The sequence below is a fragment of the Streptomyces sp. NPDC107546 genome, assembly GCF_055639175.1.
This window is the reverse complement of sequence record NZ_JBVKBA010000003.1, coordinates 81377-135938: the sequence shown is the minus strand read 5'-3', so window position 1 is coordinate 135938 and position 54562 is coordinate 81377. Positions and strand designations below refer to the sequence as shown.

At 71.4% G+C, this 54562-nt stretch carries 55 protein-coding genes and 1 pseudogene (1 of these 56 only partly in view); 33 read left to right on the top strand and 23 right to left on the bottom strand.

What is annotated here, in order from left to right:
• The 4 genes in view from ACZ7L1_RS05475 to ACZ7L1_RS05460 are tightly spaced (each overlapping or abutting the next) and all read right to left on the bottom strand, a layout consistent with a single transcriptional unit that may run on beyond the window.
• Positions 1 to 541, bottom strand: partial view of an ABC transporter ATP-binding protein gene (locus ACZ7L1_RS05475; protein WP_471434410.1) — the 5' portion only. The gene continues 461 nt to the left of window position 1, outside the view; only the first 541 of its 1002 coding nucleotides appear in the window; its start codon is at positions 539 to 541; its stop codon lies off the left edge, out of view.
• Positions 538 to 1494 (bottom strand): ABC transporter permease, encoded by a 957-nt coding sequence (locus ACZ7L1_RS05470; protein WP_471434408.1) that lies wholly within the window; start codon positions 1492 to 1494, stop codon positions 538 to 540. Before ACZ7L1_RS05470 ends, ACZ7L1_RS05475 begins: the two co-directional genes overlap by 4 nt.
• On the bottom strand, positions 1491 to 2501 hold the full coding sequence (locus tag ACZ7L1_RS05465; protein WP_471434407.1) for an ABC transporter permease: 1011 nt from the start codon (positions 2499 to 2501) through the stop codon (positions 1491 to 1493). The genes ACZ7L1_RS05470 and ACZ7L1_RS05465 overlap by 4 nt, the downstream gene beginning before the upstream one ends.
• A complete protein-coding gene (locus ACZ7L1_RS05460; protein ID WP_471434405.1) occupies positions 2501 to 4348 on the bottom strand; it encodes an ABC transporter substrate-binding protein in 1848 nt (615 codons plus the stop codon). The genes ACZ7L1_RS05465 and ACZ7L1_RS05460 overlap by 1 nt, the downstream gene beginning before the upstream one ends.
• A 401-nt stretch (positions 4349 to 4749) precedes the next feature.
• Between ACZ7L1_RS05460 and ACZ7L1_RS05455 the strand changes: the two genes are divergently transcribed.
• The 5 genes from ACZ7L1_RS05455 to ACZ7L1_RS05435 are packed head-to-tail and all read left to right on the top strand — an operon-like array spanning position 4750 to position 10339.
• Complete coding sequence (locus ACZ7L1_RS05455; RefSeq protein ID WP_471434403.1) at positions 4750 to 6366, top strand: peptide ABC transporter substrate-binding protein; 1617 nt, start codon at positions 4750 to 4752, stop codon at positions 6364 to 6366.
• Between the two features lie 33 nt (positions 6367 to 6399).
• Positions 6400 to 7323, top strand: a complete 924-nt coding sequence (locus ACZ7L1_RS05450; protein ID WP_471434401.1) for an ABC transporter permease — start codon at positions 6400 to 6402, stop codon at positions 7321 to 7323.
• Positions 7316 to 8284, top strand: a complete 969-nt coding sequence (locus ACZ7L1_RS05445; RefSeq protein ID WP_471434399.1) for an ABC transporter permease — start codon at positions 7316 to 7318, stop codon at positions 8282 to 8284. The genes ACZ7L1_RS05450 and ACZ7L1_RS05445 overlap by 8 nt, the downstream gene beginning before the upstream one ends.
• 5 nt (positions 8285 to 8289) lie before the next feature.
• A complete protein-coding gene (locus ACZ7L1_RS05440; protein WP_471434397.1) occupies positions 8290 to 9270 on the top strand; it encodes an ABC transporter ATP-binding protein in 981 nt (326 codons plus the stop codon).
• Complete coding sequence (locus ACZ7L1_RS05435; protein ID WP_471434395.1) at positions 9257 to 10339, top strand: ABC transporter ATP-binding protein; 1083 nt, start codon at positions 9257 to 9259, stop codon at positions 10337 to 10339. The genes ACZ7L1_RS05440 and ACZ7L1_RS05435 overlap by 14 nt, the downstream gene beginning before the upstream one ends.
• Positions 10340 to 10551: 212 nt before the next feature.
• Here the strand turns inward: ACZ7L1_RS05435 and ACZ7L1_RS05430 are convergent, their stop codons facing one another.
• Positions 10552 to 12672: a S9 family peptidase gene (locus tag ACZ7L1_RS05430; protein ID WP_471434393.1), complete on the bottom strand. Its 2121-nt coding sequence runs from the start codon at positions 12670 to 12672 to the stop codon at positions 10552 to 10554.
• A 190-nt stretch (positions 12673 to 12862) separates the two neighbouring features.
• Here ACZ7L1_RS05430 and ACZ7L1_RS05425 point away from each other — a divergent pair, with 190 nt between their 5' ends.
• The gene (locus ACZ7L1_RS05425; protein ID WP_388991099.1) at positions 12863 to 13057 is read left to right on the top strand and encodes a hypothetical protein; all 195 of its coding nucleotides are present in this window, start codon (positions 12863 to 12865) and stop codon (positions 13055 to 13057) included.
• A 34-nt stretch (positions 13058 to 13091) separates the two neighbouring features.
• Here the strand turns inward: ACZ7L1_RS05425 and ACZ7L1_RS05420 are convergent, their stop codons facing one another.
• Both ACZ7L1_RS05420 and ACZ7L1_RS05415 read right to left on the bottom strand, forming a co-directional pair.
• Complete coding sequence (locus ACZ7L1_RS05420) at positions 13092 to 13301, bottom strand: DUF397 domain-containing protein (protein WP_471434391.1); 210 nt, start codon at positions 13299 to 13301, stop codon at positions 13092 to 13094.
• The gene (locus ACZ7L1_RS05415; RefSeq protein ID WP_471434865.1) at positions 13298 to 14173 is read right to left on the bottom strand and encodes a helix-turn-helix domain-containing protein; all 876 of its coding nucleotides are present in this window, start codon (positions 14171 to 14173) and stop codon (positions 13298 to 13300) included. Before ACZ7L1_RS05415 ends, ACZ7L1_RS05420 begins: the two co-directional genes overlap by 4 nt.
• Before the next feature lie 358 nt (positions 14174 to 14531).
• Here ACZ7L1_RS05415 and ACZ7L1_RS05410 point away from each other — a divergent pair, with 358 nt between their 5' ends.
• From ACZ7L1_RS05410 to ACZ7L1_RS05370, 9 genes are all read left to right on the top strand, one after another.
• Positions 14532 to 15407, top strand: coding sequence for a helix-turn-helix domain-containing protein (locus tag ACZ7L1_RS05410; RefSeq protein WP_471434389.1), 876 nt, complete (start codon positions 14532 to 14534; stop codon positions 15405 to 15407).
• 52 nt (positions 15408 to 15459) lie between these two features.
• A complete protein-coding gene (locus ACZ7L1_RS05405; RefSeq protein ID WP_471434387.1) occupies positions 15460 to 15612 on the top strand; it encodes a hypothetical protein in 153 nt (50 codons plus the stop codon).
• Between the two features lie 37 nt (positions 15613 to 15649).
• On the top strand, positions 15650 to 16534 hold the full coding sequence (gene mshB / locus ACZ7L1_RS05400; protein ID WP_471434385.1) for an N-acetyl-1-D-myo-inositol-2-amino-2-deoxy-alpha-D-glucopyranoside deacetylase: 885 nt from the start codon (positions 15650 to 15652) through the stop codon (positions 16532 to 16534).
• A complete protein-coding gene (locus ACZ7L1_RS05395) occupies positions 16531 to 16950 on the top strand; it encodes a DUF6113 family protein (RefSeq protein WP_471434383.1) in 420 nt (139 codons plus the stop codon). Before mshB ends, ACZ7L1_RS05395 begins: the two co-directional genes overlap by 4 nt.
• A gap of 227 nt (positions 16951 to 17177) precedes the next feature.
• Positions 17178 to 19493 (top strand): hypothetical protein, encoded by a 2316-nt coding sequence (locus ACZ7L1_RS05390; RefSeq protein WP_471434381.1) that lies wholly within the window; start codon positions 17178 to 17180, stop codon positions 19491 to 19493.
• A 131-nt stretch (positions 19494 to 19624) separates the two neighbouring features.
• Positions 19625 to 20548 carry an ABC transporter ATP-binding protein gene (locus ACZ7L1_RS05385; protein WP_471434379.1) on the top strand — a complete coding sequence of 308 codons (924 nt, stop codon included), beginning with the start codon at positions 19625 to 19627 and terminating at the stop codon, positions 20546 to 20548.
• Positions 20545 to 21285, top strand: coding sequence for an ABC transporter permease (locus tag ACZ7L1_RS05380; RefSeq protein ID WP_471434377.1), 741 nt, complete (start codon positions 20545 to 20547; stop codon positions 21283 to 21285). Before ACZ7L1_RS05385 ends, ACZ7L1_RS05380 begins: the two co-directional genes overlap by 4 nt.
• A 5-nt stretch (positions 21286 to 21290) precedes the next feature.
• The gene (locus ACZ7L1_RS05375) at positions 21291 to 22499 is read left to right on the top strand and encodes a sensor histidine kinase (RefSeq protein WP_471434376.1); all 1209 of its coding nucleotides are present in this window, start codon (positions 21291 to 21293) and stop codon (positions 22497 to 22499) included.
• Entirely contained in the window at positions 22496 to 23110 is a 615-nt protein-coding gene (locus ACZ7L1_RS05370) for a response regulator (protein WP_471434374.1), read from the top strand. Before ACZ7L1_RS05375 ends, ACZ7L1_RS05370 begins: the two co-directional genes overlap by 4 nt.
• Before the next feature lie 35 nt (positions 23111 to 23145).
• On the opposite strand, the gene ACZ7L1_RS05365 is transcribed toward ACZ7L1_RS05370, so the two are convergent.
• Both ACZ7L1_RS05365 and ACZ7L1_RS05360 read right to left on the bottom strand, forming a co-directional pair.
• On the bottom strand, positions 23146 to 24003 hold the full coding sequence (locus tag ACZ7L1_RS05365; RefSeq protein WP_471434372.1) for a transglutaminase-like and tetratricopeptide repeat-containing protein: 858 nt from the start codon (positions 24001 to 24003) through the stop codon (positions 23146 to 23148).
• An 11-nt stretch (positions 24004 to 24014) separates the two neighbouring features.
• Positions 24015 to 25028, bottom strand: a complete 1014-nt coding sequence (locus tag ACZ7L1_RS05360; RefSeq protein ID WP_471434371.1) for a GNAT family N-acetyltransferase — start codon at positions 25026 to 25028, stop codon at positions 24015 to 24017.
• Positions 25029 to 25168: 140 nt separating this feature from the next.
• On the opposite strand from ACZ7L1_RS05360, the gene fdxA reads away from it, so the two are divergent.
• Together fdxA and ACZ7L1_RS05350 are read left to right on the top strand one after the other, a co-directional pair.
• Entirely contained in the window at positions 25169 to 25489 is a 321-nt protein-coding gene (fdxA, locus tag ACZ7L1_RS05355; RefSeq protein ID WP_043443616.1) for a ferredoxin, read from the top strand.
• Positions 25490 to 25612: 123 nt separating this feature from the next.
• Entirely contained in the window at positions 25613 to 26707 is a 1095-nt protein-coding gene (locus tag ACZ7L1_RS05350) for a bifunctional succinyldiaminopimelate transaminase/glutamate-prephenate aminotransferase (RefSeq protein ID WP_471434368.1), read from the top strand.
• 129 nt (positions 26708 to 26836) lie between these two features.
• On the opposite strand, the gene ACZ7L1_RS05345 is transcribed toward ACZ7L1_RS05350, so the two are convergent.
• Positions 26837 to 27271, bottom strand: a complete 435-nt coding sequence (locus ACZ7L1_RS05345; protein ID WP_403614013.1) for an ATP-binding protein — start codon at positions 27269 to 27271, stop codon at positions 26837 to 26839.
• A gap of 341 nt (positions 27272 to 27612) precedes the next feature.
• Positions 27613 to 28572 carry a heavy metal transporter gene (locus tag ACZ7L1_RS05340; RefSeq protein ID WP_471434366.1) on the bottom strand — a complete coding sequence of 320 codons (960 nt, stop codon included), beginning with the start codon at positions 28570 to 28572 and terminating at the stop codon, positions 27613 to 27615.
• Between the two features lie 260 nt (positions 28573 to 28832).
• On the opposite strand from ACZ7L1_RS05340, the gene dapE reads away from it, so the two are divergent.
• Complete coding sequence (dapE, locus tag ACZ7L1_RS05335; protein ID WP_471434364.1) at positions 28833 to 29912, top strand: succinyl-diaminopimelate desuccinylase; 1080 nt, start codon at positions 28833 to 28835, stop codon at positions 29910 to 29912.
• Positions 29913 to 30026: 114 nt separating this feature from the next.
• Positions 30027 to 30785, top strand: a complete 759-nt coding sequence (locus tag ACZ7L1_RS05330; RefSeq protein WP_388991067.1) for an LOG family protein — start codon at positions 30027 to 30029, stop codon at positions 30783 to 30785.
• 231 nt (positions 30786 to 31016) lie between these two features.
• On the opposite strand, the gene folP is transcribed toward ACZ7L1_RS05330, so the two are convergent.
• Positions 31017 to 31877 carry a dihydropteroate synthase gene (folP, locus tag ACZ7L1_RS05325; RefSeq protein WP_471434362.1) on the bottom strand — a complete coding sequence of 287 codons (861 nt, stop codon included), beginning with the start codon at positions 31875 to 31877 and terminating at the stop codon, positions 31017 to 31019.
• 160 nt (positions 31878 to 32037) lie between these two features.
• On the opposite strand from folP, the gene ACZ7L1_RS05320 reads away from it, so the two are divergent.
• Together ACZ7L1_RS05320 and ACZ7L1_RS05315 are read left to right on the top strand one after the other, a co-directional pair.
• Positions 32038 to 32385 (top strand): DivIVA domain-containing protein, encoded by a 348-nt coding sequence (locus tag ACZ7L1_RS05320; protein ID WP_471434360.1) that lies wholly within the window; start codon positions 32038 to 32040, stop codon positions 32383 to 32385.
• Entirely contained in the window at positions 32382 to 32963 is a 582-nt protein-coding gene (locus ACZ7L1_RS05315) for a DNA-3-methyladenine glycosylase I (RefSeq protein WP_471434358.1), read from the top strand. The genes ACZ7L1_RS05320 and ACZ7L1_RS05315 overlap by 4 nt, the downstream gene beginning before the upstream one ends.
• A 47-nt stretch (positions 32964 to 33010) precedes the next feature.
• Here ACZ7L1_RS05315 and chcB read toward each other — a convergent pair whose 3' ends face one another.
• The gene (chcB, locus tag ACZ7L1_RS05310) at positions 33011 to 33814 is read right to left on the bottom strand and encodes a 2-cyclohexenylcarbonyl CoA isomerase (RefSeq protein WP_471434357.1); all 804 of its coding nucleotides are present in this window, start codon (positions 33812 to 33814) and stop codon (positions 33011 to 33013) included.
• Positions 33815 to 34186: 372 nt separating this feature from the next.
• Between chcB and ACZ7L1_RS05305 the strand changes: the two genes are divergently transcribed.
• Positions 34187 to 34354, top strand: coding sequence for a DUF3117 domain-containing protein (locus ACZ7L1_RS05305; RefSeq protein WP_003966491.1), 168 nt, complete (start codon positions 34187 to 34189; stop codon positions 34352 to 34354).
• 158 nt (positions 34355 to 34512) lie between these two features.
• Here ACZ7L1_RS05305 and ACZ7L1_RS05300 read toward each other — a convergent pair whose 3' ends face one another.
• The gene (locus ACZ7L1_RS05300) at positions 34513 to 35211 is read right to left on the bottom strand and encodes an O-methyltransferase (RefSeq protein ID WP_471434864.1); all 699 of its coding nucleotides are present in this window, start codon (positions 35209 to 35211) and stop codon (positions 34513 to 34515) included.
• A gap of 225 nt (positions 35212 to 35436) precedes the next feature.
• Between ACZ7L1_RS05300 and sigE the strand changes: the two genes are divergently transcribed.
• From sigE to ACZ7L1_RS05275, 5 genes are all read left to right on the top strand, one after another.
• A complete protein-coding gene (sigE, locus tag ACZ7L1_RS05295; protein ID WP_446792113.1) occupies positions 35437 to 36138 on the top strand; it encodes an RNA polymerase sigma factor SigE in 702 nt (233 codons plus the stop codon).
• A complete protein-coding gene (locus tag ACZ7L1_RS05290; RefSeq protein ID WP_471434355.1) occupies positions 36135 to 37130 on the top strand; it encodes an anti-sigma factor family protein in 996 nt (331 codons plus the stop codon). The genes sigE and ACZ7L1_RS05290 overlap by 4 nt, the downstream gene beginning before the upstream one ends.
• A 114-nt stretch (positions 37131 to 37244) precedes the next feature.
• Positions 37245 to 39062, top strand: a complete 1818-nt coding sequence (locus ACZ7L1_RS05285) for a S1C family serine protease (protein WP_471434353.1) — start codon at positions 37245 to 37247, stop codon at positions 39060 to 39062.
• A gap of 198 nt (positions 39063 to 39260) precedes the next feature.
• Positions 39261 to 39695 carry a sec-independent translocase gene (locus tag ACZ7L1_RS05280; RefSeq protein ID WP_471434352.1) on the top strand — a complete coding sequence of 145 codons (435 nt, stop codon included), beginning with the start codon at positions 39261 to 39263 and terminating at the stop codon, positions 39693 to 39695.
• A gap of 245 nt (positions 39696 to 39940) precedes the next feature.
• Positions 39941 to 40600, top strand: coding sequence for a hypothetical protein (locus tag ACZ7L1_RS05275; protein WP_471434351.1), 660 nt, complete (start codon positions 39941 to 39943; stop codon positions 40598 to 40600).
• A 90-nt stretch (positions 40601 to 40690) separates the two neighbouring features.
• On the opposite strand, the gene ACZ7L1_RS05270 is transcribed toward ACZ7L1_RS05275, so the two are convergent.
• Genes ACZ7L1_RS05270 through ACZ7L1_RS05260 form a run of 3 tightly spaced genes read right to left on the bottom strand, consistent with a single transcriptional unit; the run spans position 40691 to position 43715 of the window.
• Positions 40691 to 41824 (bottom strand): Mrp/NBP35 family ATP-binding protein, encoded by a 1134-nt coding sequence (locus tag ACZ7L1_RS05270; protein ID WP_471434350.1) that lies wholly within the window; start codon positions 41822 to 41824, stop codon positions 40691 to 40693.
• Between the two features lie 42 nt (positions 41825 to 41866).
• Positions 41867 to 42445 carry a DUF1003 domain-containing protein gene (locus ACZ7L1_RS05265; protein WP_471434348.1) on the bottom strand — a complete coding sequence of 193 codons (579 nt, stop codon included), beginning with the start codon at positions 42443 to 42445 and terminating at the stop codon, positions 41867 to 41869.
• Complete coding sequence (locus ACZ7L1_RS05260) at positions 42435 to 43715, bottom strand: magnesium transporter MgtE N-terminal domain-containing protein (RefSeq protein WP_471434346.1); 1281 nt, start codon at positions 43713 to 43715, stop codon at positions 42435 to 42437. Before ACZ7L1_RS05260 ends, ACZ7L1_RS05265 begins: the two co-directional genes overlap by 11 nt.
• 174 nt (positions 43716 to 43889) lie before the next feature.
• Here ACZ7L1_RS05260 and ACZ7L1_RS05255 point away from each other — a divergent pair, with 174 nt between their 5' ends.
• Positions 43890 to 44645, top strand: a complete 756-nt coding sequence (locus ACZ7L1_RS05255; protein ID WP_471434344.1) for a hypothetical protein — start codon at positions 43890 to 43892, stop codon at positions 44643 to 44645.
• A 66-nt stretch (positions 44646 to 44711) separates the two neighbouring features.
• Here ACZ7L1_RS05255 and ACZ7L1_RS05250 read toward each other — a convergent pair whose 3' ends face one another.
• Together ACZ7L1_RS05250 and ACZ7L1_RS05245 are read right to left on the bottom strand one after the other, a co-directional pair.
• Positions 44712 to 45221 carry a hypothetical protein gene (locus ACZ7L1_RS05250; RefSeq protein WP_471434343.1) on the bottom strand — a complete coding sequence of 170 codons (510 nt, stop codon included), beginning with the start codon at positions 45219 to 45221 and terminating at the stop codon, positions 44712 to 44714.
• A 231-nt stretch (positions 45222 to 45452) separates the two neighbouring features.
• Entirely contained in the window at positions 45453 to 46568 is a 1116-nt protein-coding gene (locus ACZ7L1_RS05245) for a magnesium and cobalt transport protein CorA (RefSeq protein ID WP_471434342.1), read from the bottom strand.
• Positions 46569 to 47109: 541 nt separating this feature from the next.
• Here ACZ7L1_RS05245 and ACZ7L1_RS05240 point away from each other — a divergent pair.
• Positions 47110 to 47694 carry a suppressor of fused domain protein gene (locus tag ACZ7L1_RS05240; protein WP_471434340.1) on the top strand — a complete coding sequence of 195 codons (585 nt, stop codon included), beginning with the start codon at positions 47110 to 47112 and terminating at the stop codon, positions 47692 to 47694.
• Between the two features lie 42 nt (positions 47695 to 47736).
• Here the strand turns inward: ACZ7L1_RS05240 and ACZ7L1_RS05235 are convergent, their stop codons facing one another.
• Positions 47737 to 49002, bottom strand: a complete 1266-nt coding sequence (locus ACZ7L1_RS05235; protein ID WP_471434339.1) for an MFS transporter — start codon at positions 49000 to 49002, stop codon at positions 47737 to 47739.
• Positions 49003 to 49175: 173 nt separating this feature from the next.
• Between ACZ7L1_RS05235 and ACZ7L1_RS05230 the strand changes: the two genes are divergently transcribed.
• The 3 genes from ACZ7L1_RS05230 to ACZ7L1_RS05220 all read left to right on the top strand — a co-directional run bounded on the left by ACZ7L1_RS05230 (position 49176) and on the right by ACZ7L1_RS05220 (position 51571).
• Positions 49176 to 49817: a DUF6758 family protein gene (locus ACZ7L1_RS05230; RefSeq protein WP_471434337.1), complete on the top strand. Its 642-nt coding sequence runs from the start codon at positions 49176 to 49178 to the stop codon at positions 49815 to 49817.
• A gap of 127 nt (positions 49818 to 49944) precedes the next feature.
• Positions 49945 to 50811, top strand: coding sequence for a PHP domain-containing protein (locus tag ACZ7L1_RS05225; protein WP_471434336.1), 867 nt, complete (start codon positions 49945 to 49947; stop codon positions 50809 to 50811).
• 154 nt (positions 50812 to 50965) lie between these two features.
• Positions 50966 to 51571 (top strand): MarC family protein, encoded by a 606-nt coding sequence (locus tag ACZ7L1_RS05220; RefSeq protein ID WP_471434335.1) that lies wholly within the window; start codon positions 50966 to 50968, stop codon positions 51569 to 51571.
• Between the two features lie 127 nt (positions 51572 to 51698).
• On the opposite strand, the gene ACZ7L1_RS05215 is transcribed toward ACZ7L1_RS05220, so the two are convergent.
• Positions 51699 to 51851, bottom strand: coding sequence for a hypothetical protein (locus tag ACZ7L1_RS05215; RefSeq protein ID WP_200419162.1), 153 nt, complete (start codon positions 51849 to 51851; stop codon positions 51699 to 51701).
• 248 nt (positions 51852 to 52099) lie between these two features.
• On the opposite strand from ACZ7L1_RS05215, the gene ACZ7L1_RS05210 reads away from it, so the two are divergent.
• Positions 52100 to 52996 (top strand): NYN domain-containing protein, encoded by an 897-nt coding sequence (locus ACZ7L1_RS05210; RefSeq protein ID WP_471434334.1) that lies wholly within the window; start codon positions 52100 to 52102, stop codon positions 52994 to 52996.
• A 10-nt stretch (positions 52997 to 53006) separates the two neighbouring features.
• Here ACZ7L1_RS05210 and ACZ7L1_RS05205 read toward each other — a convergent pair whose 3' ends face one another.
• Together ACZ7L1_RS05205 and ACZ7L1_RS05200 are read right to left on the bottom strand one after the other, a co-directional pair.
• Positions 53007 to 53882 (bottom strand): alpha/beta fold hydrolase, encoded by an 876-nt coding sequence (locus ACZ7L1_RS05205; protein ID WP_471434333.1) that lies wholly within the window; start codon positions 53880 to 53882, stop codon positions 53007 to 53009.
• Between the two features lie 106 nt (positions 53883 to 53988).
• Positions 53989 to 54562 (bottom strand): annotated as a pseudogene (locus ACZ7L1_RS05200) (DEAD/DEAH box helicase); the annotation flags it as partial.

The following is a 54562-nucleotide window of genomic DNA, read 5'->3' as shown; positions in this document are numbered from 1 at the left end:
TCACGTCCAGGGCCGTGGTCGGCTCGTCGGCGATGACGAGCCGTGGGTCGCAGGCCAGCGCCATGGCGATCATCACGCGCTGGCGCTGGCCGCCGGACAGTTCGTGGGGGAACGCCGTCGCCCGTGCGGCCGGGAGGCCCACGTGCTCCAGCAGTTCGCCGGTCCTGCGCTTCGCCTCGGCCGCGGTCGCCTTGCGGTGCAGCAGCATCGGCTCGGCGATCTGGTCGCCGACCCGGTGCACCGGGTTGAGGGAGTGCATCGCTCCCTGGAAGACGATCGAGGCCCCCGCCCAGCGGACCGCCCTGACCTGCCCCCACCGCATCGTCAGCACGTCCTCGCCGTCCAGCAGGACCTGCCCGCCGACCCGGGTACCGGGCGGCAGCAGCCGCAGCAGGGCCAGCGCCAGGGTGGACTTCCCGCAGCCCGACTCGCCCGCGATACCGAGCCTGTGCCCCGCCTCCAGCACCAGGTCGACGCCCCGCACGGCGGCGGCCCCGCCGGCGTAGGTCACCTCCAGATCCCTCACCTCCAGCAGCGTCAACGCTCCACCCCCAGCCGGGGATCGAGGACGGACTCCACCGCGCGGCCGCACAGCGTGAAGGCCAGGGCGACGACGGCGATCGCGATGCCCGGCGGCACCAGGTACCACCAGTCGCCGGAGCTGACCGCGCCCGCCTCGCGGGCGTCCTGGAGCAGACCGCCCCAGGACACCACCGTCGGGTCGCCCATGCCGAGGAAGGCCAGCGTCGCCTCGGCGAGGATGGACGAGGAGATCATCAGGGTCGTCTGCGCCAGCACCAGCGGCATGACGTTGGGCAGCACGTGCCGGAGCATGATGTGCGCGTGGCCGCCGCCGAGCGCCCGCGCCCGCTCGATGTAGGGCCTGGACTCCACCGCCAGCGTCTGCGCCCGCACCAGCCGGGCCGTGGTCGGCCAGGACGTCACACCGATCGCCAGGATCACCGTGCCGAGCGAGCGGGACATCACGGTGGCGAGCGCGATGGCGAGGACCAGCGTCGGCATCACCAGGAACCAGTCCGTGATCCGCATCGTCACCGTGGCGTAGGCGCCCCGGAAGTGACCGGCGGTGATCCCGACCAGTGCGCCGATCGCCACGGACAGCACCGCCGCGAGCAGTCCGACCAGCAGCGAGATCCGCGAGCCCCACACCACCAGGCCCAGCAGGTTCCGCCCGAAGCGGTCCGTGCCCAGCGGGAACCCACCGCTCGGATGCTGAAGCGGCCGGCCCGGCGCGCCGGTCACACTGGACACGTCGGAACCGACGGTCAGCGGCGCGGTGAGCGCGACCGCGGCGAACAGGACGAGGACGGCCAGGCCCACGAGCCCGGCGCGGTGCGTGCGGAGTTGCGTCCAGAAGCGGGCGGTGGAGCGGCGGCGGCGCTGCCACGCGAGCGCGCGCGGGCTCGCCTTCGCCACCGGCGCAGTCGTGGCGGTACGGGTCGGCCCGCCCGGGGGAGTCGTGTCGGTCGTCATCGGCCCACCCGGGGGTCGAGCAGCGGATAGATCAGGTCCGCCAGCGTGTTCATGAGGATCACCGCCGAGGCGAAGACGAAGAACAGCCCCTGGACGAGGGGCAGGTCGGGCACGCTCAGCGCCTGGTAGAAGAGCCCGCCGAGGCCCGGCCAGGAGAACACGGTCTCGACGAGGATGACACCCGCGACCGTCCGGCCGAGATTGACGAAGACCAGCGTCACGGTCGGCAGCAGCGCGTTCGGCACCGCGTGCCGGCGGCGGACCAGGTCGTCCCTCAGGCCCTTGGCGCGCGCGGTGGTCAGATAGTCGCCGCCCATCTCGTCGAGCAGCGCCGAGCGGGTGACCAGCAGCGTCTGTCCGTACTCGACCGCGACCAGCGTGATCACCGGCAGGACGAGATGGTGGGCGACGTCGACGGCGTACGCGAAGCCCTCCTTGCCGCCCGACTCCATGCCGCCGGTCGGGAACACACCCGGGACCGGGCCCATGCCCACCGCGAACACGATGATGAGCAGCAGACCCAGCCAGAAGGAGGGGATCGAGTACAGGGTCAGCGCCACACCGGTGTTGAGCCGGTCGCCGAGCCGGCCGTGGCGCCACGCCGAGCGGGTGCCGAGGACGACGCCGAGGACCGTGTAGAGGACGAACGCGGTGCCGGTGAGCAGCAGCGTGTTCGGCAGCGCCTCGGTGATCTTGTCGATGACCGGGGCCCGGAACTGGTACGACGTGCCGAGGTCGCCCGTGAGCGCCTTGCCGCAGTAGCCCGTGAACTGCTTCCACAACGGCAGGTCGAGACCGAACTCCCTGCGGTAGGCCGTCAGTTGCGCGGCCGATACCGGACGGCCGCCCGTCATGAACTTCACCGGGTCGCCCGGGATCAGCCGGAAGAGGAAGAAACTGGTCACGAGGACGGCGAGCAAGGAGACGGCGGCGCCGCCCGCCTTGCCCGCCGCGTACCGCAGGTACGGGGTTCCGGCATGTGTCCGCGGTTCGCGCGCCGGTTCCACTACTCACGGTCCTCGGCGGTGGCGCGGCGCCGCAGGCCGAGGAACACCCCGGCGCCGACGAGGACCACGACGCCCGCGACGATGCCGACGACGACCCCGGTGGAGGAGGAACCGCCCGAGGAGTCACCGGAGTTCGCCGGTACGGCCGACCACCAGCTCCAGTAACCGTCCTGGCCGTAGATGTTGCCCGCCTTCCGGGGCATGGTGGTGATCGACGCGATCTGGTCCGTCCGGTAGGCCTCGACCGCGTTCGGATAGGCCATGACGTTCATGTACCCGAGGTCGTACAGCCGCGACTCGGCCTGCTTGACGAGGTCGGCCCGCTTGGCGGGGTCGTACTCCGCGAGCTGCCGGGCGTAGAGGTCGTCGTACTGCCTGTCGCAGATGAAGTTGTCCGTGGCGGCCGTGTCCTTGGGGGTCGCCGGGAGCGCCGCGCAGGTGTGGATCGACAGCACGAAATCGGGGTCGGGGTTGACGGACCAGCCGTCGAAGGCGAGGTCGTATCTGCCGGCGAGCCAGGGGTCGGTCACGTTGTCCAGGCAGTCGAGCGTCAGGCCGATGCCGAGCTTGCCCCACCACTCCTTCAGGTACTGGCCGACCGCCTTGTCGTTCGGGTCGGTGGCGTGGCACAGCATGCGGTAGGTGAGGGGCTTGCCGTCCTTGCCCACGCGTTTGCCGTCGGCGTTCTTCCGGTAGCCCGCCTGGTCGAGGAGCCTGGCGGCCTTCGCGGGGTCGTAGGCCAGCTCCTGGGCCGCCGACGGCTTCCAGAAGTACGTGGAGAAGCGGGGCGGTATGTAACCCTGGCCCTCGACGGCGTGGCCCTGGAACACCTTGTCGACGAGTGACCTGCGGTCGACGGCCGTGAACAGGGCGTGCCGCACCCGCTCGTCCAGGAGGGAGGGGTCGCCGTCGCCGAACTTCTGCCCGTTCCTCGCCCGGGCGCCGGGGTTGGTGGCGATGGCGTAGAAGCGGCGGCCCGGGGCGTCGTTGACCTTGATGCCCTTCACGCCCTGGAGCGCGGCGGCCTGAGCAGGTGTCAGGGAGGGCGAGCCCGCGACGAAGGACACCTCTCCCTTGCGCAGCGCCGCCACCGCCGCGTCCTGGTCCTTGTAGTACCGGAACACCAGCTCGTCGAACTTCGGGGCGCCCCGCCAGAAGTTCTTGTTGGCCTTGAGCCGCACATAGCTGTCGGGCTTGTAACCGGTCAGGACGAACGGCCCGTCACCGACCACGGGGAAGCTCTTGTCGTTGTTGAACGTCCCGAAGTCCCCGACCTTCTCCCAGACGTGCTTGGGCACGATCGGCACGTCGAGCGCGGTCATCGTGGCCTGGGGCTTCTTGAGTTCTATGACGAGCGTGGTGGGGTCCGGAGCCGTGACCTTCCGGAAGTTCGCGACGAAGCTGCCGTTCGCGGTGGCCGCCTTGTCGTCGGTCATCATCTTGGTGAACGTCCACGCCGCGTCCTCGGCGGTGACCTTCTGCCCGTCCGACCATGTGGCGCCGGAGCGGATCGTGTACGTCCAGGTGAGCTTGTCGGCGGACGGCTTCCACCGGGTGGCGAGGCCCGGGACCGGGTGGGCGTCCCCCGGGTCGTAGTCGTTCAGGTACTCGTACATCAGCCGGTTGATGCTGGTACTGACCAGGCGGGTCGCGAGGAACGGGCTCAGTGAGTCCACGCTCTGGGCGACCGCCACGGTGAGGACCGCGTCGCTCTCCTTCGCCTCGGCCTGCTGGGGCAGGGCGAGGGCGGCGGAGACCGTGAGGGCGGCGGCGACGAGCCGCGCTGAACGGTGTCGTGGACGGTCCGGGCGCGAGCGCCCTCTGCCGTGCTGGTCTTGCGTGCTCATCGATGCTGACCTCACGTCATCACTGCACGGGGACGGCGGTTCGGGGAACGGCTTGAATCGGGCCGGATCGGCTGACGCCGGATGGGTGATGAGTGTGTCTATCAGCGTCGCTCCGCACCCGTCAACGGTGCGTCAAACACCGTGTGGCCTGCGGAAACGAGGTAACTGATGGCGTGTCGGCAACCATTGGTCCACACCTGTGAAGCATCGCTGGTGGCGGCCTGACGCCCTGGCTGCGGCGGCCTGCCGCCTTCGCTTGCGGCGGCCCGACGCCCCGGTCCGGACGGGGTGCGGCCAGTCGGGTGGCGTTGCGTGTGATGAGGGGTCTTCGGGCCGATAGTGGCGATAAAGGACAGTGTCCCGGCGCCGAGGGCAGGCGCACACCCTCGAGGAGGCACCCCATGCGTGGAGCCAGGCACGCCCTGTGGGCGGCGGTGGCCGCCCTCATGGTGGCCGCCTGTGGCGGGGGCGCGGACGGCGGCGGCACCGCGCCCGGGGTGTTCAGCTCCTCCTGGGGCGACCCGCAGAACCCGCTCGAGCCGGCCAACACCAACGAGGTACAGGGCGGCAAGGTGCTCGACATGGTCTTCCGGGGGCTCAAGCGGTACAACCCGAGGACCGGCGCGGCCGAGGACATGCTCGCCGAGAGCATCGGGACGTCCGACTCGCGGAACTTCACCGTCACCGTCAAGGATGGTTGGAGGTTCAGCAACGGGGAGCCGGTCACCGCCCGGTCCTTCGTCGACGCCTGGAACTACGGCGCGAGCTTGAGGAACAACCAGAGGAACGCGTACTTCTTCGGGTACATCGAGGGCTACGACAAGGTGCACCCGGCCTCCGGCACCCAGACCGCCGACACCCTCTCCGGGCTGAAGGTGACCGGCCGGCGCACCTTCACCGTCCGGCTGGGCCAGAAGTTCTCCACGTTCCCGGACACCCTCGGCTACGTGGCCTTCGCCCCGCTGCCCCGGGCGTTCTTCGACCACCACGCGGACTGGCTGAAGAAGCCCGTCGGCAACGGCCCGTACCTGGTCCACTCCTACACGCGCGGCTTCATGATGTCCCTGCGGAAGTGGGGCGCCTACCCCGGCCCGGACAAGGCCCGCAACAACGGCGTGGACCTGAAGGTCTACACCGACAGCAACACCGCCTACACCGACCTGCTGGCCGGCAACCTCGACCTCAGCGACGACGTGCCCGCCTCGCAGCTCAGGAACGTGAAGTCCGATCTCGGCGGCCGGTACATCACCGAGCCGGCCGGCATCATCCAGACCCTCGCCTTCCCCTACTACGACCCGCGGTGGAACAGACCGGGGACGGAGAAGGTCCGCACGGGCCTGTCCATGGCGATCAACCGGGACCAGATCACCGACACGATCTTCCACCACACCCGCACCCCCGCCAGTGACTGGACCTCACCCGTCCTCGGCACCGACGGCGGTTTCAAGGAAGGGCTGTGCGGCGACGCGTGCCGCTACGACCCGGGGCGGGCCAAGAAGCTGATCCAGGAGGGCGGCGGGCTGCCCGGCGGGCAGCTCAGGATCACCTACAACGCGGACTCCGGTTCGCACCGGGAGTGGGTGGACGCCGTGTGCAACTCCATCAACAACGCCCTCGGCAACGACCGTGCCTGCGTGGGCAACCCGGTCGGCACCTTCGCCGACTTCCGCAACCAGATCGCGCAGCACAAGATGTCCGGGCCGTTCCGCGCCGGATGGCAGATGGACTACCCGCTCATCCAGAACTTCCTCCAGCCGCTCTACTACACGAACGCCTCCTCCAACGACGGCAAATGGTCGAACAAGGACTTCGACAAGCTCGTCGACCGGGCGAACGCCGCGAGCGACAAGGCGGCCGCGGTCGGGCTGTTCCAGCAGGCCGAGGGGGTCGTGCGGGACAACATGGCCGCCATCCCGCTCTGGTACCAGAACGGCAGCGCCGGCTACTCCCAGCGCCTCGCGCACGTGGCGCTCAACCCGTTCAGCGTCCCCGTCTACGACCGGATCGAGGTCCGCTGAACCGCACGCCCGCCCGCCACCCCCGGAGGCCCCATGGGACGGTACGTCGTCCGGCGCCTGCTGCAGATGATCCCGGTCTTCTTCGGCGCCACCCTGCTCATCTTCCTGATGGTGAACGTGATGGGCGACCCCGTCGCCGGCCTGTGCGGCGAACGGCAGTGCGACCCTGCCACCGCCGCCCAGCTGCGCCGGGAGTTCGGCCTCGACAAGCCCCTCTGGCAGCAGTACGCGACCTACATGGGCAACGTCTTCACCGGCGACTTCGGCACCGCCTTCAACGGGCAGAAGGTCACCGAGCTGATGGCGACCGCCTTCCCGCCCACCATCCGGCTCACCGTCGTCGCGATCGTCTTCGAGGTCGTCCTCGGGATCGCGCTGGGCGTGGTCACCGGGTTGCGCCGCGGGCGGCCCGTCGACACCACGGTCCTGCTGCTCACTCTCGTCGTGATCTCCGTGCCGACCTTCGTCACCGGTCTGCTGCTCCAACTCCTGCTCGGTGTGAAGTGGGGCTGGACCAGACCGTCGGTCTCCCCGGCGGCCACCGTCGGGGAGCTGATCGTGCCCGGCCTCGTCCTCGCCTCCGTCTCCCTCGCCTATGTCACCCGGCTCACCCGGACCTCCCTCGCCGAGAACAGACGTTCCGACTACGTCCGCACCGCCGTCGCCAAGGGGCTGCCGCGCCGGCGTGTGATCACCCGGCATCTGCTGCGCAACTCGCTCATCCCCGTCGTCACCTTCATCGGCACCGACATCGGCGCCCTGATGGGAGGCGCGATCGTCACCGAGCGGATCTTCAACATCCACGGCGTCGGCTACCAGCTCTACCAGGGGATCCTGCGGCAGAACACCCAGACGGTCGTCGGGTTCGTGACCGTACTCGTGCTGGTCTTTCTGGTCGCCAACCTGCTCGTCGACCTCCTGTACGCCGTACTCGACCCGAGGATCCGCTATGCCTGAGCAGCCACGGTACGAGCGGAAGGGGGCCATCGCCGGGACGGGCATGGGCGGTGCCATGGACCTCGCCGCCAGCGAGGCGACCACCCTGGAGAGGGGACCGGAAGGCCCGGCCGGCCGGCCGCGCAGCCTCTGGTCCGACGCCTGGCGCGACCTGCGCCGCAACCCGGTCTTCCTCGTCTCCGCGCTGGTGATCCTCTTCCTCGTCCTGATCTCCCTGTGGCCGTCCCTGATCACCTCCGGCAACCCCCTCGTCTGCGAGCTGTCCAAGGCCCAGGAGGGCTCCCAGCCCGGACATCCGTTCGGGTTCGACGGCCAGGGCTGCGACGTGTACACCCGGACCGTCTACGGCGCCCGTACCTCCGTCACGGTGGGCGTCTGCGCCACGCTCGGCGTCGCCGTCCTCGGCTCGGTCCTCGGCGGGCTGGCCGGGTACTTCGGCGGCGGATGGGACGCGATCCTGTCCCGCGCCACCGACATCTTCTTCGCCATCCCGGTCGTCCTGGGCGGGCTCGTGCTGCTCTCCGTGGTGACCGGCAACACGGTGTGGCCGGTCGTCGGGTTCATCGTGCTGCTCGGCTGGCCGCAGATCTCCCGGATCGCCCGCGGCGCGGTCATCACCGCCAAACAGCACGACTACGTCCAGGCCGCCCGCGCCCTCGGGGCCTCCGACACCCGCATCCTGCTGCGCCACATCGCGCCCAACGCCATCGCGCCGGTGATCGTCGTAGCGACCATCGCGCTCGGCACCTACATCGCCCTCGAGGCCACCCTGTCCTACCTCGGCGTCGGGCTGAAGCCGCCGAGCGTGTCCTGGGGGATCGACATCTCCGCCGCCTCCCCGTACATCCGCAACGCCCCGCACGCGCTGCTGTGGCCCTCCGGGGCTCTGGCGATCACCGTGCTGGCGTTCATCATGCTGGGCGACGCGGTGCGCGACGCCCTCGACCCGAAGCTGAGGTGACGGCCGTGCTGCTCGAAGTGCGGGACCTGTTCGTGGAGTTCCGGACCCGGGAGGGGATCGCCCGGGCCGTCAACGGGGTCGGCTACAGCGTGGACGCCGGGGAGACGCTGGCCGTGCTCGGCGAGTCCGGCTCCGGCAAGTCCGTCACCGCGCAGGCCGTCATGGGCATCCTGGACACGCCGCCCGGCCGGATCACCGGTGGCCGCGTCCTCTTCCAGGGGCGGGACCTGCTCACCCTCAAGGAGGAGGAGCGGCGCAGGATCCGCGGTGCGGCCATGGCCATGATCTTCCAGGACGCCCTCTCCGCGCTGAACCCCGTCCTCACCGTGGGCGACCAGCTCGGCGAGATGTTCGTCGTGCACCGGGGGATGTCGAAGAAGGACGCGCGCGCCCGGGCGATCGAGCTGATGGACCGGGTACGTATCCCGGCCGCCCGCCAGCGCGTGCGAGACTATCCACACCAGTTCTCCGGCGGTATGCGCCAACGTGTCATGATCGCCATGGCGCTGGCGCTGGAGCCCGCGCTGATCATCGCCGACGAGCCCACCACCGCCCTCGACGTCACCGTGCAGGCCCAGGTCATGGACCTGCTGGCCGAGCTGCGCCGGGAGTACGGCATGGGGCTGGTCCTCATCACCCACGACCTCGGTGTCGTCGCGGACGTCGCCGACCGGATCGCCGTCATGTACGCGGGCCGGATCGTCGAGTCCGCCCCCGTGCACGACCTCTACAAGAACCCCGCCCACCCCTACACACGGGGCCTGCTCGACTCCATCCCCCGTCTGGACCGCAAGGGCCGGCGGCTGTACGCCATCGAGGGCCTGCCGCCGAGCCTCACGCACATCCCCCCGGGCTGCCCCTTCCACCCCCGCTGCCCGCTGGCCCGCGACGTGTGCCGCACCGACGAGCCGCCGCTCTACGAGGTGGACGAGCGGCGGGGGAGCGCCTGCCACTTCTGGAGGGAGTGCCTGCATGGCCGGCCCTGAGACGATCCTGGAGGTCAGCGGGCTGGTCAAGCACTATCCGCTCACCCGGGGGATCCTGTTCAAGAGGCAGATCGGCGCGGTGCGGGCGGTCGACGGCGTCGACTTCACGCTCGGCCGGGGCGAAACGCTCGGCATCGTCGGGGAGTCCGGGTGCGGCAAGTCGACGCTCGCCAGGCTGCTGGTCAACCTGGAGCCGCCGACGGCCGGTTCGATCCGGTACAAGGGCGAGGACATCACCCGGTTGTCCGGGCGCGCGCTGAAGGCGGTGCGGCGCAACATCCAGATGGTGTTCCAGGACCCGTACACCTCCCTCAACCCCCGTATGACGGTGGGCGACATCGTGGGGGAGCCGTACGAGATCCATCCCGAGGTCGCACCCAAGGGGGACAGACGGCGGCGGGTGCGGGAGCTGCTGGACGTCGTCGGGCTCAACCCCGAGCACATCAACCGCTATCCGCACCAGTTCTCCGGAGGTCAGCGCCAACGCATCGGCATCGCCCGGGGGCTGGCGCTGCGCCCGGAGATCATCGTGGCGGACGAGCCGGTCTCCGCGCTCGACGTGTCGGTGCAGGCCCAGGTGATCAACCTGATGGCGCGGCTCCAGGACGAGTTCGGGCTGTCGTACGTCTTCATCGCGCACGACCTGTCGATCGTGCGGCACATCTCCGACCGGGTCGGGGTGATGTATCTCGGGAAGATCGTGGAGATCGGCTCCGACGAGGAGATCTACGAGCATCCCACGCACCCGTACACCCAGGCGCTGCTCTCCGCCGTGCCCGTGCCCGACCCGGCGGCACGGGAGCGCCGGGAGCGGATCATCCTCAGCGGTGACGTGCCGTCCCCGGCGGACATCCCCTCCGGCTGCCGGTTCCGCACGCGTTGCTGGAAGGCCAGGGAGCGGTGCGCGCTCGAGGTGCCGCCGCTCGCGGTGCCGGAGGAGTTCCGGGGGACGACGGGACCGGCCGCGCACGATTCGGCGTGCCACTTCGCGGAGGAGATGCGCGTGGTGCCGCCCGAGGAGCCGCCGGAGGAGCCTCATAACTCCGCAAACACACATGAAGTGCGTTAACACTGAGGCAACTTGGCTGACGCGATTCCGATATACGGACGCAGCACAGTGAACAGCGTACGGCCGTGCGGGTGCCGTGAACGGGCCGGGATGCGCCATGTCATCCCGGCCCGTTTTTTGCGCCTGAGCCGGCGCCGCTCTCGAGGGCCTGGCCGGCGTCTCGTCGTGGTTCCTCAATCGATGGTTGCTGTGCTCTTTGGGGTTTTTGCTGCTCAGCCCAGGTTCAGAGCGCGGCGCAGGAAGTCCCGCTGGAGGAGCAACAGGTTCTCCGCGACCGTTTCCTGGGGGGTCATGTGCGTCACCCCGGACAGCGGGAGCACCTCGTGCGGGCGGCCCGCGGCCAGGAGGGCCGAGGACAGGCGCAGGGAGTGGGCTACCACCACGTTGTCGTCCGCCAGGCCGTGGATGATCATCATCGGGCGGGCGGGTTCCGCCGCGTCCACCAGGCCCGCGTCGTCGATGAGTGAGTTGCGGCGGTAGACGTCGGGCTGCTCGCCGGGGTGCCCCAGGTACCGCTCCTGGTAGTGGGTGTCGTAGAGCCGTAGGTCGGTCACCGGCGCGCCCACGACGGCCGCGTGGAAGACGTCCGGGCGGCGCAGCACCGCCAGCGCCGCCAGATAGCCGCCGAAGGACCAGCCGCGGATCGCGACCCGGGACAGATCGAGCGGGAAGTCGCCGGCCAGGGCGTGCAGCGCGTCCACCTGGTCCTCAAGCACGACCGCCGCGAGGTCGTCCTTGACCGCCTTCTCCCAGGCGGGGGAGCGGCCCGGGGTGCCGCGTCCGTCGGCGACGATCACCGCGAAGCCCTGGTCGGCGAACCACTGCGAGGTCAGGTGCGGATTGTGCGCGGCCACCACGCGCTGTCCGTGCGGGCCGCCGTAGGGGTCCATGAGGACGGGGAGGGAGGCGTCACCGGAGTAGTCCGTAGGCATAAGCACGGCGCATGGGATTCGGCGTGCGCCCCCCTGCGTCAGCCGCACGCGCGGGGACGAACCGGGGCGTTCCGCATACGAGGCCACGGTGGCCAGACGCTTGCCGTCGCGCAGTACCTGCACCTGGACGCCGGGGCGGTCGAGGACCGAGGAGACGAGCACGGTCACGGCCCCCGCGCGCACCGCCGAGTGCACACCGGGCTTCTGCGACACGCGCTCCACGCCGAGTTCGTTCACCCGGTAGACATGGACCTCACCGGTCTCCGGGTCCGTCGCGGCCTCGCCCGCCGACGCGGCCACCAGCACATCGGCGTCAGCCACGTCGAGCACCGCCCGCAGGTGCAACTGCGGTCCGGTCAACGGCCGGTCCCCCACGGCGAGCACCCGCGCGCCGCCCTCGTCGGCGACCCGCACCAACTGCCCTGAGGGGCTCCAGCACGGCACCCCGGCGAAAAGTTCCAGCCAATATGGATCTTCGTCCGCGTGCACCATCCGGGTCGTACCGGTGTCCGGGTCCACCGCCAGGTACAGCTGGCTGCGCTGGTCCCGCGCCTGTACCAGGATCAGCGGTGCCCCCGCCGCTGACCAGTGCACTCGCGCCAGATACGGGTACCGCGTCCGGTCCCAGACGACCTCGGTGCGCGCCCCGTCGAGTCCCACGACGAACAGCCGTACGTCCGCGTTCCCGGTGCCCGCCGCCGGGTACGGAACCCGCTGCGGTTCCTGGTCCGGACGCGCCGGATCGGAGATCCACCACCGCCGCACCGGCGTGTCGTCCACGCGCGACACGAGCAGCCGGTCGGACTCCGGCGACCACCAGAAACCCCGCGAACGGCCCATCTCCTCGGCCGCGATGAACTCGGCCAGGCCGTACGACACCGAATCCGACTCTGGCTCGGCGAGCGCCCGGTCGCCCTCGCCCTCCGCGCCGACCACGCGCAGCGCGCCCCCGCGCACGTAGGCGATGTGCCGTCCGTCGGGGGCCGGACGCGGGTCGATCACCGGCCCGGCCACGGGCAGTTGGCGAGCCGTGCCCACGCGCAGCTCCGCCGTGAAAAGCCGCCCTGACAAGGCGAAAGACGCCAACTCCACGGCCGCGTCGGTGGCGTAGCCGACGATGCCGGCGCCGCCCTCGCGGCTGCGCTCCCGACGGGCGCGCTCCTCGGGTGGCAACTGCTCGGCGGCGCCCCCGAGGAGCGCGCCCGGGTCGGCCGCGGGGCGCTCTTTGCCGTCCGCCAGGTCGAGGACCCACAACTGGTGCGCACGGTCCGTGCCGGAGGTGGACCGCAGGAACACGACACGGGAACCGTCGGGCGCCACGGTGAACGCACGCGGCGCGCCGAGCGTGAACCGCTGGGTCCGCGCGTGCCGTCGGGGGAAGGAAGCAGGCTCGGTGGTCATACCCCGACCATATTGGCCATGCGCCCCCTTGTGCGGCTGTGCGCCGATCGATGCGCACGTACGGATAGTTATGATCACTAGCGCATAGTGGGTATGAACGTGCTGCCCGCTGCGTGGATTTATCTGCGTGTACTTGTCTGCCCCCATAGTCCGAACCCCCGCGTCCTGGGATCTTTGGAGGTGAGCCGCCGTGGCACTCTCGATTTCGGCGGTGGTGCTGCTGGCGATCGTCGTCTTCCTTCTGATCAAGAAGTCCGGACTGAAGGCGGCCCACGCGATCGTGTGCATGCTGCTCGGCTTCTACCTCGCCTCCTCCACGGTGGCACCCACGATCCACGAGCTGACCACGAACATCGCGGGGATGATCGGCAGCATCAAATTCTGAGCCTCGCCCGCCGGGCTGACGGCCGGGGACGCCGTCAGCCTTCGCAGGCGTATGACACGAAGTGGGTCCACGCTCCCGGCGTCAGGGTGAGCCGGGGGCCGGATGCGTTCTTGGAGTCGCGGACGTGGACGGTGCGGGAGGCTATGGCGATCTCGACGCAGGAGTCGCCCTCGGGACCGTCGCTGTAGCTGCTCTTGAACCACGTCAGTTCGCAGGTGTCGCTGACAGCGGTCTTGTGGATCATGCTTCTCCCAGCAGTTGCTCGATGAAGGCCAGCGACTCCCGTGGGGAGAGAGCCTGCGCCCGGATGGTGCTGTATCGCAGCTCAAGGATGCGGAGCTGCTTGAGATCAGAAGTCGGGCGACCGTTGAACGCTCCATCGGAGCGGCCTACCGCCGTCCCGTCCTCGAACTTCAGCACCTCGATCTTGCCGCTCAATCCGGGATGGGCGCCGGAGTCCGTTGGCATCACCTGAAGAGTGACGTTGCGTAACCCCGCCACGTCCACCAGATGTTCGAGTTGCTGACGCCACACCATTGTGCCGCCAACCCTCCGGCGCAGCGTCACCTCTTCCTGCACGAAACTGAGCATCGGCGCCGGATCTCGTTCGAAGATTGATTTACGGCCCATGCGTGCGGCCACCAGGCGTTCCAACTCCGCCTCTGAGTAAGCCGACTGAGACACCTCGAACAAGGCCCGTGCATGCTCCGGCGTCTGCAACAGGCCATGGATGCTGAGTCCGACGTAGACGCCCATCTCCACGGCCTTGGCCTCCAGCTCGGCCAGCTCCCGCACCTTCTTCGGGTACCGGACCTTCTCCACGTCCTCCTTCATCGCAGAGAGTAGCCCGCCCGCCCCGAGTACCTCGTCGGCCTTGTCGAGGTACTCGGGGCGGGGGATCCGCTTGCCGCTCTCGATCTTGTAGACGAGGTCCTCCCCATACCCGACTGCCGCCCCGAACTCCGCGGCCCGCAGGCCCACTGCCTCCCGCCGCAGCTTCAACTGCCGCCCCACCGTGGCGACCACAGCCACTCCCCAGTCGTCGTCCGGATCCACCTCCCACCCCGGCTCGTCCGTCTTGTCCCTGAGTCGCCCCGCGTCCGCGTCGACCGTCATCGGCGCGCCCCCTCCCTCGGCAATCACCGTGCGCAACTGCATGGTCACTCATCACGGTAGGCGTCACCGGCCACTCCGAGTGATGTGAACCAGCACATCGCCGTCACCGGAACCCGCCCCCACGGGCTCCGGTGGCACCAGCGGCAGAAAGACAAAGGACCACGGAGGAAAGGACCCGACCAACCCCCACCCCTCCCGCCCGCGCCGCACGCTCACTCAGGAGGGTGAACATCTCTGACTCGGCTGCGTTTCGCGGCCCCACGCTCAGCGCGACACAACCGCAGACATGCGACGGCCCCCGCCGGGACGGCAATCCCAGTGCGAGGGCCTGACCACCGAGGAAGAAGAAGGCTTCCCGATGGATGGGCAGAACCCTAGCGTGCCCCCGCGCGCCCAGTCCCGTACGGCGGGCAACAAGCACCCGAACCGGGGCCACCACACCGGCGGGCTCATCCACGACAACGCCCGCCACACCAGCCGATTCACCGTGATCGGCAACCACCTCACCCAGCACCCCGACCTCTCCCTCCTGGCGATCGGTCTGGCGTGCCACACCCAGTCGCTGCCGAAGGGCGCCCGCGTCGACATCAAGAGCCTCGCCGCCCGCTTCCCCGAGGGAGCCACCCGTATCGCCGCCGCCCTGCGCGAGCTGGAGGCGCACGGCTACCTACGGCGCGAGCGGGAACGCACCCCCGGCGGCCGTATCGTCACGCGGACGATCTCCTGCAACCAGTCGGCGGCCCGGCGCCACGCCGACAAACCGAGCCGCGCCGACCGCCCGGCGGCAGCGCCCGGCAGGCACACAGCCGTCCGCACCCGCAAGCCGCTCCCCGCCGTGCCGCAGCCGGCCTGTCCCGCCCCGTCCCTGCTCCAGGCGGCCACCGACCTTCTCGCCGGCCTGCACCGCCACGACTCCCGGCTGCTCCTCTCCGCTCGCGACGCGGCCCACCTGGCCCCCGGCGTCGCCGCCTGGCTGGAGCGCGACGTGAGCCCCAGCGCCGTACAACTCGCACTGACCGCCGACCTGCCGCCCGAGGGACTGCGCCGGCCCGCCGCCCTGCTGGCCCACCGCCTCACCGAGCAGTTCCCGCCGCCACCCCCGTTCCGTGAACCGGCCGCTCCATCGCCCGTACGGCACCCGCTCCAGACCTGCGACGCCTGCGACCGCGCCTTTCGCGCCCCCGCCCCCGGCCGCTGCCGTGACTGCCGAACCGATCTCCTGGAGGCCGCCTAGCATGAGAGCGACGATCCTTGCCCCTGGGCACAGACGACGAGGAGCGAGCGCCATGACCATCGCACAGGGCAACGCGCGGCAGGGTGCTTCCCACGCCTATCGAGCCATGCGGGAGTTCGTTCAGTCGGTGGAGGACACCACCATTTCGACCGAGGGCCTGCCGCGCTACAAGGACGAAAGCCCCGGGGAGGAACATCAGGGGTGACACCGGCGGGTTGCCGAGGCACTCGTAGGGTGTCCTCATGACCGATCTGCCCGACCGGCGTCTGCTCCTGGTGCACGCGCATCCGGACGACGAGTCGATCAACAACGGCGCGACCATGGCCAAGTACGCGGCCGACGGCGCCCGGGTGACGCTGGTGACCTGCACCCTCGGTGAGGAGGGCGAGGTCATCCCGCCGGAGCTCGCGCACCTCGCGCCCGACCGGGACGACGCCCTCGGTCCGCACCGCCTCGGCGAACTGGCCGCCGCCATGGCCGAGCTCGGCGTCGGCGACCACCGCTTCCTCGGCGGCCCGGGCCGCTACCGCGACTCCGGGATGATGGGCGCCGAGCAGAACCACCGGCCGGGCTCCTTCTGGTCCGCGGACCTGGACGAGGCGGCCGGCCACCTCGTGACGATCGTCCGGGAGGTGCGCCCCCAGGTCCTCGTCACCTACGACCCCGACGGCGGCTACGGCCACCCCGACCACGTCCAGGCCCACCGCGTCGCCATGCGCGCCGCCGACCTGGCCGCCGACCCCGGCTTCCGCCCGGACATGGGGGAGCCCTGGCGGATCACCAAGATCTACTGGAACCGGGTGCCGCGCTCGGTCGCCCGGGCCGCGTTCGCCCGGCTCGGCGAGGTGCTCGACAAGACGCCCTTCGCCAAGGCCGCGAGCATCGACGACGTCCCCGGCGTGGTCGACGACCGAGTGGTCACCACCGAGATCGACGGCACGGCGTTCGCGGCCGCGAAGGCCGCGGCGATGCGCGCCCACGTCACGCAGATCGAGGTCGCCGAGCCGTACTTCGCGTTGTCCAACGCCCTCGCGCAGCCCCTTTTCACCACGGAGTACTACGAGTTGGTGGGCCATGAGCACACCGGTGCCCGTGAGACGGATCTGTTCCAAGGAGCGGCCTCATGACGACACCGGGCAAACAGCCGAGCGCACTCGCACAGCCCCTGAGCCTGCCCTCGGCCGGCCGGACGGCCGCCTACCTCGGGTTGCTGGTGCTCGGTGCGGTCGTCGGCGTGGCGGGCGGTCTGGTGCAAGGCGCCTGGTTCCCCGGCGGACTGCTCCTCGCGCTCGCGGGCGCGGCCGGACTCTTCCTGGGCGGCGCCCAGGCCACCGGGTCCCGCGCGGGGGCTCTCGCGCCCGCAGCCGGGTGGATGGTCGCCGTCGTGCTGCTCACCGCCAGCCGACCCGAGGGCGACTTCCTGTTCGGCGCGGGCATCGGCTCGTACCTGTTCCTGCTCGGCGGAATGGCCGTCGCTGTGATGTGCGCCACCCTCGCCCGCGGGCGGCAACCCGGGCGCCTCGGCGCCCGACTTGGCAAGTGACGTACCACTTCGTCGCTGCGAGTCATGGGATGTCCCCCGGAAAACGCGGTGCGGACGTGGGGGTCCCGTGCGGGTTTCCCTCGCGGGCGCGGTCTGCGTGGTGCAAGCGGCCAGTATGGTGGTGCGCGCCGCCGAGCCTCCCCCACGCTCTCGGCTTCGCTCGAGCAGGGGGGACCCCCACCTGTTGAGCTCGAAACAGGCGGTGGAGCCAACCGGGAGAACCTGCCTTGAGTCGTGAAACTGACAGCTCGTCCGCCGGGCCCAACGGGCGTGGGCCAGCCGCGTACCCGTCGGGGACGCCGCCGTACGGTACCCCCCTGGCTGCCGAGGACGGTGTCGACGCGAGCCGTCCGGCCTCGCCGTCGGAGGAACGCAAGACCGAGACCACGCTGACGACCCGCATCCGGATCAACATCCCCGGATCCCGGCCCATTCCGCCGGTTGTCGTGCGCACCCCCGTCGCGGACGCCGACAGCGTGACGGACGAAGCGGGCTCCGACACGCGGGCGATGAGTTCCGTGAGCGCGCTCAGCACCTTCGACCCGCCCGCCGAGCCCGCCGCACAGGCCGAGGAGAAGACGGCGACGAGCGACTGGTTCGCGCCGCGCAAGCCCGCGGCGGCCAAGGGCGCTCCGGGCAGTGGGTCGACCAACGGCGCGGGGATGCCCGGGGCTTCGGGCATACAAGGCGCGGGCGGCGCGTCGGGCGCGGGGGCGCCGGGCGAGGGCGCTGGTGCCGGAGCAGGCGCTGGTGCGGGTACGCGGGGCGGCAACGGGGCCTTCGGTGGCCCGGGTGGGCCGAGTGGTCCCGGCGCGGGCGGCACGCGGCCAGGTGGTCCGGGTGCGAGCGCCGCGGGCGGCGCGCGTCCCGGCGCTTCCGGTGCGCAGGGCGCACGGCCCGGAGAGGGCACGGGCGGCGCGGGCACCTTCGGCGCACGCCCGGGCGGTACGAACGGCGCGGGGCTCCCGGGTGCCACCGGCGCCGGGCCCGTCGCGCCGGGGCACGGCGGCGGCACCGGCTCCTTCGACGTGTCCGACGCGGTGGCGGCCAGCACGGCCTCCTTCCCGGTGATCGGCGCCGACGAGAGCCCCGAACCACGCCGCGACGACCTTCCGTACTTCTCGGAGCCGGGCCGGCGCGGCCCGTCCGGCCCGACCAGCGGTCCGGTCACCGGTGACAGCACGGTCGCCTCGGGCCCCGGCGGCCCTGGCCTGACCGCTCCCGGTACGGGCCCCGGCGGTCCGGGCCTCCTGGCACCCGGCATCCACAGCACCACCGGCGGACCGCTCGGCCCGGGAGCGCCCGGTGCGCCCGGAGCCGCCCCGGGCCAGGGCCGTCCCGGCGGCGGACTCAGTGACGACACCGCGATCCTCACCCCGCAGAAGCCCGCCCCCGAACCGGGCCCCCAGAACTTCGGCGGCCCCGGCGGCAACGTCTCCGGGCACACCGTCACCAGCGGCATCCCCGTCGTCCCGTCGGGCGACCGCAGCGGCCCGTTCGGCCCGGGCTCCCCGTCGCAGGTGCCGACGCCGCACACGCCCCCGAAACTGCCCGATCCGCCCAAGCAGCAGAACACCGGCGCCGCGAAGCCTGCCAAGAAGAAGGGCCGCAGCAAGCTGGTCCTCCTGGGCGGCGGCCTGGTCCTCGTCGCCGGTGTCGCCTACGGCGCCGGACTGCTCATGAACCACTCCGACGTGCCCAAGGGCACCACGGTGCTCGGCGTCGACATCGGCGGCGGCACCCGGGACGAGGCGGTCGAGAAGCTCGACGCCGCGCTGGGCGGCCGGATCGACAAACCCCTGCAGCTGTCGGTCGACGGCAAGGCGGTTCCCCTCAGGCCGGACCAGGCGGGCCTCCAGTTCGACAGCAAGGCCACCGTGGCCGCCGCCGCGACGAGCGACTACAACCCGGTGTCGGTGATCGGCTCGCTGTTCGGGCAGCATCGCGTGGTCCAGCCCGTCATGCCCGTCGACGAGGAGAAGCTGCAGGCCGCCCTGCAGCGTGTCGCGGGCGGCTCCGGGTCGATGGTCGAGGGCACGATCAGGTTCGAGTCCGGCCGGGCGGTTGCCGTGTACGGCAAGGCGGGCAAGGGAATCGACGTCCCCGCGTCCGTCGCGGCCGTCGAGGAGGCGTACCACACCCAGGTGGAGACCGGCTCCGGCACGCCCGTGCGGGTGGCCACCACGACCCGGCAGCCGACGGTCACGAACGCCGAGGTCGACCGTGAGATGAAGGAGTTCGCCGAGCCGGCGATGTCCGGCAAGGTGACGGTGCAGACGGACGCGGCGCACTCGCTCCTGATGAGTCCGCAGAAGTCGCTGTGGAAGTTCCTGGGAGTGACGGCTGTCAACGGCAAGCTGGTCGACAAGCCCGATCTGACCGCCCTGAAGGCGCTCTACGGTGAGGCGTTCGACGGCGTGCTCATCACCCGGGCCAACGGCCAGAAGACGCCCGTGACGCCCCAGGACGTCTACGTCGCCCTGCGCCAGGCGCTGCTGAGCAAGACCAACCGGGTCGCGGTCATCAACACGAACCCGAGCTGACGGCACCGCACAGGGGGGCGCCCGGCGACGACCGGGCGTCCCCCTTTCATGCCGCAGACATGACATCTGTCATGCCGGAGTGACGACACCGGACACTGCCGTGCACGCCCCCGGCCCGGGACGATGGGCCCATGACGACGACAGTGGCGGCCACCGACGTGGTGGTCGGGTTCGATCAGGTGACCAAGGCCTACGGGGACGTACGTGCCGTGGACGGCTTGTCGCTCGAGCTGCACCCGGGGGAGACCGTGGCCCTGCTGGGGCCCAACGGTGCGGGCAAGTCGACCACCCTCGACCTGCTCCTCGGGCTCAAGCCGGCCGACAGCGGCTCCGTGCGCGTGTTCGGGACCAGCCCGCGCGAGGCCATCGTCGCCGGGCGCGTGGGCGCCATGCTGCAGAGCGGCGGCCTGATGGACGAGGTCACGGTCGCCGAACTGGTCAAGCTCGGCTGCGATCTGCACCCGAGGCCGTACAAGGTCACCGACGTCCTCGCGCGCGCGGGCATCGCGCAGATCGCCGACCGCAAGGTCAACAAGCTCTCCGGCGGCCAGGCCCAGCGTGTCCGCTTCGCCCTCGCCACCGTGGGCGACAGCGACCTGATCGTGCTCGACGAGCCGACCACCGGCATGGACGTCTCCGCCCGCCAGGCCTTCTGGGCCACCATGCGCGAGCAGGCGGACCAGGGACGTACGGTCCTGTTCGCCACGCACTACCTGGAAGAGGCCGACGCGATCGCGGACCGCGTGCTCGTGCTGCACCGCGGGCGGCTCCTCGCCGACGGCACCGCCGCCGAGGTCAAGGCCAAGGCCGGCGCCCGGCGCGTCCGCTTCGACCTGGAGGGCCCGATCGACGAGGCCCCGTTGCGCGCCCTGCCGTTCCTGACCGCGATAGACGTTTCCGGGCAGACCGTGCGTATCCAGTCCTCCGACGCCGATGCGACTGTCCATGCCCTGTACGGGCTCGGCGTCTACCCCCGCAACCTCGAAGTCGCCGGGCTCGGGCTCGAGCAGGCGTTCGTCGCCATCACCGAGGCCGAGGAGGCCAAGCAGTCATGAACGCGCTCATCAGGCTGGAACTCAGCCGCGCCCTGCGCAACCGCAAGTTCCTGTTCTTCTCGGTGATCTACCCCTCGATCATCTACCTGATCTTCTCGAGCAGCTCCGGCTCCAGCCAGAAGGTCGGCGACACCGGCCTGACCGTCGCCACCTACCTGATGGTCTCCATGGCCTCCTTCGGCGCCCTGACCGCCGTCCTGATGGGCAACAGCGAGCGCATCGCCAAGGAGCGGGAGAGCGGCTGGGTACGGCAGCTGCGGCTGACCACCCTGCCGGGGCGCGGCTACGTCCTCGCCAAGACGGCCAGTGCCGCCGTCGTCAGTCTGCCGTCGATCGTCGTCGTCCTCGCGGTCGCCGCGGCCGTGAAGCACGTCCGCCTGGACGCCTGGCAGTGGCTCGCCCTCACCGGTGTCATCTGGGCCGGCAGCCTGGTCTTCGCCGCACTCGGCGTCGCCATCGGGTACGTCGCCTCCGGGGACGCGGTCCGCCCGATCACCATGATCGTCTACTTCGGCCTGTCGATACTCGGTGGCCTGTGGATGCCGTCGACGAACTTCCCGCAGTGGTTGCAGGACATCGCCAAGTGGCTGCCGACCCACGCGTACGCTGCCCTCGGACAGGCCATCGAACAGAGCCAGGCCCCGCACGCCCGGGACATCGCCATCCTGGTCGTCTTCTTCGCCCTCTTCGCGGGCGGCGCGGCCTGGCTTTACCGGAAGGACACGCTGAAGGCGTGAGTGCCATGACGGAAGACCAGTGTGCGGACGAGGCGCGGGCGGGGCGGCTGATGCGCATGGGCCAGCCGCCCGGCAACCGGCGCGAGCTGCTGCGCAAGTCCCTGTGGATCGGCATCTGGCTCGTCTTCCTGAGCTCGCCGGTCCAGGACCTCGCCTCCGGCCGCCACACCACCGGCGGCACCGTGGCGGGCTGGCTGGGCCTCGCGGCCTTCGTCGGGGTCTATCTGTCACTGGTCTTCCGGAACATCGGAAGGCCGTACGCGCAGCGGTTCCTCGTCGGGATACTCGTCGCCCTCACCGCACTCGCCGCGCTGCTGAACCTCACGCTCGGCGCGTCGCACTGGCTGGGCCTGTTCGTCTACGTCTCGGTGGCCTGCGGAGCGACCCTCCCGCTGCGCGCGGCGTACTGGGCGATCCCCGCCACGGCAGCCGTGGTGGCTCTGGTCGGCTTCCCGGGTGCCGCGGCGGACGAGGTGGAGAACCTGCTGCTCCTGGTGGTGCTCATCGGGTACGCGATGACGGGCGTCGGCCAGCTCGTACGCACGACGATCGAGCTGCGCAAGGCCCGCGCCACCGTCGCCCAGCTCGCCGCCAACGAGGAGCGGCTGCGCCTGGCCCGCGATCTGCACGACCTGCTCGGCCACTCGCTCTCCCTGATCACGCTGAAGAGCGAGCTGGCCGGCCGTATGCTCCCCGACCACCCCGAGAAGGCGGCCCAGCAGGTCGCCGACATCGAACGGGTCAGCCGACAGGCCCTCGTCGACGTGCGTGAGGCGGTCACCGGGTACCGGCGCCCGCGTCTGTCCGCGGAGCTCGCGGGCGCGCAGGTCGCCCTCACGGCGGCCGGAGTCACCGCGGACATACCCCCGGAACCCGACCTCACCGGGGTCCCGGAGGAGAGCGAGTCCGTCCTCGCCTGGGCGCTGCGCGAGGCGGTCACCAACGTCGTACGGCACAGCGGCGCCGGCCGCTGCACGGTGGAGGTGCTGCAACGGCAGACCCTCGACGGGCCGATGCTGGAACTCTCCGTCGAGGACGACGGAACGGGCGGCACGGGAGGGGCGGGCAACGGCCCGGGCAACGGTCTGACGGGTCTGACCGAGCGTCTTCAGAAGGTCGGCGGAACGCTGGAGGCGGGGCGTGTCCGGCATGGTTTCCGGCTGGTCGCACGCGTGCCCGTGGGTGCCGCGGCCCGCGTAGGATCCGGGGCATGAGCCGTACGATCAAGGTCCTGCTCGCCGAGGACCAGTCGATGGTCCGCGAGGCGCTGGCCGCGCTGCTGGGCCTGGAGGCGGACATCGAGGTCGTCGCCCAGGTCGCCCGCGGTGACGAGGTGCTGGCGGCGGCGCACGCTCATGAGGTGGACGTGGCGCTGCTGGACATCGAGATGCCCGGTGCCACCGGGATCGAGGCGGCGGCCCAGCTGCAGCGCGAGCTGCCGGCGCTGAAGGTGGTCGTGCTGACGACCTTCGGCCGCCCCGGCTATCTGCGCTCCGCGATGGAGGCGGGCGCCGCCGCATTCCTGGTGAAGGACGCCCCCGCCTCCCAACTCGCCGAGGCGGTACGGAAGGTGCTCGCCGGAGAACGGGTCATCGACCCCACGCTCGCGGCGGCCGCCCTGGCCGACGGCGCCAACCCGCTGACGGAGCGCGAACGCGAGGTCCTGCGCGCGGCGGCGACCGGCGCGACCAACGCGGAACTGGCGGCGACGCTGCATCTGTCCCAGGGGACGGTCCGGAACTACCTGTCCACCGCCATACAGAAACTGGCGGTGAGGAACAGAGCGGAGGCCGTGCGGATGGCTCGTGAGAAGGGCTGGCTGTAGCCGTACCTCTTCAGTTCTGTAGCCGTACCCCTCTTTCAGTTGAGCATGGCTCGCGCAGCCCGGGCCTGCCCCCGCACCCGCTCGGCGGCCGCGTCGTCAACGGCGGAAACGACGTCGGCATAGGCGTCCAGCTCCGCTGCCCCCCGCAGGAACTCCCCCCGCTGCACCAGAAGCTGCGCGTGCTCGTACCGCAACCGCGCCGGATGCGACGGCACCAGCAACGACAACTCCACCGCCCACAGGGCGACATCCGACCGCTCGGGCCGGGCCGCGGCCCACGCCCGGACGTTGTTCAACACCCGCACTACGACATCCAGCGGATCGGCAGGGCCGAGCATCGAAGGATCGAGCGGCGCCCCCGTGGCGCCGGCGACCAGCATCTCGGCGTCACCGCCGGTGAGCACCCGACCGCCGTCGAACGGATCGGCCAGCACCTGCTCCTCCGGCGGCCCGAACCCCACGACGAAGTGCCCGGGCAGTGCGACCCCGTACACCGGCGCCCCCGCCCGCCGCGCCACCTCGATCCACACGACCGACAGCAGGATCGGCAGTCCGTGCCGCCGGCGCAGCACCGCGTGCAGCAACGACGACTCCAGGCGCTCGTAGTCCGCGGCGGAGCCGCGGAACCCGTAGCGGCCCCCGAGGACGTCCGCCAGCGCCTCGGCCCAGGCCCGCGGCCCCTCCGGCCGGAACGGCACCAGCCCGGCCAGCCCGTCCAGCTCGATCTGCGCGGCGTCGATCCCGGCCTCGTCCAGCTCCCCGTCCGCCGCCGCGCCCACGAGCAGGCACAGCGTCGCGAGATCGGGCCGTTCGGACCGCGCCTCCTCGCCGAACCGCCGCCGCACCTCGGCGGCCCGCTCCGGCTCCGGGGGACGGGGGCCACGCTTCACCACCTCGAACCCCCTCACGCCACCGGTCCGCGGGAGCCTTCCGGCTCCCGGTAGTGGTGATATGCATGATGCGCCCCGAAACCCAGTCCCGCGTACAGGGCCCGCGCACCCTCGTTGTCCGTCTCCACCTGGAGCCAGGCCGCCGAGGCGCCCTCGTCCAGGGCCTGCCTGGCCAGCGCCGCCATCACAGCGGTGGCCAGGCCACGCCGACGCTGCTCCGGGTCCACCTCGACCGCCGCGAACCCGGCCCACCGCCCGTCCACCACGCACCGCCCGATCGCCGCCGGAGGCGCGCCCTGCGCTCCCGGCACCGTCGCGAACCACACCGAGGGGCCGCCGCCCAGCACCTTCAGGGCCACCTCGCTCAGCCCCTTGCGCTGGTAGCGGGCGAGCCACGCCTCGTCGGCCGTGCGGGACAGCTCCACACCGGGCGCCTCGCGGTCCGCGAGGGACGCCAGGGAGCCGGTCCACAGTTCGGCGGTCACCTCCCGCGTCCAGCCGCGCGCTTCGAGCTCCGCGCACAGCAGCTCCTGCGTGCCCTCCGCTCCGGTCGCGAGCTGTATGTAGGCGGGCAGGCCACGGTCCGTGTACCAGCGCCGGACGGCTGTCAGGGCCTCGTCCAGCGGCAGCCCGGGGTCGCCGAGGGGCAGCGCGGAGTTGGCCCGCCGCGTGAACCCGGCGGCCGCACGCAGCTCCCACTCACCGAGCCGCTCCCGCTCCACCGGCTGCCAGGCCCGGGCGGCGATCCGCACGAGCTCCTCGTAGGACGCCGCGGGACCCCTGCGACGCGCCGGAGCCGCGGGGACGACCTTGCCCGCGACCAGGGACGATTCCGCGATCCGGACGCTTCGGCCGTCCCGCCGTGTGATCAGCAGCACACCTTGATCCCATGATGTGAGAACTCCGACCGTGTCGGTGAACTTCTCACCCTCGGCGGCATGTTCGCTCCACCGCCGTACGGAGACGCGTTTTCCCACGTCAGCAGCGGTGATGCGGATCTCGAGCCGTCCGCCCGCAGAGATTTCCACAGGTCAGTTCACCCCTCCTGTTCGGATCATGCCCCGGAACGGAGATACTAGGTGCGGGCATCGACGACGCCGCGCTCCCGCGCGCCAGGCGGCGGAGCCTGAGGAGGCCCGCCAGCGCCCTATCGAGGAGGAACGACAGCGTGACCTACGTCATCGCAGAGCCTTGTGTCGACGTCAAGGACAAGGCGTGCATCGAGGAGTGCCCGGTCGACTGCATCTACGAGGGCCAGCGGTCCTTGTACATCCACCCGGACGAATGCGTCGACTGTGGGGCCTGTGAACCGGTCTGCCCGGTCGAGGCGATCTTCTACGAGGACGACACTCCCGAGGAGTGGAAGGACTACTACAAGGCGAACGTCGAGTTCTTCGACGAGCTCGGCTCGCCCGGTGGCGCCAGCAAGCTGGGGCTGATCGAGCGCGACCACCCCTTCATCGCGGCGCTGCCCCCGATGAACCAGTAAGCGGCCCGCAGGCCAAACGATCCGGTCCCGTTCGGCGCCCGCCCGGCGCCGCGCGGGACCGAGGCGTTTGGCGCCCCTACGCTTGTAAGGGGCACCGTCGTAGCAGAAAGTGAGCCCGATCCCGTGTCCGCAGTCTCCGACCGTCTTCCGACCTTCCCCTGGGACAAGCTGGAGCCGTACAAGAAGACGGCCGCCGCGCACCCGGACGGGATCGTCGACCTGTCCGTCGGCACCCCGGTCGACCCGGTGCCCGAGCTGATCCAGAAGGCGCTGGTGGCGGCGGCGGACTCCCCGGGCTACCCGACCGTCTGGGGCACGCCCGAGCTGCGGGACGCGATCACGGGCTGGACGGAGCGCCGCCTCGGCGCCCGCGGCGTCACCCACCGGCACGTGCTGCCGATCGTCGGCTCCAAGGAGCTCGTCGCCTGGCTGCCGACGCAGCTCGGGCTCGGCCCCGGCGACAAGGTCGCCCACCCGCGCCTGGCCTACCCGACGTACGAGGTCGGCGCACGCCTGGCCCGCGCGGACTACGTGGCCTACGACGACCCGACGGAGCTGGACCCGAGGGACCTCAAGCTCCTGTGGCTCAACTCCCCGTCGAACCCGACGGGCAAGGTGCTGGGCAAGGAGGAACTGACGAGGATCGTCGCCTGGGCCCGCGAGCACGGCGTACTGCTGTTCTCCGACGAGTGCTACATCGAGCTGGGCTGGGAGTCCGATCCCGTCTCGGTCCTCCACCCGGACGTGAACGGCGGCTCGTACGACGGCATCGTGTCGGTCCACTCCCTCTCCAAGCGCTCGAACCTGGCGGGCTACCGCGCGGCCTTCCTCGCCGGTGACCCCGCGGTCCTCGGCCCACTCCTGGAGATCCGCAAGCACGGCGGCATGATGACGTCGGCGCCCACACAGGCCGCCGTGGTGGCCGCGCTGGGCGACGACACGCACGTCCGTGAACAGCGCGAGCGGTACGCGGCCCGGCGCACGGTCCTGCGCGCCGCCCTCCTGAAGCACGGCTTCCGGATCGAGCACAGCGAGGCGAGCCTGTACCTGTGGGCGACCCGCGACGAGTCCTGCTGGCAGACGGTGGCCCACCTGGCCGACCTGGGCATCCTGGTGGCACCGGGCGACTTCTACGGCGAGGCGGGCGAGAAGTTCGTACGGGTGGCCCTGACGGCGACGGACGAGAGGGTGGCGGCAGCGGTGGAGCGCCTCGGCTGACGGCGGCTGCTTTCCAGGCGGCTGTCTGCCGCGGTGCACCACCGGGCACGGTTCCGGCCAAGTTCCGCTGCAACAGGCGGAGGGTCCAGGGAAGCTTCCCTGGCCCCTCCGCGCAAAGGGAACCCGGTGTCAGCCGCCCAGCGGCAGCCCCTTCGGCAGCCCGCCCTTGGTCGCGCCCCCGAGCAGCCCGCCGGCCTGCCCCGCCGCGTCCCCGGCCACCTTCTGCGCGACCGGCGCCGCCGTCCCGACGACCTTCCCGCCGGTCCGGCTCACCGCCGGCACCGCCTTCCTGGCCGCCTGGCTTCCGGCCTTGACCGCGTGGCTGCCGGTGTCACCCGCGACCCCGGTGACCTGCTGCGCCGCACCGTCGGCCTTCTGGGCCGCGCCGTCGACGGTGGTGCCGACCTGCGCGGTGTCCAGGGCGGTCAGCCCACCGAGGTTCGGGGTGGCCGGCAGATCGGTCGTCGCCGCGCTGGCGGAGCCGGCCGCACCGACCACGGGCGCCGCTCCCGCCGCGATCAGCAGCGCGGCACGGGCGATCCGGTGGGTCAGGGGGAGGGACATGATGCTCCTTAGACGGGAGAAAACGGTGAAGTGTTGGACTGCGCCCGGGAGTTCGGCCGATTCGGCTGTTCATCGTTCCGGGCTCGGACGCAGTGACTACCGCTCGAAGCCCGCGAAGGTTGCGGTCGGCCAATGCAAAGAGTTGGCAATGCGTCGCATTATCAGGTGGGGATGAAATCGGGCAAACGGCAACCGGCCGGAAAGCCTGCCGAATCCTTACAGCCCTTTGTTCGCAAGGGGCTCGACGCATAGGTCGAAGTCCACGCAAAAAAGTGCGCGCCCCGTCGACGAGGCGCGCCGCGCATTACCCGCAGGAGTGAGAACTCGTACTGCTGCCCGGGCTACCCCCCGGTGACGATGCGGACTTCGGTGGCCGACGCCTTCCCGTCGGCGGAGCCGGTCGTACGCCACTCGCCGGCGAAGCCTCCGCGCGACCACTCGCGGCCCGCGAAGGAGACGCGTGAGATGTGCAGCGCCGTGGAGTTGGCCACGGCCCAGTGCGCCAGCTCCCAGCCGCGCTCACGGACGGTCCCCGAGGCGGTGGACCTCTTGGGCACCGGGATCGTCACCGCGTCGTCGGCGGGCCGCGTCGGCGTGGCCGTGGGGGACGGCGACGGGCGCCGGGGGACCACCTCCGCGCCGGCCGTCTGGAGCACGTCGCGCCCGAAGTCCCGTACCAGCGCGGCCCGCACCGCGTCGGGGCCCCCGGTCCCCGTCGGCGCGGGGCGCCCCCGGCAGGTCAGCGTGCCCGCCGCGCGGCCGGTCAGCGCGGCGGCGAGCAGCACGGCGTCCGGCTCGTGCTTCGCGTACGCCTCCGGATAGCCGCTGCGCTGCACCCGCTGCGCGGCGACCGTCAGCGGAAGACTCGTGTAGTCCGGCACCTTGGCCAGGTGCTCGTAGAACACGCCCGCCGCGTACGTCGGGTCCATGATCTGCTTCTTGGTGCCCCAGCCCTGCGACGGGCGCTGCTGGAACAGGCCGAGCGAATCCCGGTCGCCGTGCTCTATGTTGCGCAGGCCGGACTCCTGCAGGGCGGTCGCGAGCGCGATGGTCACCGCGCGTTCCGGCATGCCGCGGGTGGTGCCGATGGCGGCGATCGTCGCCGCGTTCACCGCCTGCTCCGGAGTGAACTCGTACGAGGCGCCGTCGTCCTTTCCGGAGACGACCCGGCATCTCGGCGCTGCCGAACCGGTGAGGTACTGGACGACGAGATAGCCCGCGACGGCGAGCAGGACCACGAAGGCCGCCCCGAAACGGAGCAGGCGGCCACGTCGGACGGGAGTAGGGGACGGCTCTGACACGCCGTACAAGGTACTGGAGGTGAACAGCGGGTTGCCCGGCGCTGTGGACAACTCCTGCGGCAGGCGCGCACGGTCGGGCGCGCTGGTGCCTCAGCAGGCAATATTTGCCCCGTCGCGACGCCCGGCACGCCCTCTCGCCGCACCGGGTGCAAGCCCAAGTACATCCAGTACGAGGGCTTGCACCCGGCACGCCGAGAGCACGCACCGGACGCCGCTCCTTCACGGGCAGGCTTGCCTGCCGAGGTACTAGGGTCGAGGACATGGCCGATACCCCGCTTGACCTCACGCTGGACGCCGCGCGGCTCACCGCGCGGCTCGTCGACTTCCCCTCGGAGAGCGGCACCGAGAAGCCCCTCGCGGACGCCGTCGAGGCCGCGCTGCGCGCCCTGCCGCACCTGACGGTCGACCGGTACGGCAACAACCTTGTGGCCCGTACGGACCTGGGGCGGCCTGAGCGCGTCATCCTGGCGGGCCACATCGACACGGTCCCGATCGCGGACAACGTGCCCTCCCGCCTGGACGCGGACGGCGTGCTGTGGGGCTGCGGCACCTGCGACATGAAGTCGGGCGTCGCCGTTCAGCTCCGCATCGCGGCGACGGTCCCCGAGCCCAACCGCGACCTGACGTTCGTCTTCTACGACAACGAAGAGGTCGACGCATACCTGAACGGTCTGAAGCACGTGTCCGACGCCCACCCGGAGTGGCTCGAGGGCGACTTCGCGGTGCTGCTGGAGCCCTCCGACGGCCAGGTCGAGGGCGGCTGCCAGGGCACACTGCGTGTCGAGCTGAGGACCGGGGGCGAGCGGGCCCACTCGGCCCGCTCCTGGATGGGCTCGAACGCGATCCACGCGGCGGCCCCGATCCTGGCCCGCCTGGCCGCGTACGAACCGCGCCGCCCGGTCATCGACGGGCTGGAGTACCGGGAGGGCCTGAACGCGGTCGGCATCTCCGGCGGGGTGGCCGGAAACGTGATCCCCGACGAATGCGTCGTGACGGTCAACTTCCGATACGCGCCGGACCGCAGCGAGGAGGAGGCGGTCGCGCACGTCCGTGAGGTGTTCGCGGACTGCGGCGTGGCGGAGTTCCAGGTGGTCGACCACAGCGGCGGCGCCCTGCCGGGGTTGTCGCACCCGGCCGCGGCGGCGTTCATCGAGGCGGTCGGCGGCACCCCGATGCCCAAGTACGGCTGGACGGACGTCGCCCGCTTCAGCGCGCTCGGCGTCCCGGCGGTCAACTACGGTCCCGGCAACCCGCTCTTGGCGCACAAGCGGGACGAGCGGGTGGAGACGGCGAAGGTCCTCATGGCGGAGGAGCGCCTGCGGGCCTGGCTGACGTCCTGACCTGCCGCCGGGCGCGGGGGAGGGGCGTCCGAGCCGGACATGCGCACGTCCCTCCTCCGTAACCCGCGCGGATCTACGCTGGGGTGGAACCACCCCCGAGCGGAGGGAGCGCACATGCCTACCGGCAACCCCGAGGGGAAGAAGATTCCACCGGATGAGCAGCGGCTCGGTCCGGTGCTGCGCAGACGGGGCCAGGTGACGAGGAGCACGACGGACCAGCGGCTGCTGGACGAGCGCGCCCCCACCGACTGGGTCCACACGGACCCGTGGCGTGTCCTGCGCATCCAGTCGGAGTTCATCGAGGGTTTCGGCACGCTGGCCGAACTCCCACCCGCGATCAGCGTGTTCGGCTCGGCGCGGACGCCGGTGGACTCGCCGGAGTACGACGCGGGCGTACGGCTCGGGCGCGGCCTGGTGGAGGCGGGCTGGGCGGTGATCACCGGTGGCGGTCCGGGCGCGATGGAGGCGGCGAACAAGGGGGCCTGCGAGGCGAAGGGGATCTCGGTCGGCCTCGGCATCGAGCTGCCGTTCGAGCAGGGGCTGAACCCGTACGTCGACATCGGCCTGAACTTCCGGTATTTCTTCGTCCGCAAGATGATGTTCGTCAAGTACGCGCAGGGGTTCGTGGTCCTGCCGGGCGGCCTCGGCACGCTGGACGAGCTGTTCGAGGCGCTGACCCTGGTCCAGACCCAGAAGGTGACACGCTTCCCGATCGTGCTGTACGGCACCTCGTACTGGGGCGGCCTGGTCGACTGGCTCAAGAGCACCCTGGTGGCCCAGGGCAAGGCCTCGGAGAAGGACCTGCTCCTGTTCCACCTCACGGACGACGTGGAGGAGGCGGTGGCCCTGGTCTCCAAGGAGGCGGGACGCTAGGCGCTGAGCCTGAACCGGGGCGGCGGGTCCGTCCGGGTGGTGGGCCCCCGGGCGTGGGTGCCGCCCCTGGGGCTCCGCCCCCGCCCCCACCCCTTTTCGGCCTACGGCCGAAGACCGGAGGTGGCTTGGGCGAGTGCCCCGCTGCGGGCCGAACGTGGCTGATCGCGCAGTTCCCCGCGCCCCTGCAGGGGCGCAGCCCCGTCAGGGGCGGCGGGCGCGAGGAGAGCTCTGTCAGGCCAGGCCCCGGCGGGCCACCGCCGGCGGCCGGTGGCCCGCGATCGACGCCACCATGTCCAGCACCTGCCGGGTCTCCGCCACCTCATGCACCCGGTACACCTGCGCCCCCAGCCACGCCGACACCGCCGTCGTCGCCAACGTCCCCAACACCCGTTCCTTCACCGGCTTGTCCAGCGTCTCCCCGACGAAGTCCTTGTTGGACAGCGACACCAGCACCGGCCACCCCGTGGCGACCATCTCGTCCAGTCGCCGCGTCGCCTCCAGGCTGTGCCGCGTGTTCTTCCCGAAGTCGTGGCCGGGGTCGATCAGGACCGACTCGCGCGGCACCCCGAGAGCCACCGCCCGCTCCGCCAGCCCCACCGTCACCTTCAGAATGTCGGCCATGACGTCGTCGTACGTCACCCGGTGCGGCCGCGTCCGCGGCAGCGCGCCCCCGGCGTGCGTGCACACCAGCCCCACCCCGTACCGCGCCGCCACCTCCGCGAGCCGTGGATCGACCCCGCCCCACGCGTCGTTCAGGAGATCGGCGCCCGCCTCGCACACGGCCTCGCCGACCTCGTGCCGCCAGGTGTCCACACTGATCACGACATCCGGGAACCGCCGCCGCACCTCCGCGACGAAACCGACCGTCCGCCGCGCCTCCTCCTCGGCCGTGACCTCCTCGCCCGGGCCGGCCTTCACCCCGCCGATGTCGATGATCGCGGCCCCCTCGGCCACCGCCTGCCCCACGCGCGCGAGGGCGGGCTCGTCGCGGAACGTGGCCCCCTGGTCGTAGAAGGAGTCCGGGGTCCGGTTCACGATCGCCATGATCACCGGCTCGTGCTCGCCGAATTCCCGCCTGCCCAGCCTGAGCATCCCCTGTGACCTCTTCCAGTACGTTCCGTTCCTTGGCCGCCTGTGACCTTAATTGTCAGCGACGCATGGCACGATCTGACCCAGAGGGAAAGACAGACTCGACATCGGCACTTCCGCGTCGGCGCGCAGCGCGCCGGCACCGAGCGTGGGGACTTAAGTGATGCTCATGTTCTTGTTCCTGGTCGTCGCGCTCGCCGTCGTGGTCGCCGCGGTGACACTGGCCGTGGTGGGGGGCGGCGAGAGCACCCCGCTGCCGGAGGCGGCCCCCGAGCGGTTCGACGACCCGCTCCCGCCGGACCGCCCCGTCGGGCGCGACGACGTGGAGGCCCTGCGCTTCCCGCTCGCCGTCCGGGGCTACCGCATGGCCGACGTGGACGACGCGCTCGGCCGCCTCGGCGCCGAGATCGCCGAGCGGGACGCCCGTATCGCAGACCTGGAGGCCGCGCTCGCCGGCGCCCGCGCCGCCGGACCGGCAGCGGGCGAGCGGGCCGAAGGAGACCCCCAGTGAGCGGTGACGCCGTCGCGGGGCCCGACGGCGTGCTGCGCTGCCCCTGGGCACTGTCCACCGAGGACTACGTGGCGTACCACGACGAGGAGTGGGGCCGCGCGGTCCACGGCGACGACGCGCTGTACGAGCGGCTGTGCCTGGAAGCGTTCCAGTCGGGTCTGTCGTGGATCACGATCCTTCGCCGCCGCGAGGGCTTCCGCGCCGCCTTCGCCGACTTCCGGATCGCCAAGGTGGCCGCGTTCACGGGCGCCGACCAGGAGCGTCTGCTCGCCGACCCGGGCATCATCCGCAACCGCGCCAAGATCGAGGCGACGCTCGCCAACGCACGCGTGCTGGCCGAGTGGGCCCCGGGCGAGCTCGACGAGCTGATCTGGTCGCACGCCCCCGACGGCGCATCCCGCCGGGCTCCGGCGACTTCGGCCGACGTCCCCGCGGTCACCGAGGAGTCGACAGCGCTCTCCAGGGCCCTGAAGAAGCGCGGCATACGCTTCGTCGGCCCCACCACGGCGTACGCGCTGATGCAGGCCTGCGGCCTGGTGAACGACCACCTCGCGGACTGCGCCGCCCGCGGCGACTGACTCCCGCCGATCGACCGGGGCGGCGCGCGGCGACCTCAGTCGCAGACCTACCGGCCCAGGTACTTCGGCCTCTCCTTGTTCACGAACGCCTCTACCGCGATGGCGTGGTCCTCGGACGAGCCCGCCCGTGCCTGCAGCTCGTCCTCCTTCTCCAGGGCGTCCTCCAAGGAGTGGGTCAGCCCGTAGGCCACCGCCTCCTTGATCGCCGCGTACGCCACCGTCGGCCCCTCGGCGAGCGCCACGGCCACCTTCTCCGCCTCCGTCCGCAGCTCGTCGGCGGGGACGACCCGGTTCGCGATGCCCAGCTCCAACGCCTCCTGGGCGCCGATGCTGCGCGGGAAGAGCAGCAGGTCGGCCGCGCGCCCGGGACCGACCACGCGAGGCAGCGTCCAGGAGACGCCCGAATCGGCCGTCAGCGCGACCCCCGCGAACGACGTGTTGAAGGATGCGGTGCCCGACACGATCCGGTAGTCCGCGGCCAGAGCGAAGCCGAAGCCGGCCCCGGCCGCGACCCCGTTCACCGCGGCCACCACCGGCTTGGGCGCACCCGCCAGCGCCCGGACGATCGGGTTGTAGTGCTCCCGGACCGTGCTCATCGTCTGGCCCGAGCCGGTCTCCCGGTCGGCGGCCAGCAGCCCGATGTGCTCCTTGAGGTCCTGCCCCACACAGAACGCCCGGTCCCCGGCGGCGGTGAGGAGGATCGCGCGTACGGAGCCGTCGTCCGCCGCGGACCGCACCGCGTCCCGGAGGGCGACCTTGGTCGCGATGTTCAGCGCGTTCATCGCCTCGGGACGGTTCAGCGTGATCGTCGCGAGTCCGTCGCTCACCTCGTAGAGCACGGTGTCGGCCATGGTGGTCCCCTCCGGTGTCGTGCCTGGGGCGTACCGGCCGGTACGCCCGCGTCCGAAGGACAGCATGGCCGAGATCACCGTCCGTGGAACGGCCCGTAGGTGTGACCTGGGTCAAAGAATTCCCGCAGGGATCCGGTCGGCGGATGTCCGTGCGCGGGCGAAGTATCACAGTCACATCGGCGAATTGAGTGGTTTTGCTCGCGCGTGTTGCCCAAGCGATGCCGACTGATGTTGGTCATCGGGTCATGAGATGCGGGATAATGGCCTGGAAGCAATGTGTTCGATGCCGGTGCCGCGCGTCCTGTGAAGGGTCGCGTGCCCTTCAAGGGGCCGTCGGCTGACGATGAGCTGGTTTCAGGAAGGGGAACGAGCATGGCGGCCATGAAGCCGCGGACGGGCGACGGCCCGCTCGAGGTGACCAAGGAGGGGCGGGGCATCGTCATGCGCGTTCCGCTCGAAGGCGGCGGTCGGCTCGTCGTCGAGCTGACCCCGGACGAGGCCGACGCGCTCGGCGACGCCCTCAAGAAGGTCGTCGGCTGACGCGGCAGACCCCGGATTTCAGCTGCCCCGGCATCGTACGCGGTGCCGGGGACCGCTTTTTCCAGGGGCTTCGCGGGGGTGCTTCGACTTTTTCCAGGGCGCTTTTGGGGGGTGCTTCGACCCGGACGGCGCGTCCGCCCCTGCCCCCACGGCCGTGCTCACCGCCTGACCGCGCACAACAGTCCGTCCCCCACCGGGAGCAGCGAGGGCACGAGGTCGGGGCTCTCCCGCACCGTGCGCAGCAGCTCCCGCAGCCGCAGCACCTCGGTGGGCTGCGGCCCCGAGCCGACCGTGCGGCCGTTGGCGAAGGCGCCCTCGAAGACGACGAGCCCGCCGGGCCGCAGCAGACGCAACGCTTCGGCGAGGTAGTCGAGCACCTCGAGCCGGTCGCCGTCGCAGAAGACGAGGTCGTAGCCGGCGTCCGCGAGCCGCGGCAGGACCTCCAGGGCGCGGCCCGGGATGAAGCGGGCCCGGTTGCTGGCGAAGCCGGAGGCGCGGAAGGCCTGGCGGGCGGACTGCTGGTGCTCCGGCTCCGGATCCACCGTGGTCAGCACGCCGTCCGGCCGCATGCCGTGCAGCAGATGGATCCCGGAGACACCGCATCCCGTCCCGATCTCCGCCACCGCCTTGGCGTCCACGGTGGCGGCCAGCATGCGCAGCGCGGCGCCCGTGCCGGGCGACACCGAGCGCAGCCCTGCTTCACGGGCCCGTTCCCGGGCCCAGCGCAGTGCGTCGTCCTCGGCGACATAGGCGTCGGCGAACGCCCAGCTCGTCTGCCGGTTGCCGGTAATGACCCTCTCCTGTCCCCGTGATTGCTTGGGCGTGACTGTATCCGTTGACGGCGGGAACCCGCAGATGGGACCGGGCGTTGAGGAGAGTGGGAAGAGGGCGCGGGGAAGGACCGGGACAGACGCGTGGACGTGGGTGCCGAGCAAGTGCTGACGCAGCCGTATCAGCGGGCATCAAATTCTCGTAAAACCGCTTATCCGGAGCTAACGGGCGAGGTGGCTATGGTAGGGGCTCCACTGGACACCACCAGAGCCGACAGGGGAGGTGCGGCTGTGCCTGCGGATCGGGGAAGGGTGCTACGGCTCCTTCTCAGGTCATCGGGTGAGCCGAAATCCGTGACCGACATCGCTGACACCCACCACGCTGCCGACACCGCGCAGATCGCGACCTTCGCCACCGACGCGGACGCGCAGGCGTGGACTCCGCCCACCTGGGAGGAGATCGTCAGCACTCACAGCGGCCGGGTCTACCGGCTGGCGTATCGCCTGACCGGAAACCAGCACGACGCCGAGGACCTGACCCAAGAGGTCTTCGTACGGGTCTTCCGCTCCCTGTCGACGTACACGCCCGGCACGTTCGAGGGCTGGCTGCACCGCATCACCACGAACCTCTTCCTGGACATGGTCCGCCGCAAGCAGCGCATCCGCTTCGACGCGCTCGGCGAGGACGCGGCGGAGCGCCTGGCGAGCCGTGAGCCGACGCCGCAGCAGGTCCTACACGACGCGCACTTCGACGCGGACGTCCAGCAGGCGCTGGACACGCTCGCGCCCGAGTTCCGCGCGGCCGTCGTCCTGTGCGACATCGAAGGGCTGTCCTACGAGGAGATCGCCGCGACCCTGGGCGTCAAGCTCGGCACGGTGCGCTCCCGGATCCACCGCGGCCGCTCGCAGCTGCGCAAGGCGCTCGCCCACCGGGCGCCTCAGGCCCGCACGGCCGAGCGCCGCTCCTTCGTGCCCCGGGTGCCCGCGCTGGGGGGAGGGGGCGCGACCGCGTGAGTGGATCCCGTCGCCCCACACCGGCAGAGCAGCACCTGGGAGACCGCCTCTCCGCCCTGGTGGACGGAGAGCTCGGTCATGAGACGCGCGAGCGCGTGCTGGCCCATCTGGCCACGTGCGCGAAGTGCAAGGCCGAGGCCGACGCCCAGCGCCGGCTGAAGAACGTCTTCGCCGAGGCGGCCCCGCCGCCGCCCTCCGAGAGCTTCCTGGCCCGCCTCCAGGGTCTGGGCCTGCCCGCGGGAGGTGACATCGACGGCGGTGGCACGCCGCTCGGCGGGGGTGGATTCGGCAGAAGAATCCAGAGCAGCGCCGGACTGCCCGCGCGGCCCGGCGTCTTCGGAGTGAGGGGTGAGCCGTTCGGCTACGTCCCCCCGGGCCTGCACGCCGCGGCACTGTCGCCCTCCGACAGCCGCGCCCTCCCCGGGGACCGTGTCCTCCCGGAGGACGGCGGCTTCCGTATCCATCCCGTCGGCCGGCAGGAGAGCGAGCGGCCGGCGTCCCGTGGGCGGCGTTTCGTGTTCGTCGCCGCCGGCGCCGTCTCGCTGGCAGCGCTGGCGCTCGGCGGCGTGTCCGGCGTGGGCGGTGACACCGGCGTGGAGGCGCGCGGCGGTTCCGGGGCCAAGAGCGTGACCCCGATGCGCTCACCGGGTACGGGCGGTGTCACATCGCCCGAGGCGCAGCGGCGGCGATCCACCGGAGCGCTGCTCGGGCAGCGCGCACTCGACCGGACGCCCGTCGCGCCCACGCAGTCCTCGGCGCCGCTGCTGCCCGCAGTGCCCGCTCCCGGCATTCAGGACGTCTCGGAGATCCGCGCGCTGACCGCTCCCGTGGTGGCCGGGGCGGCGGCGATGTCCCCGCTCATACGCCCGCTCACCGAGACCGGCCCGTTCACACTGCCGACCGCCCCTCGGCTCACGGCCCCCGGCCTGCTGGCCGGCCCGGTGCCGTCCCCGTCCCGCACGCCCTCGCCCTCCTCGAACACCGGCCACTGAGCGGCCGCGCGGCCGCGCGGGGAACCTGGTTGAATCCATGGTGCCCGCGCCCGCGCAAGCGGTCCGGGCGTGGAATCCGCGGCACCAGGTGCCGCCGGCGGGTGTAGGGAGACCATGAACGAGGGGAAGCCGGTCCCTGCGGCGGGACCGGAGCAGGGGGCGAGCGGGTCCGGAGCGGCGCACGACGCCGAGGGGCCGACGAACGGCGGTACGGCGACGGGCGGAGAGTCCGGCGGCGACTTCGAGCTGCCCGCCCCCGCCGGGGTACGCCCCCGCGGTGAGACCGACGCCGACGCCGAGGGCGACTTCGAGCTGGAGCGCCCGGCCGTGGCGGGGACCGGGGACGCGGGCGACATCCTCGCGGAGCACGCGACGGCCGACGGGGACGGCGACTTCGAGCTGGAGCGCCCGGCCGTCGTGGGCGCGGCGCAGGAGGGTTCTGCCGGGCACACCGACCCTCGGCGGAGCGGCGACGCGCCCGCCGACGCACTCGACGGTCGCGCCAGGGCCCTTCACGATCCCGACCCCTACAACACCCCGCCCTACGGCGAACCGGGCCCCTGGGCGCCCGCCCCACCGGTCCAGCACCCGGCGGCGTCCCCGCACGGCGCCGCCCCGCGGAGCACGCCCGCGCCTCCGGACGCGCCCGTGCCCGGCACGGCCGCGATGCCGGTGCCGCCCGCCGCACCGGTGCCGGGCGGTTCCACCGACCCGAGCGGTGCCCCCTCGTCCCCTCCCCCCTGGCAGAACTACGACCCGTGGGCGCCCCGAGCCCCCTTCCAGCACAACGGCACCGCGCTGCCCGGCACGGAGCAGCGGCGGGGGAGCGGGCGGAAGGCGCTCGTTCTCGCCGGCGTGCTGATCGCGCTCCTGTCCGGAGGGGTCGGCGGTGTCGTCGGCGCCGCGTGGGAGCGGGACGGTGGCATCGGGGAGGTGCGGCTGCCGCAGGCCGGGAAGGAGCCCGCGGGGCGCGCCCCGGACAGCGTTGCCGGGATCGCCGCACGGGCTTTGCCCAGCGTCGTCACCCTGCACGTCAAGGGCACCTCCGAGGAGGGCACCGGGACCGGCTTCGTCCTCGACGGGCGCGGACACATCCTCACCAACAACCATGTCGTCCAACCCGCGGCAGCCGGTGGCGAGATAACGGTGACGTTCAACGGCGGCCAGAGTGCCAAGGCCACCGTCGTGGGCCATGACACCGGCTACGACCTCGCGGTCGTCAAGGTCACCGGCGTCCGTGGCCTCACCCCCCTGCCGCTCGGCAACTCCGACAACGTCGAGGTCGGTGATCCCGTCGTCGCCATCGGCGCGCCCTTCGACCTCGCCGGCACCGTCACCTCCGGCATCATCAGCGCCAAGGAACGGCCCATCACCGCCGGCGGCCAGAAGGGCGACGGCGGCGACGTGTCGTACGTCGACGCCCTGCAGACCGACGCCCCGATCAACCCGGGCAACTCCGGCGGTCCCCTCCTCGACGGCAAGGGCCGTGTCGTCGGCATCAACTCCGCCATCCGTTCGGCCGGCAGCGGATCCGACCAGAGCAGCCAACAGGCGGGTTCCATCGGGCTCGGCTTCGCCATCCCCGTCAACCAGGCCAAGCGCGTCGCGGAGGAGCTGATCAACACCGGCAAGGCCACCCACCCGGTGATCGGCGTCACGCTCGACATGAGCTACACGGGAGACGGCGCCCGGGTCGGCGCCAAGGGCGCCGGCGGAGGCCCCGCCGTCACCCGGGGCGGTGCGGGCGACAAGGCCGGCATCAAGCCCGGCGACGTCATCACGGAGGTCGACGGCGTGCGTGTCCACTCCGGGGAGGAGCTGATCATCAGGACCCGTGCCCACCGCCCCGGCGACCGTCTGGAGCTGACCGTCGTCCGCGGCGGCGCCGAACGGACGATCACGCTCGTCCTCGGCTCGGCGGACGGCAGCTGACGCGAACCCCGCAATGGTGGGACGAAACCCGCCCGAGAAGGCAAACAACCCGGAAAACCCGCCGTGTACACGCGGCCGGTGTGCCGGGACAGTACCGGTACGGCAGGAACGCCGGGTACCGTGGACCCGGCCCGGACCACGGAAGACCCGCACAGACCACCGAGGGCCGAGGACCGAGGACATCGCAAGGAGCTTCAGGTGTTCAATGACATAGGACCGCTCGAGCTGGTCACGATCGTGGTCATCGCCGTGCTCGTCTTCGGTCCGGACAAGCTCCCCAAGATGATCCAGGACGTCGCGCGCACCATCCGCAAGATCCGCGAGTTCTCGGAGAGTGCCAAGCAGGACATCCGCAACGAACTGGGTCCGGAGTTCAAGGACTTCGAGTTCGAGGACCTCAACCCCAAGACGTTCATCCGCAAGCAGCTGGACAACGACGACCTGGGGCTGAGGGAGATCCGCAACGGCTTCGACCTGAAGAAGGAGATGGCCGAGGTCACGGACGCGGTCCACGGCCGCGAGTCCGAGTCGTCCGCCTCCTCGCCGACGTCCTCCGGCACCGTCGACATGACGAAGAAGCCCACGAGCGCCGACCCCGACGAGCGCCCGCCCTTCGACGCGGACGCCACCTGAGCCCCGCGGGCCACGTCCGGCCCGGCGCCCAGCGTGCCCGTCTGACGTGACGCAGGCCATACGCCCATCGGCGTGCGTACGGCCGTATCGCGCCGCGCGCGGGGGTGGTAAGCGCCGGGCGTTTCCCTGCTGTTCGGAGCGCTGTGGCTATGCTGCCCAGTTGTTGTGCGGACCGTTTGGGAGCGAGGACGCCCGTGGGGGGCGGGCCGCTCGGGTCCGACGAGAGCGAGGAGGCGTCCGGGCAGATGGAGACGACGAGTCGGGTGGACGCGCAGGCGTCGGCCGCGGAGGGCGGACCACAGCTCCCCTCCGCCCGCCGCACGGTCGACGGCTATCTCCGGGCACCCTTCCCGTGGTACGGCCTCGACGAGGCGTTCACGGGGCCGCGCTGGCTGATGCAGGTGGGCACCGCGGCGGACGGGACGGTGGAACACGGGTCCATCGGACACGGGGACGAGCCGTCCGTGCGCAACGAGGCCACCGAGGACAAGGACCGGTTCGCGGTCGTGGTCACCGTCGCCGAGAACCCCGTGCGGCGAAGCCCGGACGGCACCGGCGTGCTGGAGGCCACATCGGTCTCGTCCGCGGCGTGGCTGGCGGGCGTGGGGCTGCTGTCGTTCACCTGGCCGGGCCAGATGGACCACACCCTGCGTGACGACTGGCTGGACCAGCAGACGGAGACGGCGTGGGTTCTCGCGGACGACCTGGCCGGGCCCGCGTGGTCGACGCTGTCCCTGCCGGTGGACGGGGTGCCGACGCCGTTCCACTACCGGGAGTCCGAGTTCGGCTGGGTGCTCGCGGGGGCCACGGAGGCCGGGGTGCACATCGGGGCGTACGGCAGAGGCATGAGCGCGTACGGTTTGGGCTTCGCCGTGATCAAGGACATCACCGCTTACGCCGCTTAGCGGATGTACGACGCTGCGGTGCTCGGCCGGGCGTGGAACGAGGGGGCGCCGTCACACCGACGGCGCCCCCTGGTCGTACGAGCCCTGGGACTAGAACTTGTTCCTCGGCGTGATCCCCAGCGACATCCCCGCCAGGCCCCGCTGCCGTCCCCCGAGCTTGCCCGCGATCGCGCGCAGGGCCGAGCCCGCGGGGGAGTCCGGGTCCGTGAGGACCACCGGCTTGCCCTCGTCGCCGCCCTCACGCAGGCGGACGTCGATGGGGATGTTGCCGAGGACCGGGACCGTCGTACCCGTCGTGCGGGTGAGGCCGTCGGCGACCAGCTGGCCGCCGCCCGTGCCGAAGACGTCGACCATCTCGCCGCAGTGCGGGCAGGGCAGGCCGGACATGTTCTCGACCACGCCCACGATCTTCTGGTGCGTCTGCACGGCGATCGAGCCCGCCCGCTCGGCCACCTCGGCGGCCGCCTGCTGCGGGGTCGTCACGACCAGGATCTCGGCGTTCGGGACCAGCTGGGCCACGGAGATGGCGATGTCGCCGGTGCCGGGCGGCAGGTCGAGCAGCAGCACGTCCAGGTCGCCCCAGTACACGTCCGCGAGGAACTGCTGGAGCGCGCGGTGCAGCATCGGGCCGCGCCAGACGACCGGGGCGTTGCCCGGGGTGAACATGCCGATCGAGATGACCTTCACGCCGTTCGCGGACGGCGGCATGATCATGTTCTCGACCTGGGTGGGGCGCCCGTCCGCGCCCAGCATGCGCGGCACGCTGTGGCCGTAGATGTCGGCGTCCACGACACCGACCTTCAGGCCGTCGCCGGCCATCGCCGCCGCCAGGTTCACCGTCACCGAGGACTTGCCGACACCGCCCTTGCCGGAGGCCACCGCGTACACCCGGGTGAGCGAGCCCGGCTTGGCGAAGGGGACCTCGCGCTCGGCCTGTCCGCCGCGCAGCGCGGTCGCCAGCTCGCGGCGCTGCTCGTCGCTCATCACATCGAGCGTGACGTCGACGCGGGTGACGCCCTCGACGCGCGAGACGGCCTCGGTCACGCGCTGAGTGATCGTGTCGCGCATCGGGCAGCCGGAGACCGTCAGGTACACGGTGACCGCGACCGCTCCGTCCGCGCCGATCTCCACCGATTTGACCATCCCCAGCTCGGTGATGGGTCGATGGATCTCGGGGTCGTTCACCGTCGCCAGCGCTTCGCGCACCGCGTCTTCCGTAGCCATAAGGAGATGGTACGGCGCGCCGCGGTGGGCACGGTAAGCCCGTCAGCGGTCGTCTACGTCACGTCCGCGCGCCCGTTCCGCCGGGAATACGACATGCCCGTCGGAGCGCCGCCGGTCCTCCAGTTCCTTCATGAGGTCCTGCAGTTCGGACCGTATCCAGTCCCGGGTGGCGACCTCGCCGAGGCCCGAGCGCAGCGCGGCGATCTCGCGGGTCAGGTACTCGGTGTCCGCGATCGACCGCTCGTTCTGCTTGCGGTCCTGCTCCAGGTTCACCCGGTCACGGTCGTCCTGGCGGTTCTGGGCGAGCAGGATCAGCGGGGCGGCGTAGGAGGCCTGCAGCGACAGCACCAGTGTCAGGAAGATGAAGGGGTACGGGTCCCAGCGCAGGTGGACCGGGGCGATGATGTTCCAGCCCAGCCACACGATGATGACCCCTGTCATCCAGACGATGAACCGCCCGGTGCCCAGGAAGCGCGCGATGCGCTCGGACAGGCGTCCGAAGGCCTCCGGGTCCCACTCGGGCAGCATGCGGGTGCGCCGGCGTGGCTGCGGCTGGTCGAGCCGGAGGCGCCGGGTGGCGGCCGTCGCACCGGAGGGGAGCTTCTCGCGGTCAGGCGTCATCGCTGACCCCCTCCTCGTCCAGGTGGAACTCCGTCTCGCGCCAGTCGTCGGGGAGCATGTGGTCCAGTACGTCGTCCACGGTCACCGCGCCGAGCAACGAGCCGGACTCGTCGACGACGGGCGCCGCGACCATGTCGTAGGCCGCGAAGAACCCGGCCACCACGGGCAGCGGCGCGCCGGGGGCGAGCGACTGCAGGTCGTCGTCGACGAGCGAGCTGACCAGGGTGTACGGCGGGTCCCTCAGCAGCCGCTGGAAGTGCACGGTCCCCAGGTACTTGCCCGTGGGCGTCTCGTCCGGCGGACGGCAGACGTACACCTGCGCGGCGAGCGCGGGGGACAGGTCGGGGTTGCGGACCCGGGCGAGCGCGTCGGCGACGGTGGCGTCGGGCCGCAGCACGATCGGCTCGGTGGTCATCAGGCCGCCCGCGGTCTTCTCCTCGTACGCCATCAGACGGCGCATGTCTGCCGCGTCGGCGGGCTGCATCAGGCTCAGCAACCGCTCCTTCTCCTCCTCCGGCAGCTCGGCGAGCAGGTCGGCGGCGTCGTCCGGGTCCATCGCCTCCAGGACGTCCGCGGCGCGCTCCTCCTGCAGCTTGCCGAGGATCTCGATCTGGTCGTCCTCGGGGAGCTCTTCGAGCACATCGGCGAGCCGGTCGTCGTCGAGGGCGGCGGCGACCTCCGCGCGGCGCTTGGGCGACAGGTGGTGCAGGACGTTGGCGAGGTCGGCGGCCCGCAGCTGTTCGAACGTGGCCAGCAGGCTCTCGGCGCCCTGCCCGTGCTCCTCCAGGGAGAACCCGGTGACCGCCGACCACTCCACCGTCAGCGTCGCGCCCTTGCTGCGCCGGAACGCGCCGCTCCTCCCCTTGCGTACGAAGACCCGGTCGATCTCCCAGTCGCGGCGGGCCGGCAGATGCTGCACGGCCAGGTCGAGGACGGTGACCTCCTCACCGGTCTCGACGAGCGTGACGTGCCGGTCGAGCAGCTCCCCGAACACGAGCCGCTCGGTGGGCCGCTGCTCGAAGCGGCGCACGTTGAGCACGCCGGTGGTGATGACCTGGCCCGACTCGATGCCGGTCACCCGGGTCATGGGCAGGAAGATGCGGCGGCGGGTGGCGAGTTCGACGACAAGGCCCAGCAGCCGCGGGGGGCGTCGGCCCACCCGCAACATGACCACCAGATCGCGCACGCGCCCCACCTGATCGCCGGTGGGATCGAAGACGGCGATCCCGGCCAGGTGTGAGACGAAGATCCGAGGGGCGCTCGCGGCCATGCCCGCGCCTCCTTTTCCTGCCGTTTCGTCCGCTCACGATGGGCTTCAGGCTAGCCCGTCCCGGTGCACCGCGCCCTTGCGGGGGTGCGGATGGACCGGCTCGGGAAGGCCTCCCGGGCACCGGTACTCTGCGGTACGCCGATCAGGACTCCCGTATGAGAGGTAGCCCCGCCTGTGACCACCATTCTCCCGGGCCGTAACCGCAGGGCCGCGCTGGTGCGCGCGATGTGCGCGCTGGTCGTGACGGGGGCGGGGCTCGCGGGGTGCGGCGGTGGTGACCCGGACGCCGGGACCAACGGGGTCGGCAAACTGCCCGCCGACAAGATCCAGAGCCGGACGCGTACGGCGGCCAAGTCGGCGCCGTCGGTCCATCTGTCCGGCACCGTGGTCAGCAACGGCGGCACCTACACCCTGGACATGCGGCTGAAGGGGGAGGGCGGCAGCGGGTCGGTCACCTCGAAGAACGGAACGTTCCGGCTGCTGCGGGTGGGCAAGCACCTGTTCCTGAAGGCCGACGCGGCGTTCTGGAACCAGCAGGACGGCTCGGGGGGCGGCGGGGGCTCGGCGGCCGCGGCGGGCAAGCTGGACGGGAAGTACGTGAAGGTGCCCTCGCAGGACCCGGCCTACCAGCGCTTCAGCGGCTTCACCGACAAGGACGTCCTGCTGGACGGGCTCCTCGCCCTGCACGGCGCGCTGGCGGCGGACGGCCACCACGAGCAGAACGGCGTCCGCACGATCCGCATCACCGGCGACAAGGGCGCCGGCGGCAGCCTGGACGTCTCCCTGGAGGGAAGCCCGTATCCCCTGCTCCTGGTCCGCGCCGGCAACGCGGGGACGCTCCGCCTGTCGGAGTGGGGGAAGGACTTCACCTTGGCGGAGCCACCGAAGGAGCAGACGGTGGACTACGGGAAGCAGTTGCCGTCGTCGTAGCCGCCGCGACTGCGGCCGCCGGCTGCTACCGCTGTGGGCGGCCGCCCTGCTGCCGCTGGGGGGAAGTCAGCCGTGGCGCTTGCGCCGCAGCAGCCGCGGCAGCGCCGCCGGGATCGGGCGGCGGGTCGTGGCCGAGGTCGGGACCGGGCGCGCGGCCTGGGAGTCGGACGGCAGCGGCACCGTCGTCCCCTGCGGCTCCAGGCGGAGCACCCGGCACTCCCGGCGCCACCGCTCCGGCATCTCCTCCCCGTCGGGCGCGTTCAGCCGCTTGCCCTTCAGCTCGGCGACCGCGCCCTCCCACTCGGGCGACCCCGGCGCCAACTCCACCACCCTCGCGGGCCAGGCGACGATCCGGCCGCCCTTGTCCTTGCTGCGTACCGTCACGACCGCGTCCCCGCCGTCGACCAGGCCGGCCAACGGCTGCTCACCGGGTCCGTCGCCCACCACGCACGCCGCGCCCTCGTACCACACGTGCCACAGCGCACGCGCGGCCGGCGCCGCGCCCTGGACCCAGATCAGCCCCGACTTCTTCGTGGCCTCCTCGACCAGGGCCCGCTCGAGCAGCTCGCTTGTCATGCGCCCAGCCTAGTGCTGTGGCCGGAAAGGTTCACCGGCTCGCGACGCCCGGCACGGCACCTCGCCGCGTTGTCGCATCGCCCGAGTACATCCGGTACGCGGGCGACGCTCCGCCTTGCGATGCTCCCCCACTGCCTGAAGGGCGTGGGAGGTGCCCCCAGCACCGGACGCCGCGAGCTTTCCGGCAAACCTTTCCGGCCACAGCACTAGCCAGGACCTGGCAGGCGCCCCTCACAGCCAGCCGTTCCGCTTCAGCATGCGGTGGATGCCCACGCAGATGCCCACCGTGATGCCCATGATCGCCGGGTAGCCGTACTTCCAGTGAAGCTCGGGCATGTACGTGAAGTTCATGCCGTACACCCCGCACACCATCGTCGGCACGGCGATGATCGCCGCCCACGCGGTGATCTTCCGCATGTCCTCGTTCTGTGCGACGGACGCCTGCGCCAGGTTGGCCTGGAGGATCGAGTTCAGCAGTTCGTCGAAGCCCAGCACCTGCTCGTTGACGCGAGCGAGGTGGTCGGCGACGTCGCGGAAGTACTTCTGGATGTCCGGGTCGATCAGCCGCATCGGCCGCTCGCTCAGCAGCTGCATCGGCCGCAGCAGCGGCGCCACCGCCCGCTTGAACTCCAGGACCTCGCGCTTGAGTTGGTAGATCCGGCCGGCGTCCGTGCCTCGCGGCGTGCCCTTGCGGCCCGGCGAGAACACCTCGGTCTCCACCTCGTCGATGTCGTCCTGCAGCGCGTCGGCCACCGCGATGTACCCGTCCACGACGTGGTCGGCGATCGCGTGCAGCACCGCCGAGGGGCCCTTGGAGAGCAATTCGGGCTCGTCCTGCAGCCGGTGCCGCAGCGTCCTGAGCGAGCCCTTCCCGCCGTGCCGGACCGTGATGAAGAAGTCCCGCCCGGTGAAGCACATCACCTCGCCGGTCTCGACGACCTCACTGTTGGCGGTCAACTGGTCGTGCTCGACGTAGTGGACGGTCTTGAAGACGGTGAAGAGGGAGTCGTCGTACCGCTCCAGCTTGGGCCGCTGGTGCGCCTGCACCGCGTCCTCGACGGCCAGCGGGTGCAACCCGAACTCGCGGGCGATACCGGCGAATTCGGCCTCGGTCGGCTCGTGCAGCCCGATCCACACGAACCCTCCGTCGCGCCGCACCAGCCGCATCGCCTCGTGCGGGGAGAGCGGCGCTTGCGTCTGGACGCGGACGCCGTCGCGGTAGACGGCGCAGTCGACGACGGCGGACGGGGTCGCGGGGTCACGCGTGGTGTCGTACGCGCCGCTGTCCTTCCGCGGGGTGGTGCGGGTCGGGCGGACCACGGCGCGCAGGTCACGGATCATCGACATGGCAGGGCTCCTTCGCAACGAGCAGCGAAAGGCCACGAAAAACGGGTGGAACTACCCGGAATGGGGACGTCCTGGCTGCGGAGGTTTGGCACGTCCACAAAGCGGGGAGCACCGCACCGTCGCGGTGGCGGGCTTCGCTGCTGATTCAGCTACTGACTGAGATCAGACAGATCAGGCAAAGCGAAACGAAGTGCTCTTCCGTGGCGACGCGAACGCGAGACGCGAGAGGTGACAGCCGACGGGAGTCAGAACAGCTGCGTCAGCGGCTGGAAGAGCCGGTGGTACTGCACGGTCGACTTCGATCCATGACAGCCCCACCTCCTCCGGCCGGTCCCTGGTGAGGGACGATCCATACCCTGATTAGAGGGTGCCCCCTTGGGGGAGTCTCATGGGTGCCGGGCCTGACAGGGCTTCCCCAGTGCCTCGAGGGCCTGGGAGGTGCCCCACTGCGTGCTGCCCGAAACCACCGGCCAAGAGTATCAGCCGACAGAAGTGTCAAGGCGCCGCTTTGCCCGGTGCTGACGAGTTCTATGCTCGCCGCATGGTTGATGTTCTTCCTCTGGTCGAGGCCCGGTTGCGCACCGCGCTGGGCGAGCCGGACGCGCGTGCGGCGGTCACCTTCCTGGGCACGAACCGCATCGAGGTGCTCCGCTTCCACGAGGGCGACATCGTCCGCTACGCCACCCTCGGCATGTCCGCACAGCCCATGACGGACCCCACCGCGATGCTCGCCGACCCCCTCAAGGGACCCCGCGCCGAGCTGGTCCTCTCTGTGCGCGGCGGCCTCGCCGACACCGACAAGGTGCTCCGCCCGCTCGCCGTGCTCGCCGCGTCCCCGCAGGTCGAGGGCGTGGTCGTGGCGCCCGGCGCCTCGCTGGAGGTGGGTGAACCGCTGTGGCCCGGCGCCCCGTTCACCTCCGTCCTGGTGGCCGAGCCCGGTGGCCTGGTCGAGGACCTGGAACTCGACGAGCCGCTGGATTCCGTACGGTTCCTGCCGCTGCTGCCGATGACCCCGAACGAGGCCGCCTGGAAGCGGGTGCACGGCGCAGGGGCCCTCCAGGAACGCTGGCTGACGAACGGGACGGACCTGAGGGATCCCTCCCGCAGGTCCGTCCGGCTGGACTGAGGCCGGAGGTGAGCAAGCTCACCAACGCCCGGCCGGAGACGGTCACTTGGCAAAGACCGTGACACCGTCATCGGTCGCGTGTCGCGGCTGGAGTTCCTCCGCCTCGTGCGTGAGCGCCCTGCGCCGCAGTAGGACCACGACCGCCCCGAGGAGCGCCGTCAGCGCTCCCGCCACGAACGGCATGTGGATGTCGCTCCACTCCTCGATCTTCGGCGCGAGATAGGGCGCGGCAGCCGCCGCGAACCACCGCACGAAGTTGTAGCCCGCGCTCGCCACCGGACGCGGTGCGTCCGAGACGCCGAGGGCCAGCTCGGTGTAGACCGTGTTGTTCACGCCGATGAACGCGCCGGACAGGATCGTGCAGACGATCGCGGTGGTGTGGTCGCCGTAGCCGAGCACGGCCACGTCCGCCGCGAGCAGCACCAGCGAGCCGCCGAGCACCTTCAGTGAGCCGAACCGCTCCTGCATGCGCGGCGCCACGATCACCGAGAAGACGGCGAGCAGCACACCCCAGGCGAAGAACACGGCACCCGATTTGTACGGCGTCATGTTCAGCACGAAGGGCGTGAAGGCCAGCACGGTGAAGAACGTGTAGTTGTAGAAGAACGCCGAGACCGCCGCCGAGGCGAGACCGCCGTGTCCGAGCGCCTTGATCGGGTCCAGCAGCGAGGTCTTCCGCGCGGGCCTCGGCTGCTCCTTCAGGAACGCCGTGATGCACAGGAAGCCGACCGCCATCAGCGTGGCCGTGCCGAAGAACGGGTAGCGCCAGCTGATGTTCCCGAGCAGCGCGCCCAGCAGCGGGCCGCAGGCCATGCCGAGGCCGAGCGCGGACTCGTACAGCAGGATGGCCGCGGCGCTGCCCCCGGCGGCCGCGCCGACGATCACGGCGAGGGCCGTGGAGACGAAGAGCGCGTTGCCGAGGCCCCAGCCGGCCCGGAAGCCGACGAGCTGGGCGACCGAGCCCGAGGTGCCCGCCAGGCCTGCGAAGACCACGACGAAGGCGAGGCCGAGCAGCAGGGTCTTGCGGCCGCCGACGCGGCTGGAGACGAAGCCGGTGACCAGCATCGCTATGGCGGTGATCAGGAAGTACGAGGTGAACAGCAGGGAGACCTGGCCGGGTGTCGCCTGAAGGCCCTTCGCGATGGAGGGCAGGATCGGGTCGACCAGCCCGATGCCCATGAACGCGACGACGGACGCTCCGGCGGTCGCCCACACGGCCTTCGGCTGCCGCAGGATGCTGACGGCTCCCGCGTCGAACGGGTCCACGTCGGCTGCTGTGGCGGGTTCTCCTCCTGTGGTGCTCTTCATGCGTCTCCTCGCAGAGTCGAAGCCAGATAGTTGGTGTATACACATATTAAGTTAGCTGTGCTAATTAGTGCAAGTGGCATCTAGCTGGCACGGGTGAAGTGGGCGTGAGGGGTACACGCCGGACGGGTGATCGTCCTTGACGCGACGCGGGACGGGGAGGACCGTGGAGGCCTATGAGGGGCGAACCCAGTTGCCCGAAGTGCGGTGGCCGGGTCAGGGCTCCCGGACTCTTTTCCGACTCCTGGCAGTGCGATGTGCACGGCACCGTGCATCCGCTGCAGCCCGTGATCCCGCCCAGCGTCGAGGCCCTCAGCGTCGTGGTGCACCGCGCCCGGGTGCCGGTGTGGATGCCGTGGCCGCTGCCGGTCGGCTGGCTCTTCACGGGTGTGGCCTACGCGGGTGACGACCGCAGTGGGGGCCGCGCCACTGCTGTGGCCTGCTCGGGTCCGGGGCCGCTCGGCGGCGTGGGCGACCTGATCCTGGTCGCGGAGGAACTGGGGGTCGGACTCGGTGCGCGGTACGCGGGCATCGACGGGCCGGACCCGGGTCCGTACCTGAACGTGGAGAAACCGCCTCAGGCCAAGGTGCTCGCCGTCGGCCGCCCCACGCCGCTGTGGCACGTCTCGGGCGTCCCCAGCGACCGCGCGGTCTTCGCGGGCGAGGCGCGCGGCCTGTGGCTGTGGGCGGTCGTCTGGCCGGAACAGTCGGGCCTGCTGATGTACGACGAGCTGGTCCTGACGGATCTGCGGGACGCGGGCGCGGAGCTCGATCTCCTGCCGATCGGGGCGTTGTCGCCGCGCCTGCTCGAGCCGTGACACGAGCCGCCGGAGGGTGCGGAACGCCGTAGGGGGCGCAGCTGCTGTGCGGCTGTGACAGGGGCCCCGGAACTGCCGTTATCCTTGAGCGTCCCCTTCCGTCCCGTCACCGCCTGGAGTACGTGTCGTGCGCATCGACCTGCACACCCACTCCACCGCGTCCGACGGTACGGACACCCCGGCCGAGCTGGTGCGGAACGCCGCTGCCGCCGGACTGGACGTCGTCGCGCTCACCGACCACGACACCACCCGCGGCCACGCCGAGGCGATCGAGGCGCTGCCCGAGGGGCTGACCCTCGTCACGGGCGCCGAACTCTCCTGCCGTTACGACGGCATCAGCATGCACATGCTGGCCTACCTGTTCGATCCCGAGGAGCCCGACCTGCTCGCCGAGCGCGAGCTGGTGCGGGACGACCGCGTACCGCGCGCCCACGCCATGATCGCCAAGCTGCGGGAGCTGGGCGCGCCGGTCACCTGGGAGCAGGTGGCCCGCATCGCAGGCGACGGCTCGGTCGGACGGCCGCACATCGCCTCCGCCCTGGTGGAACTCGGCGTGGTCGGCAGCGTCTCGGACGCGTTCACGCCCGAGTGGCTGGCCGACGGCGGCCGCGCGTACGTGCAGAAGCACGAGACCGACCCCTTCGAGGCGATCCGGCTGGTCAAGGCCGCGGGCGGAGTGACCGTCTTCGCGCACCCGGCCGCCGCCAAGCGGGGACGGACCGTGCCGGAGTCCGCCATCGCGGACCTCGCCGCCGCCGGGCTCGACGGCATCGAGGTCGACCACATGGACCACGACCCGGCGACCCGGGCCCGGCTGCGCGGCCTCGCCGCCGAGCTGGGCCTGCTGGTCACCGGCTCCTCCGACTACCACGGCAGCCGCAAGACGTGCGTGCTCGGCGAGTACACCACCGACCCGGAGGTCTACGGGGAGATCATCCGGCGGGCCACCGGCGCGTTCCCCGTGCCGGGCACCGGCGGACCCCGCAACGCCTGATCCCGCGTACCTGCCCTCTCCTCTTTTTCAAGGCACCCGGCGCCCGCCACCGTGTCCAGCCGTCGCACGCCTCCGCGCGCGACGGCATCCGACGGCCGCGGGACGCCCGTCGCCGCATGCTCGTTGCTCGTCCGTACCTCATCGCAAGGCACCCATGTTCGACGTCGCCGTTTTCGGTTCCCTGTTCCTGACCCTGTTCGTGATCATGGATCCCCCCGGGATCACCCCGATCTTCCTCGCGCTCACCGCCGGCCGCCCCGCCAAGGTGCAGAAGCGCATGGCCTTCCAGGCCGTCTGCGTGGCCGGCGGTGTCATCGCCGTGTTCGGTGTGCTCGGCCACCAGATCCTGAACTACCTGCATGTCTCCGTGCCCGCGCTGATGATCGCGGGCGGGCTGCTGCTCCTGCTGATCGCCCTCGACCTGCTGACCGGCAAGACGGACGAGCCGAAGCAGACCAAGGACGTCAACGTGGCCCTGGTGCCGCTCGGCATGCCGCTGCTGGCCGGTCCGGGGGCGATCGTCTCGGTGATCCTCGCGGTGCAGAAGGCGGACAGCCTGAGCACCCAGGTGTCGGTGTGGACGGCGATCCTCGCGATCCACGTCGTGCTGTGGCTGGTCATGCGCTACTCACTGCTGATCATCCGCGTCATCAAGGACGGCGGGGTGGTCCTCGTGACCCGGCTCGCGGGCATGATGCTCTCCGCGATCGCCGTGCAGCAGATCATCAACGGTGTCACCCGGGTCATCCACGGAACCTGACTGCCCGGGTCCGGCGCCGCCCGGCGCCGCAACGCGCGGAGCCCCGTACGGCACGATGCCGTACGGGGCTCCGAAGTCGTCTACGTGTATACGCAGGTCGTATACGCAGTGTGTGTCGTCGGTGCCGTTACGAGGCGGTCGTCTCGGCCGGGCGGATCCACAGCCGTTGCCCGATGGCCGCGGCCTGCTGAACGATCTGGTTGACGGAGGCGGCGTCCACGACGGTGGTGTCCACGGGGGTACCGTCGACATCGTCGAGTCGCATGATTTCGAAGCGCATGGGCTTCTCCCTTCGTCTGGTCATCCTCCTGCGGAGAACTACTGGGCGAGCGGAGTGCGGAGCGTCTGTGCCCCTCTCCTGTGAGTAGTCAACGGGATGCTTGTTACAAACATTCCCTACGCTAAGGAAATTTTTCGAGTCTCTAACTACTGACTGGTAATCGACCGAGGCGACGGCGGATTGTGTTCACGGAGCACTGATTGGGATCGGTTGTGTTCGTAGCGTGACCGCCGAGAGAATGGAGGCATATGAACGACGACCTGGCGGCGCTCGGCGCCCGCATCGACCGAACGAACGAGCTGCTCCAGCGCATGCTCGCCGAGGTGGCGAAGACGCCCTCGACTCATGCGATCTTCGTCGACGCCGGCTACCTGTACGCCGCCGCCGGACGGCTCGTCGCCGGCACCGAGGACCGCCGGGCCTTCGACCTCGACGCCGAGGGACTGATCGACGCCCTCATCGACAAGGCGCGCCAGGTCTTCGCGGACAGCCGGTTGCTGCGCGTGTACTGGTACGACGGCGCCAGACGCCGCATCCACACGGCCGAACAGCAGTCCATCGCCGAACTCCCGGATGTGAAGGTACGGCTCGGCAACCTCAACGCCAACAACCAGCAGAAGGGCGTCGACTCCCTCATCCGGACCGACCTCGAGTCACTGGCCCGGCACCGGGCCATCAGCGACGCCGCGCTCATCGGCGGCGACGAGGACCTGGTCTCGGCGGTGGAGGCGGCGCAGGGATACGGGGCCCGGGTGCACCTGTGGGGCATCGAGGCGCCCGAGGGCCGCAACCAGGCGGAACCGCTGCTGTGGGAGGTCGACAGCCAGCGCACCCTCGAACTCGACTTCTTCAAGCCGTATGTGAGCCGCCGCACGGCCGCGACCTACGAGCCCACCTCCACGGCCCGCCCCACCCGTGACGACGTCCGCTTCGTGGGCGCGCAGGTCGCCGCCAAGTGGCTCGCCGAGCGCGGCCGGGACTCGCTGGCCGACCTGCTGCCCGGCCACCCGTACCTGCCCGGTTCCATCGACCAGGACCTGCTGGTGGAGGCGGAGGGTCTGCTGCAGTACTCGCTGCGCGGCCAGGCGGACCTGCGCCGCGCCCTGCGGGACGGCTTCTGGGAGCACCTGCAGGCGCAGTACTAGCCGGGGAGTCTCAAGGTCGGACGAGCCGGTCCCAGAAGGCGGCGAGGGCGCGGGCCGTCCCCTCCGGCTGATCCGTGTTGGGGGAGTGCTCCGCGTGCGGGACGACGGTGCGGTGAGCGCCGAGGCGGTCCGCCATGTCGTCCAGCAGGGGGACGGGCCAGGTGTCGTCGCGGTCGCCGGACAGCACGTGCACGGGCAGGCCGACGGTGGCGAGCTCGGCTACGCGGTCGGGTTCCTCGCACAGCTGGCGTCCCGTGGCGAGGAGCTGGGCGGGGCTGTTGCGGAGCCAGCGGCGGCGCAGGTCCTCTCCGTCCGAGAGCCCCTCGTCGAGGTCCCCGGCGTCGATGTCCTCCGGCGGTTCGAAGGCCTGGATGGCGTCCCAGACCCCGGCCATGTCCAGGACGGCGAGGGCGTCGTGCAGCAGCTTGACGCGCTGCTGCTGGGGGAGGGAGATCTGGGCGGGGCCGGAGGCCATCAGGGTGAGCGAGAGGAACGGGGAGGGGTCGAGGAGGACGGCGGCCCGGGCGATCTGGCCGCCGAGAGAGTGCCCGAGCAGATGCACCGGCGCCCCGACGGCGCGCGCCTGCGCGATCACGTCCCGTGCCAGTTCGGCCTGCGCGTACGGCGCCTCGTCGTCCTTCGGCCCGGGGGACTCGTACTGCCCTCGCCCGTCGACGGCGACGGTCCGGTATCCGGCCGCCGCGAGAAGCGGCTGCAGGAGGAGGAAGTCCTCCTTGCTGCCGGTGAAACCGGGCAGCAGCAGGGCGGTGCCCTCCACTCGCGCCGTCACCGCGTCGGCCTCGAGCACGGCGAACTCCCCCCGCTCGGTGGCGAGCCGGCGCGCACGGACGCCGGGGGGCGGGGTGAAGCTGGGGGGACGGCTCATGGGGGTGAGGGTACCGGGCGGAGAGAACACCGATGGCCCGCCCCTGTGTGTGACAGGTGCGGGCCATCGATGAACAGTGCCGTGGCCTGGTGGCCCACCGCGGGTGTCAGCCCTCCACGGACTCCGCGACCTTGCGCGTGCGCCGTCGCGGCTTGGCCTCCGCGGCGTCGTCCGCCTGCGCCGGGATCTCCGCCTCCGCCGCGACGGCCTTCCGCGTACGGCGCCGGGGCTTGGCCTCGGGCTCGTCGGCGGCCTGCGCGGGAATCGCGGCCTCGGCGGCCTTGCGGGTACGGCGCCGGGGCGTGACCTCGGCGGCGACCTCCGCACCGTCCACGGCAGCCTCTGGGGCGGCCTCGGCGGCCTTGCGGGTACGGCGGCGGGGCTTGGCCTCGGTGGCTTCGACGGTGTCGACAGCCGCCTCGACGGCCTTGCGGGTACGCCGCGGCTTGGCCGGAGCCTCTGCCTGTGCCGCCACGCCCTCGACCGTCTCGACGCCGGATTCGGCGGTCTTGCGGGTACGCCGACGCGGCTTGGCCTCGGTGGCTTCGGCGGCCTCGGGCGCGGCGTCGGCGGCCGGGACCGTCTCGGCGGTCTTGCGGGTACGCCGACGCGGCTTGGCCTCGGTGGCTTCGGCGGCCTCGGGCGCGGCGTCGGCGGCCGGGACCGTCTCGGCGGTCTTG

What these genes read in the sequence shown, in the direction of transcription:
- ACZ7L1_RS05470 (WP_471434408.1), bottom strand. Translation starts at nt 1,494, where the DNA reads ATGACGACCGACACGACTCCCCCGGGCGGGCCGACCCGTACCGCCACG.
- ACZ7L1_RS05460 (WP_471434405.1), bottom strand. Translation starts at nt 4,348, where the DNA reads ATGAGCACGCAAGACCAGCACGGCAGAGGGCGCTCGCGCCCGGACCGT.
- ACZ7L1_RS05455 (WP_471434403.1), top strand. Translation starts at nt 4,750, where the DNA reads ATGCGTGGAGCCAGGCACGCCCTGTGGGCGGCGGTGGCCGCCCTCATG.
- ACZ7L1_RS05450 (WP_471434401.1), top strand. Translation starts at nt 6,400, where the DNA reads ATGGGACGGTACGTCGTCCGGCGCCTGCTGCAGATGATCCCGGTCTTC.
- ACZ7L1_RS05445 (WP_471434399.1), top strand. Translation starts at nt 7,316, where the DNA reads ATGCCTGAGCAGCCACGGTACGAGCGGAAGGGGGCCATCGCCGGGACG.
- ACZ7L1_RS05435 (WP_471434395.1), top strand. Translation starts at nt 9,257, where the DNA reads ATGGCCGGCCCTGAGACGATCCTGGAGGTCAGCGGGCTGGTCAAGCAC.
- ACZ7L1_RS05430 (WP_471434393.1), bottom strand. Translation starts at nt 12,672, where the DNA reads ATGACCACCGAGCCTGCTTCCTTCCCCCGACGGCACGCGCGGACCCAG.
- ACZ7L1_RS05420 (WP_471434391.1), bottom strand. Translation starts at nt 13,301, where the DNA reads ATGATCCACAAGACCGCTGTCAGCGACACCTGCGAACTGACGTGGTTC.
- ACZ7L1_RS05415 (WP_471434865.1), bottom strand. Translation starts at nt 14,173, where the DNA reads ATGACGGTCGACGCGGACGCGGGGCGACTCAGGGACAAGACGGACGAG.
- ACZ7L1_RS05410 (WP_471434389.1), top strand. Translation starts at nt 14,532, where the DNA reads ATGGATGGGCAGAACCCTAGCGTGCCCCCGCGCGCCCAGTCCCGTACG.
- ACZ7L1_RS05405 (WP_471434387.1), top strand. Translation starts at nt 15,460, where the DNA reads ATGACCATCGCACAGGGCAACGCGCGGCAGGGTGCTTCCCACGCCTAT.
- mshB (WP_471434385.1), top strand. Translation starts at nt 15,650, where the DNA reads ATGACCGATCTGCCCGACCGGCGTCTGCTCCTGGTGCACGCGCATCCG.
- ACZ7L1_RS05395 (WP_471434383.1), top strand. Translation starts at nt 16,531, where the DNA reads ATGACGACACCGGGCAAACAGCCGAGCGCACTCGCACAGCCCCTGAGC.
- ACZ7L1_RS05385 (WP_471434379.1), top strand. Translation starts at nt 19,625, where the DNA reads ATGACGACGACAGTGGCGGCCACCGACGTGGTGGTCGGGTTCGATCAG.
- ACZ7L1_RS05380 (WP_471434377.1), top strand. Translation starts at nt 20,545, where the DNA reads ATGAACGCGCTCATCAGGCTGGAACTCAGCCGCGCCCTGCGCAACCGC.
- ACZ7L1_RS05375 (WP_471434376.1), top strand. Translation starts at nt 21,291, where the DNA reads ATGACGGAAGACCAGTGTGCGGACGAGGCGCGGGCGGGGCGGCTGATG.
- ACZ7L1_RS05370 (WP_471434374.1), top strand. Translation starts at nt 22,496, where the DNA reads ATGAGCCGTACGATCAAGGTCCTGCTCGCCGAGGACCAGTCGATGGTC.
- ACZ7L1_RS05345 (WP_403614013.1), bottom strand. Translation starts at nt 27,271, where the DNA reads ATGTCCCTCCCCCTGACCCACCGGATCGCCCGTGCCGCGCTGCTGATC.
- dapE (WP_471434364.1), top strand. Translation starts at nt 28,833, where the DNA reads ATGGCCGATACCCCGCTTGACCTCACGCTGGACGCCGCGCGGCTCACC.
- ACZ7L1_RS05330 (WP_388991067.1), top strand. Translation starts at nt 30,027, where the DNA reads ATGCCTACCGGCAACCCCGAGGGGAAGAAGATTCCACCGGATGAGCAG.
- folP (WP_471434362.1), bottom strand. Translation starts at nt 31,877, where the DNA reads ATGCTCAGGCTGGGCAGGCGGGAATTCGGCGAGCACGAGCCGGTGATC.
- ACZ7L1_RS05320 (WP_471434360.1), top strand. Translation starts at nt 32,038, where the DNA reads ATGCTCATGTTCTTGTTCCTGGTCGTCGCGCTCGCCGTCGTGGTCGCC.
- chcB (WP_471434357.1), bottom strand. Translation starts at nt 33,814, where the DNA reads ATGGCCGACACCGTGCTCTACGAGGTGAGCGACGGACTCGCGACGATC.
- ACZ7L1_RS05305 (WP_003966491.1), top strand. Translation starts at nt 34,187, where the DNA reads ATGGCGGCCATGAAGCCGCGGACGGGCGACGGCCCGCTCGAGGTGACC.
- ACZ7L1_RS05285 (WP_471434353.1), top strand. Translation starts at nt 37,245, where the DNA reads ATGAACGAGGGGAAGCCGGTCCCTGCGGCGGGACCGGAGCAGGGGGCG.
- ACZ7L1_RS05275 (WP_471434351.1), top strand. Translation starts at nt 39,941, where the DNA reads ATGGAGACGACGAGTCGGGTGGACGCGCAGGCGTCGGCCGCGGAGGGC.
- ACZ7L1_RS05270 (WP_471434350.1), bottom strand. Translation starts at nt 41,824, where the DNA reads ATGGCTACGGAAGACGCGGTGCGCGAAGCGCTGGCGACGGTGAACGAC.
- ACZ7L1_RS05265 (WP_471434348.1), bottom strand. Translation starts at nt 42,445, where the DNA reads ATGACGCCTGACCGCGAGAAGCTCCCCTCCGGTGCGACGGCCGCCACC.
- ACZ7L1_RS05260 (WP_471434346.1), bottom strand. Translation starts at nt 43,715, where the DNA reads ATGGCCGCGAGCGCCCCTCGGATCTTCGTCTCACACCTGGCCGGGATC.
- ACZ7L1_RS05250 (WP_471434343.1), bottom strand. Translation starts at nt 45,221, where the DNA reads ATGACAAGCGAGCTGCTCGAGCGGGCCCTGGTCGAGGAGGCCACGAAG.
- ACZ7L1_RS05245 (WP_471434342.1), bottom strand. Translation starts at nt 46,568, where the DNA reads ATGTCGATGATCCGTGACCTGCGCGCCGTGGTCCGCCCGACCCGCACC.
- ACZ7L1_RS05240 (WP_471434340.1), top strand. Translation starts at nt 47,110, where the DNA reads ATGGTTGATGTTCTTCCTCTGGTCGAGGCCCGGTTGCGCACCGCGCTG.
- ACZ7L1_RS05235 (WP_471434339.1), bottom strand. Translation starts at nt 49,002, where the DNA reads ATGAAGAGCACCACAGGAGGAGAACCCGCCACAGCAGCCGACGTGGAC.
- ACZ7L1_RS05230 (WP_471434337.1), top strand. Translation starts at nt 49,176, where the DNA reads ATGAGGGGCGAACCCAGTTGCCCGAAGTGCGGTGGCCGGGTCAGGGCT.
- ACZ7L1_RS05220 (WP_471434335.1), top strand. Translation starts at nt 50,966, where the DNA reads ATGTTCGACGTCGCCGTTTTCGGTTCCCTGTTCCTGACCCTGTTCGTG.
- ACZ7L1_RS05215 (WP_200419162.1), bottom strand. Translation starts at nt 51,851, where the DNA reads ATGCGCTTCGAAATCATGCGACTCGACGATGTCGACGGTACCCCCGTG.
- ACZ7L1_RS05210 (WP_471434334.1), top strand. Translation starts at nt 52,100, where the DNA reads ATGAACGACGACCTGGCGGCGCTCGGCGCCCGCATCGACCGAACGAAC.
- ACZ7L1_RS05205 (WP_471434333.1), bottom strand. Translation starts at nt 53,882, where the DNA reads ATGAGCCGTCCCCCCAGCTTCACCCCGCCCCCCGGCGTCCGTGCGCGC.